We start from the raw sequence: 57,671 nt of genomic DNA on the forward strand, positions 1-57,671 counted from the left end.
GCCGTCCCCTATGCCGATGCCTGGGATTTGATGCTGCCAGGGATCGTCCGGTACAGAGTGTTCGCCCATGAAACCAACAGTCCCGCGAAGCTGTCTCTTTCTTTAATCGGATCAATCGCTTATTTGCAGCTAGTCTTTAGCTAGATGCGAACGACAGTCGGGGATGCCCGGCATAAGGAAGTGAATGAACAAGCTCATTGTCGCACTAGCCGTACTGACATTGGCGGGGTGCACCACTAATGCCAAGACCCACGCCGCACGCGGGGTCAGTGGTATCGAGGTCGATTGTTCGGGGCTAGGGTCGGGGTGGGAGAAGTGTCACAAACGCGCTGCCAAGGAGTGCAAGGGCGCTGGTTACAAGGTGGTCACTCGATCCGATGACGCCAAAGACGAAGATGAGTTTCCCTTTGGTTTCAATCCTGCAGGTTATCTGACGCGCACCATGCTGGTTATCTGCAGATGAGCAGGTCGGGCTTGATCGGCCTTCTGTGCTGAAATAGGTCATCCCCTTGACAGTGAAGATATGTCAAAACTCGGGCTGTTCAAATTCCTTCGGGCATGCTAAAACCTTTGAAGCGATTTTCCTAGCTGCTTGAAAAAGAAGGGAAAAATATGACGAAGTCGGAGTTGATCGAACGAATTGTCACCCATCAAGGGCTGCTCTCATCAAAGGATGTGGAGCTGGCCATCAAGACTATGCTTGAACAAATGTCCCAATGCCTGGCCACCGGCGATCGCATCGAGATCAGGGGTTTTGGCAGCTTCTCCCTGCATTACCGCGCACCGCGCGTAGGCCGCAATCCGAAAACCGGTCAGTCCGTCAGCCTTGACGGCAAATTCGTTCCCCATTTCAAGCCGGGGAAAGAGTTGCGGGATCGGGTGAATGAGGATGAAGAGGAGGTCCTTTGACTGTCGTCGCTCCTCAAGGAGTCGCTCATGCGTAATTTAAAACGAGTGCTTCTTGGTATCTTCATACTGTTGCTGGTACTGGCGATCCTGGCCTTCGTGCTCGAAAACCAGCAGTCAGTTTCCCTGTTGTTTCTCGGCTGGGCCGGGCCGCAAATGCCAGTCGCTCTCGTGATGGTCATCACATTGCTGATCGGTATGGTGATCGGGCCGCTGCTAAGCTGGTTTGTGGCGCGAACGTTCGGAGCTTCGCGCAAGCGGCTTGTCTGAATATAGTGGGTGCGTGACGGTCGCTGAATTAGCGCCACGGATGTCTATATCCATTAGTAAAACATTCATTAAGCTGTAAAATGCGGCCGTTATTCGATTGCGGCGCGTTCACATATCGAAATCGGATTGGGTCTGACAGATTTTTGCATTCATGGATTAGACAGTGCTCGATTCCCAGCCCTGTCAGCAGCTCAAGGGTGTGATATCGAGTGAAAATTCTAATTACCGGTGGTGCAGGGTTTATTGGTTCGGCAGTTATTCGTCATATCATCTCCCGCACTGCTGACTCTGTTGTTAATGTCGATAAGCTACTTATGCCGGTGACCTTGAATAATTGGCCGAGGTTAGCCAAAACCCGCGCTATGTTTTCGAACATTTCGATATATGCCATCGCGGTCATATCGACCGCATCCTGCATGAGCATCAACCTGATGCCATCATGCACCAGGCAGCAGAGTCCCACGTAGATCGCTCGAGCTACGGCCCCTCTGGGTTCATCCAGACCAACATCGTTGGCACCTATACCTTGTTGGAGGCTGCGCGCCGCTACTGGGTGGCACTGGATGATGCGCGTAAGGCCAGATTCCGTTTTCACCATATTTCGACCGATGAGGTGTATGGCGATCTTGATGGTCCGGAAGATTTATTTACCGAAACAACGCCTTAAGGAAAGCCAGTTCCGATCATCTTGTTCGAGCATGGGCTCGTACTTACGGTCTGCCAACGCTGGTTACCAACCGCTCTAACAACTACGGCCCATGCCATTTCCCTGAGAGGCTGATCCCGTTGATCATTCTCAATGCATTGGAAGGCAAGCCGTTGCCGGTCTATGGCAAAGGTAATCAGGTTCCCGATTGGCTCTATGTCGGAGATCACGCTCGTGCACTGTACAAAGTCGTAACCGAAGGCGTTGTTGGTGAGACATACATACAATATCGGCGGCTATAACGAAAAGCAGAACATTGAGGTGGTGCAAACGCTATGCGCGTTGCTAGATGAGCTGCGCCCAGACTCGGTTTATCGCCCGCATGCCAGCCGGATTACCTATGTTCAGGATCGACCAGGTCATGATCTTCGCTATGCGATCGATGCAAGCAAAATCCAGCTTGAGCTAGGTTGGGCGCCGGAAGAGACCTTTGAGTCCGGCATTCGTAAGATAGTTGAGTGGTACCTTAATAACGCTGAATGGGTGGCACATGTGAAGAGCGGCAGCTACCAGCAGTGGATCGACCTGTAGTGGTCTAATGAAATCTATGGTCACCCCCATTTTTGCAATGTTGATTAACGGGTGAAGTGGTTGGCTTGCTTAAATCTATCCGGCGTCTGTATGAGGCATGCCCCGCGCCATGATGAGAGTCGCGCCTGGCAATCCTGAAAACCGGAGTGGCTTTTTAAAGCCGTTCATAAGTCAGGTTCTTCGCCAGGCCGGTGTGCCGTTCACGTCATCCATTTTTCAGCTATCGCAAACCTGAGGGTGCCTCGTGGTACTGCAACAACAGCAGGGTCAGGCTGCCGTGGCGTCTGACCCTGCTTCAAACATTGTATGGTGAGCAGATATTGCCCAGGCAATTCGCGCCGGTTTATTGGCTAGAGCGCACGCCATGACATTGGAGTGTCGTCGCTGAAGCAATGAGCGCACCCAATCAGCCAGTGCCCCTACCTGGTTCTTCGGCTAGTCGCCGAGTGCGGCACGGATCTGAGTCGATGGCGGACTTGCCACCCTTCCTGGCTCACCCTTGCGCCCGGCTGTCGCATCAGTGGCGGCAAGGTACTTTCGGCCCATACCCGCAAGACCAAAAAACGAGTGACCGCCCATCTGCGCTTAGCCGCTGTGACCGTCGGCAGAACGAACACGGCATTGGGTGCGTTTTATCGGCGTCTTGTGGCTCGAATCGGCAAAGCCAAGGCCGTCACAGCTACCGCGCGAAAGATCGCGATCCTGTTCTACAACGCCATGCGTTTCGGCATGAATTATCAAGCCCCGGGAGCTGATCACTACGAGCAAAAATATCGCGAGCGAGTCGTCAAGGGCCTACACCGACGCGCAGCTGAGTTTGGTTTTACGCTGCAACCCGTGGAGAGTGTTTCTTAGGAAGGCTACCGCGCTCTTGATGTCGGAAGAGCACGAGCGCACGCGCTGATTGATCAACTGAGCGCCCAAGAGCCGGTCGATTGGCTTTGCACAGTCTTTGACATTACTCGCTCGTGTTACTACTCCAACCGCCTCAGGCGCCTAACTCCGGACGTTGAGCGGCTTCGGTTGCGCAGTCGGGTCAACGAACTGTTTACGCAAAGTCGAAGCGCCGCCGGCAACTGCAGCATCGTGTCGATGATGCAGGAAGACGGTGAGCAAATCTGGCGTTTCAAGGTGCGTGGCCTGATGCGGGAACTGGAGTTGGTTAGCAAACAACCTGGATCACATGCCTACAAACAAGCGACGGTTGAGCGGCCTGACATTCCGAACATCTTGAATCGAGAGTTTGATGTGCCGGCGCCGAATCAAGTCTGGTGTGGCGACATTACCTACATTTGGGCTCAAGGGAAATGGCATTACCTAGCTGTCGTTCTGGATCTATGTGCGCGTCGAATCGTGGGTTGGGCGCTGTCGGAAAAGCCAGGCGCTGAACTGGTGATAAAGGCGCTGGATATGGCCTACGAACAGCGTGGCAGGCCTTCGGGTCTGCTATTCCACTCGGGCCAAAGATCGCAATATGCAAGCCGACTCTTTCTCCAGCGGTTGTGGCGATACCGCATGCGCCAGAGCATGAGCCGTCGAGGAAACTGCTGGGATTCGCACCGATGGAGCGCGTATTCCGCAGCTTGAAAACAGAATGGATACCGACCGTGGCTATCGAAATGCGCAGGAAGCACAGCGCGATACCAGTCATTTTTTGATGCATCGCTACAACTGGATTCGGCCTCATCAATTCGACGATGGGTTTGCGCCAGCACGAGCCGACGAAAAACTGAGCGTCGTGTCCGGGATTAGTTGGCCACTACAAAATGCCCTGAATGCTGAAATTCTTGGGCGCGGTTTTGCCTGGCTGGACACCGGCACTCATGACTCTCTTCTTGAGGCCAGTCATTTCGTGCATACCATTGAGAAGCGCCAAGGTCTGAAGGTGGCTTGAACAGCGGATGGATATCGGCAGCGGAGTTGTCGGCTTAAGCTGCACGGCTCGGTAAGACAGGCTATGGCCAGTACCCGAAGAAGCTTGGGGATGTGTCCGGTCGCTGATATTTGATCGATATTATTGTTTGATGTTATTTTGATAGCCTCTGACTGAACCACTATTTTGGTTTCAAGCGATTTTTTGTCTACGGTCTTCCGCATGAGTTATTAATTCCCGGCGCTAGCTGTAGAATGGCCTGCAGAAATTTCTGATTCAGCTCAGCATTGAATGCCCTGATCCTGTGATTTTCATTACCTTTTCTGGTAGGCATCCGTATGTCGATATCACCTCCGAAAATGGGGGGGGCGCTGTAATATTCGAGTCGGTGGCAGGTCAGTCACCGAGCTGTCTGGCTCGAAATTAATGGGGTTGGATCAAGGCCGAGCTCCGCTTGGGCTGTTGCGTGAGCAAAAAATTTGCATCGATGACGATGCATGAACAACCGGAAATATAACTGAGCCCACTTTCTGGAGGCATTTACCAGAAAGGGGATTAAGGATTTAGAGCATGGAACTGATTCCCGTAATTTTGTCTGGCGGAGTGGGTAGCCGGTTGTGGCCCGTTTCTCGAGAGGCCCATCCAAAGCCGTTCATGGAGCTGCCAGATGGGCAGAATCTAATCCAGAAAACCTTTCTGCGTGCTGCGCGCCTGGAAGGCGTTGTGGAAATTCTTACGGTGACTAACCGTGAACTCCTGTTCAAGACTGAAGACGAGTACGGCGCAGTCAATACAGCGAAACATGCTCAAGGTTTTATCCTCGAACCATTCGGTCGTAATACGGCTGCTGCGGTGGCTGCGGCTGCACTTCAGTTGGAGGCCACTCATGGCTCAGACGCCCAGATGCTGGTGTTGGCTGCAGACCATCTGATTCAAGACGAACAAGCATTTTCCACTGCCGTCGCCAAAGCCATGGCCCTTGCTGCCGAAGGCTGGTTGGTCACCTTCGGTATCCAGCCGACGTACCCTGAAACCGGCTTTGGTTACATCGAAGCGCAAAAAGACGCTCCTTTGAAGGGGGGGTTGAAAGTAGCGCGCTTCGTCGAGAAGCCTAATCTTGAGACTGCTCAGGATTACGTCAGTGCAGGCAACTATTACTGGAACTCCGGTATGTTCTGCTTTCGGGTGGGTACGGTTCTCGAAGAGCTTCGTCAGCATGCGCCGGACGTTGTGGCAGCGGTCAGCAAGACGATTGAAACCTCCCGTCTTTCCACTTCCGCCAAGTATCGCTGCCTGGCGCTAGACTCTGATGCATTCGCCGAAGTCCCGGACATTTCTATCGACTATGCGTTGATGGAGCGTTCTTCCAAAGTCGCAACCGTTCCCTGTGATATCGGCTGGAGTGACATCGGTTCCTGGAACGCCGTCAGTGAGCTGACCGAGCCTGACGAGAACGGTAACCGCTTCGAAGGCGAGGTGCTGTCCCATGCCTCTCGCAACAACTACGTAAACAGCGAAGGTCGACTCACCGCTCTGGTAGGTGTTGAGGACTTGCTTGTGATCGACACCCCGGACGCGGTGATGATTGCCCACAAAGACCATGCCCAAGATGTCAAACATATCGTCAATCAGCTCAAGGCCAGCAGCCACACCGTTCATTTGCTCCATCGCACGGTACATCGCCCTTGGGGTACCTACACAACGCTGGAAAATGGTGAGCGCTTCAAGATCAAGCGCATTGTAGTGAAGCCAAAGGCATCTCTTTCGCTGCAGATGCATCACCATCGAAGCGAGCACTGGATCGTCGTTAGCGGTATGGCTGTGGTCGTCAACGATCAGCAAGAATTGATGTTGAATACCAACGAGTCCACCTTTATTCGCGCCGGCCATCAGCACCGTTTGATGAACCCGGGTGTTATCGACCTGGTGCTGATCGAAGTACAGAGCGGTGACTATCTGGGCGAAGACGACATCGTGCGTTTTGAAGACAACTACGGTCGCGTCGACAAGTAAGACAGTCAACCCAATGCGAGCCCCGCGTCTTGCGGTGGCAGCGCGCCAGTGGCATCAGGCTCTGGCGGTCCATTCTTACCGTTGCCGCCTAAGGGCGGCATTGGACATTTCAGCTAGTGAGTAGAATGTATCCTCCTATCGTGACGCAATGCTTCAAAGCATATGACATTCGTGGTCAGGTCCCCGCTCAACTCAATGAAGATATCGCCTACCGCATAGGTCGCTCGCTCGTGGTCGAATTGCAGGGAAATACCTTCGTAGTCGGCCAGGACATGAGGCTCGAAAGCCCGCCTCTAGCGGCAGCGCTGATACGTGGCATTACTGAGGCAGGAGCCGATGTCATCGATATCGGGCTGTGTGGCACCGAGGAAGTCTACTTCGCGACCAGTCACTACAAGGTCGATGGCGGTGTGATGATCACCGCCAGCCACAATCCCAAGGGTTACAACGGCATGAAACTCGTCAAGGCCGAGTCTCGCCCTATCAGCGGTGACACGGGCCTCGACGCAATCCGCCAGCGTGTCGATCATGGTGACCTAGGTACCGTCGCCGCAGAACAAGGAAAGGTTCGTCAAGCGTTCGACAAGACTCCCTACATCGACCATTTGCTCACTTACGTCGACGTGAGCGCCTTGAAACCCCTCAAGATCCTCGCTGATCCGGGCAACGGCGCTGCCGGCCCCGTGCTTCAAGCACTGGCGGCGCGGCTGCCGCTGCAGTGGGTATTCATCAACGAAGAGCCCGATGGCCACTTTCCCAATGGCGTGCCCAATCCGCTGCTGCCCGAGAACCGCGAACTGACTCGTCAGGCGCTGCTGGCCAATCAGTGCGACATGGGCCTGGCCTGGGACGGTGACTTCGATCGATGCTTCTTCTTCGACGCCGATGGTCGGTTCATCGAAGGCTATTACCTCGTCGGTCTGTTGGCCGAGATGCTGCTGAAACAACACCCTGGCAGCAAGATCATCCACGACCCGCGGTTGACTTGGAACACTATCGAGCAGGTGGAGCAGGCGGGTGGTATCGCCGTTCAGAGCAAAACCGGACATGCGTTCATCAAGGAACGCATGCGCGAGGAAGATGCGGTGTATGGCGGGGAGATGAGCGCTCACCACTACTTCCGCGATTTTGCGTATTGCGACAGCGGGATGATTCCGTGGTTGTTGGTGGCTGCATTGGTTTCGAGCACTGGAAAACCGCTGTCCGAGCAAGTCGATGAGCGTATTGCAGCGTTCCCCTGCACTGGTGAAATCAACTACAAAGTGGCCGATGTCGCCAAAACGATTGAGCATGTCTTGGCTCATTATCGTTCTCAGTCACCCGCTCTGGATATGACCGACGGTATTAGCGTTGCTTTTGATGAGTGGCGATTCAACTTGCGCGGTTCCAACACCGAACCTTTGTTGCGACTGAACGTGGAAACTAAGGGTGATAGCGAATTGATGTGGGCGCATCTGAAGGAAATTGAAACGCTGATAGGTGCTGTTCAATGATCAGTCCGGCATTGAAGGCCCTGTGGAACTATCGAGGCTTTATCCTGGGTAGTGTGAAGCGAGAGTTTCAATCTAAATACACCAACTCGATGTTGGGGGTTGGCTGGACGGTCATTCAACCGTTGACAATGATCTTTGTGTATACGGTGATTTTTTCTCAGCTCATGCGTGCAAAACTACCTGGGGTGGAAGGTACCTTTGGCTACAGCATCTATTTGTGTGTAGGTGTCATTGCCTGGGGGTACTTTGCCGAGATCGTCGGTAGAGCCCAAAGCATTTTTATTGATAATGCTAACCTGATTAAGAAGTTAAGCTTTCCGCGTCTGTGTCTACCGGTAACGCTGGTGCTGAATGCTTCAGTCAATTTCGGAATAATTTTCTCGTTGTTCATCACCTTTTTGTTGGTCACCGGAAATTTTCCGGGTTGGATTTTCTTTGCGATCATTCCTGTTCTGCTGATTCAGGTGTTATTTGCCATTGGGTTGGGGGTTACGCTCGGTGTGTTGAACGTTTTTTTTCGGGATGTCGGCCAGCTCGTTGGCGTTGTGCTGCAGTTCTGGTTCTGGTTTACGCCAATCGTGTATCCACTCAATATTTTGCCAGCCTGGTTACAGTCGCTGATGAAGCTCAATCCGATGGCAACATTGATTGGCTCCTATCAGGGCGTCATGGTGCACGGGCTAATGCCTGATTGGATTGCACTCCTTCCTATTGCGTTGCTCAGCCTGTTCATATGTTTCCTGGGTCTTCGTTTATTTAAAAAGCATTCGGGCGAATTGGTGGATGAACTCTGATGGGGACCATTAACGTAACGGGCCTGGGCAAGGCTTATAAACAGTATCCAAGTCGTGCCTCCCGGTTGGCCGAGTGGGTGATTCCGTGGAGCAAACCACGCCATAAGTTGAAGTGGGTCCTCGAAGACCTGAACTTCCAGGTGCGGCCAGGCGAAGCGGTCGGGATTATTGGCGTCAACGGTGCGGGCAAAAGTACCCTGCTGAAGATGATCACCGGTACCACTCAGCCCACCGTTGGCAGTGTAGAAATAAGTGGCCGGGTAGCCGCACTGCTGGAATTGGGAATGGGATTTCATCCCGACTTCACCGGTCGCCAGAATGCCATCATGGCTGGACAGTTGCTGGGCTTGAGCGTGAGTGAGGTCACCGAGTTGATGCCGGAGATCGAGACGTTTGCCGAGATTGGCGACTATATCGATCAACCAGTCCGACTCTATTCCAGCGGTATGCAGATGCGACTGGCGTTTAGTGTCGCGACGGCCCGGCGGCCAGATGTCTTAATCGTAGACGAGGCATTGTCGGTGGGCGATGCCTATTTCCAGCACAAGAGTTTTGAAAGGATTCGTGAGTTCCGTAAGGGCGGGACGACGTTGCTTATCGTTTCTCATGATAAGGCTGCGATACAGTCGATTTGTGATCGCGCTATTCTGCTCAAGAGCGGCAGGCTGGCGATGGAAGGCAAACCCGAGGAGGTGATGGATTACTATAATGCAGTCTTGGCCGAGCGGGAAAATCAAACGATACGTCAGTCGATTGCTGAAGAAGGTCGAGTTCAAACGGTCTCAGGTTCCGGCGAAGCTTCCATAGTGGATGTCAGTGTACTCAACGATCTGGGCGAGTCCTTGAAAGTCGTAGAGGTGGGAGCGTCGGTTACGCTACGTGTCCGAGCAAAAATAAACAAGGCTATTGATAAGCTGGTCCTTGGTTTTATGATCAAAGATCATTTGGGGCAGCCGGTTTTCGGAACCAATACACACCATATGCGACAGACCTTAAGTGATTTGCGCGGGGGGGATTGCGTTGATTTTAAATTTGCCTTTAGGGCGAATTTAGGACCGGGTAGCTACTCGGTCGCAGTCGCATTGACGGGGTCTGAGAATCATCTATCTGAAAATTACGAGTGGCGTGATCTTGCGTTGGTGTTCGAGATGTTGAACGTTAATCATGATGTGTTCACTGGCAGTATGTGGTTGAACCCAGTCGTCACCATTGAAAAAGAACTGGCTGAATGATAGTTATCAAAATAATCAACAAACTGCTCTCGCCTTTTGATATAGCTGTTACGCGCCGGTCAAGTCTTTTTCGATTGACGAATGAGGCTAGTCGCCCGTCGCCGGAAGCCGTACCGAGTACAAGTATTCAAAACGCCATCGCTGATCGAGTTTCCATGCTTCAGCAAGAAGCTGTACGAGGCCGAATCGCTAGCCAATGGCGGGTAATTGATCATGTTGAAAGCTTGCTGCCGTCACCTTCGTCTGTAACATGCGAACTGTGTGGCGTTTCTCATCCGGCTTCGGCGTACAAGGTAATGGAGTCGCACTGCATGTTTGGAGGGGGGAGATTGATTCGCCATCAATGCCCTGACTGTGATGCTGTTTTTGGCCCGTCAAAGATGTTAGGGCTCAGCATCGCAGAACTCTCGCAGGATTACGCAGTTCATTACAGTGTTTATCAGGAAGGTGACTCAACTGAGCTCGAAATTCGCACTTTCCATGCACTCAATCCTACGAGAGAAGGGATTTACCTCAATTTTGGTGCGGGTGGATGGTCGAAGTCTGTACAGATTTTGCGTGAGCAAGGCTGGAATGTCTTGGCGTATGAACCCCATCATTCCGGGGCCGCGGCGCATGAGACTTATGTTATTTCCAGCGAAGGTGACCTGAACGCTATTAAGTTCGACGGCATTTTTTCCAATAACGTATTAGAGCATTTTCGGCACCCATTGGACGAAATGCGTTCAATGTCTCGACTCCTCAAGCCGGGAGGCAAGATGTCGCACACCACTCCCTGCTTTGAATATTTGTACGAATTTACCCGGTTTCATTTGTTTTTCTATCTCGGACGTTCCCGTCAAGTGTTAGCTGAGAAGGCCGGTTTGCTAATTGATTCCTATACGGAAGAAGGCGAATTTATTAATTATATATACTCGGTAAAGCACTGATGACTTTTGTATCGTACGCACAGAATTTCGAAGATGTAATGCTCTGGAGGGCGCTGAGTCACGTCTCCAGAGGCTTCTACATTGATATCGGCGCGCAGGACCCGGTGCACGACTCTGTCAGTCTCGCATTCTATGAGCATCAATGGCGTGGTGTGCATATCGAGCCAACCGAACAGTACTCCTCAAAGCTGAGACTGGCCCGCCCCGATGAAGTGATTGAGCAAGTCGCTATCGGGGCGGGCGCGGAATCGCTCGAGTTTTATGAGTTTTCAGACACGGGTCTTTCGACCTCTGATGACGCCATTGCCAAATTGCACCTCGATTCCGGCTATCAGGCCATACGGCGGGTCGTGCCGGTAATGTCGCTGGATACTTTGTTGGAGAAGTATCGCGACCACGCCGTCAATTGGATGAAAATTGATGTTGAAGGACTTGAGAAGAATGTAATAGAGAGTTGGGTCGAGTCACCGATCCGTCCTTGGATTCTGGTTATCGAAAGTACTTTGCCGCTCAGCCAGGAGCAAAGTCACGATGACTGGGAGAGCTTGATTCTGGCGAAAGGGTATCGCTTTGCTTACTTTGACGGCCTGAACCGATTCTATGTTCATGAAGCTCATGGGGAGTTGCTCAAGGCGTTCAATCGCCCGCCCAACGTATTTGACGGATTCGTTTTAGGAGGCAAGGCTTCGCATTCGTTTTATCAGCTTGTTCAAAGTCGGGTTATTCAGGCTGAAACATTGCGGGCTTCTGAGGAGGCAATGCGCAAGTCAGTAGAGGCTGAACTCGCCTCGGTATATGCGAGCACCTCTTGGCGTCTGACACAGCCGCTGCGTTGGCTGATGTTTCAAATTCGACTAGCGCGGCAGCTCGGTGTCAAGACTCGTTTGAAAACCGCCGTGAAAAAAGTACTGGCTGTTTCATTCCTCAAGGTTTCCCTGTTTCTTTCGGCACGGCCGGTTTTGCGTTCAAAGTGCGTGGGGCTTCTTAAAGCCATCGGTGTCTATGAGAGCGCACGAAAGGCTTTCAATTATATTTCCAAAAGTGCGATTGCCAAACGAGCTAAAGCACCACTCAGTGAACAGCACCTCACCGGCCGTGGGCGGGACTTGTATCGCCTGCTGAAGAAGTCGGCCGGGCAACGCAGTGAGGGGCAATGATGCGTATTGTTATCGATCTTCAAGGTGCTCAATCGACGGGCTCACGCAATCGTGGCATCGGTCGATATGCGTTGTCGTTGGCTGAGGGCATCGCGCGTAATCGTGGTGAACATGAAGTCGTGCTGGCCTTGAGTGGTGCTTTTCCTGAGGCTGTAGACAGTATTCGAGAGGTTTTTCAGGATCTCATCCCTCAGGAAAATATCGTCGTCTGGCATACACCTGAAGCGGTGAGCCATATCAATGCGGGGAATGCCTGGCGCCGTCACGCGGCAGAACGGGTTCGCGAGTCTTTTCTTGCATCCTTGAGCCCGGATGTCATTTTGGTCAGTAGTCTTTTCGAGGGCTTTGAAGACAACTCGGTTACCAGCGTGGGCTGCTTTGCCAGTAAGCTTCCAACGGCCGTCGTGTTGTATGACCTGATTCCCTATATCAATCGCGACACCTACCTCAAGAACCCGCTGATCGAGAAGTGGTACGACAATAAAGTAAGTTATCTCCGTTCGGCGGATCTTCTGCTGTCGATTTCTGAGTCTTCCCGTCAGGAAGCTATCCAATACCTGAATGTAGATGCTCGCAATGCAGTCAATATCTCGACGGCAGCAGACGCGCACTTCAAGGTCAGATCCTACAGTGACGTGCAAAAGGCTGACGTGCTTGCCCGGTTCGGGCTGAATCGCGCCTTTGTCATGTACACCGGCGGTATTGACCATCGGAAAAACATCGAAGGACTGATTCGTTCCTATGCACAATTGCCAGCCAGTACGCTGGGGCAGCATCAACTGGCAGTCGTCTGTTCGGTAAGGCCTGAAGATCGTGCGCGTTTGGAAGCGCTGGCCAGAGAGCATGGCCTTAACCGTGACCAATTCGTTATGACCGGGTTTGTTTCGGAAGACGACCTCGTGGCCCTGTACAACCTGTGCCAGGCATTTATTTTCCCTTCCTGGCACGAGGGCTTCGGGCTTCCCGCATTAGAAGCGATGTCCTGTGGTCGCGCGGTGGTGGCAGCAAATACGTCGAGCTTGCCTGAAGTGGTCAATAACGCTCAGGCGATGTTTGATCCGCGGGATGACGCATCGATTACCGAAAAGCTGCGTGAAGTCCTGATGGATGATTCGTTTCGGGTTCAGTTGGAGCAGCACGGGCTGCAACAGGCTAAACAGTTCTCTTGGGATAAAACCGCGCAGCGAGCGATAGCAGCGCTGGAAACTTTCCACGAGCGACGTTTGAACGAAGCATCAGTGGAGAAGTCTCGAAAGGGACTGCCACGTTTAGCCTATGTTTCACCATTGCCGCCTGAACGGAGCGGGATCAGCGATTACAGCGCCGAGCTGTTGCCTGAGTTGTTGAAGCATTTCGAAATCGATGTGGTCGTGACGCAAAGTGATGTCGAACCCGCCTGGATAAAGGAAAAGTGCCCGATTCGAACGGTGGAGTGGTTCGTAGAAAACGCTGCCTCTTATGATCATGTGCTCTACCATTTCGGCAATTCGACTTTCCACGAACACATGTTTGAGTTGGTTGGGTCAATTCCCGGTGTTGTGGTGCTGCACGACTTTTTCCTTTCCGGCATTCTCGCGCACATGGAATTAAATACCAGTGCGCGAGGGATCTGGACCGATGCACTGTATGAGAGTCACGGTTACGCTGCCGTGATCGATCGTTTCCACTCGAAGGAGTTGGTGGATGCGATATGGAAATATCCAGCTAACCTGCCTGTCCTGAAGTCCGCACAGGGCGTGATTATCCACTCGGAAAACTCACGTAAAATCGCACAGCATTGGTATGGTCCTGGAGCAGGGAGCGAGTGGGTCAATATTCCTCTCCTAAGAGTAGCCGCAGGACCCACCATTGATGCACATGGAGAGATTCGCAATAGGTTGGGGCTCGGGGCCGATGACTTTGTGGTGTGCAGTTTCGGCTTGCTGGGTCCCAGCAAGTTGAATCATAGGCTTTTGGACGCGTGGTTAAGGTCGCCTATGGCTAATGATGCCGCCGCCGTTCTGGTTTTTGTCGGGCAAAACGATTCAGGTACTTATGGCGATGAGCTTCAACTGCGTATAGACCAGGCAGGCGCAGCCTCGCGAATCTTTATTACTGGCTGGGCTTCATCCGAGACATTTCGGGATTATCTTGGCGTTGCGGATGTCGGCGTACAGTTGCGGGCACATTCCAGGGGGGAAACCTCCGCAGCCGTTCTCGATTGCATGAACTACGGTCTGGCAACAATCGTCAATGCCAACGGAAGCATGGCGGACCTGGAAGATGACGGCGTCGTCAAACTGCCTGATGAGTTTTCCGATAGCGAACTTATCGCAGCTTTAAGCAAGCTTTGGACTGATGTTCAATGGCGTCAGGCGTTAGGTGCACGAGCTCGGAGTATCGTTCACTCAGACCACGCCCCTGCGCCTTGCGCTGCTCAATATAAAGCCGCGATCGAGTATTTCCACGCTAGTAGCGAAGCCGGTGTTGCTGAGTTGATTCGATCTATCGCTTTACTTGAAGCGACCTCTGGGGCTCCCGTGACAGACGAAGATTTAATGGCTGTCGCCGAAGCGATCGATCGCTCGCTGCCGGCGCCATTTGAGCGACCGCAATTGTTACTCGATATCACGCCTTTCATCGATGGTCAGATGGCTCGCGACGGTGCGAAGTCGTTAATAGCCTCCTGTCTGGCGCGGACGCCGGCAGGCATACGGTTCGAGCCGATCTACGCAAATCGCCAAGATCAGGTGTACTGCTACGCCCGTGAGTTCACCTTGTCGGTTCTTGGGTGTCCGGCTCATGCACTCCAGGATGAGAGGATCACCTACCGAATGGGGGATCGGCTTGTCATGCTGGAAGAAGGATCGGCACATTGTGCGTCAATGCAGGAAGGCTTGGAGGCATTGATTCGCCAAGGCGTCAAACCTCTATCCGTGAACGGTATGGAGGTTGATACCGGTCTGGATCGGATTATTGTCGATTTGCTTGAAGAGGCAGCTTTAAATTAGTTCTAAGGGTTTGCCGAGCTATGCCGAAAGGATGGTGTCGGCGAATTTTGGAGATTTGAAAGGCTGCTGGATGGCATTGAGAAAGGGCAATAGCAAGTTGGCTCGACTCTATGTTGTCGTCATCAACGACAGCAATCTGTATGATCTTCACTACGCTTAATGCTTCGGCATGCATTTGGGGCTCAGGTATGAGTTCCTCGTTTTTGAAAACATTTGTATGGGGTTCAAAGGATTCGAATGAAAGCTATCGTTACCGGCATTACTGGTCAGGACGGCGCCTACCTGGCAGAGCTGTTGCTCGAAAAAGGCTACACCGTGTATGGCACCTATCGCCGTACCAGCTCTGTCAATTTCTGGCGTATTGAGGAACTGGGTATCCACCAGCATCCTAATCTCCATTTGGTTGAGTACGACCTGACTGACCTGTCTGCCAGTATTCGCCTGCTTCAAAACACAGAAGCCACCGAGGTCTACAACCTCGCGGCGCAGAGCTTCGTCGGTGTCTCCTTTGAACAGCCGTTGACCACAGCAGAAATTACCGGTTTGGGCGCAGTCAACCTGCTGGAAGCCATTCGTATCGTTAACCCGAAGGTCCGCTTCTATCAGGCGTCGACCTCCGAAATGTTCGGTAAGGTTCAAGCGATTCCACAGATTGAAAGTACGCCTTTCTACCCGCGCAGCCCTTATGGTGTCGCCAAGCTGTACGCCCACTGGATGACCATCAACTACCGCGAGTCTTACGGTATTTTTGCGACCAGTGGTATTCTGTTCAACCACGAATCGCCACTGCGCGGTCGTGAGTTCGTGACGCGCAAGATCACCGACTCCGTAGCCAAGATCAAACTGGGCCTGCTGGACAAGATGGAATTGGGCAATATGGACGCCAAGCGCGACTGGGGTTTTGCCAAAGAGTACGTTGAAGGTATGTGGCGCATGCTGCAAGCCGAAGAACCAGACACCTTCGTTCTGGCTACCAACCGTACTGAAACAGTTCGTGATTTCGTGTCGATGGCGTTCAAGGCGGTCGGTATCACCATCAAATGGAGTGGTGAAGCGGAAGCAGAGCAGGGTACTGATGTCGAAACCGGTAAAGTACTGGTGACCATCAATCCTAAGTTCTACCGTCCGACTGAAGTCGAATTGCTGATCGGTAATCCGGCTAAAGCCAAGGAAGTACTGGGTTGGGAGCCAAAGACCAATCTGGAAGAGTTGTGCCGCATGATGGTCGAAGCAGATCTTCGTCGTAATGAAAAAGGATTTTCGTTCTGATGAGCATTGCTGGCAAACGTGCGCTGATAACAGGTATTCATGGGTTTACTGGTCGCTACATGGCCGCTGAGCTCGAAGCCCACGGTTACGAGGTCATCGGATTGGGAAGTCAGCCGTCCGAAGAGCCTGGCTACCACCAGATCGATCTGGCCGATGGGCCGGGTCTGCACGCTTTGCTGGCAAACCTTCAGCCGGATTTCGTGGTGCATCTCGCTGCATTGGCGTTTGTCGGACATGGTGCTCCGGAGGCGTTTTATCAGGTTAACCTGATAGGTTCCCGCAACCTGCTCGAAGCTATCGCCAATTGCGGCAAGACACCGAGCTGCGTACTGCTCGCCAGTAGCGCAAATGTGTATGGCAACACCTCGTCCGGATTACTGGACGAGTCCACTGCCCCAGCACCGGCCAATGATTATGCAGTCAGCAAGTTGGCCATGGAGTTCATGGCCAACCTGTGGCGCGAGCGTTTACCTTTGGTGATTGCTCGCCCCTTCAATTACACCGGTGTTGGACAGGCAGACAATTTCCTTCTACCCAAGATCGTTTCTCACTTTCGCCGCAAAGCCGAGAAAATCGAGCTGGGTAACCTTGATGTGTGGAGAGACTTCAGTGACGTCCGCGCACTGGTCAAGGCATATCGAGGATTGCTGGAAGCCAGGCCCGTTGGCCAGACTGTCAATGTAAGCTCCGGAAAGGCCCATTCGTTGCGCGAGGTAATCGCCATGTGTGAGGCGTTGACGCAGCATAAAATCGAAGTCGAGGTCAATCCCGCGTTTGTGCGGGCAAATGAGGTCAAGACGCTGTGCGGCGACAATAGCCGTCTTAAGTCGTTGGTCGCAGGGTGGCAAACGCCTCCACTTGAAGAAACTCTAAGCTGGATGCTGGCGGCCGAATAAATGAAGCTAGTGTTATCCGTAGAGCCGGTCCGTTTTCCACTGACCGGCATAGGTCGTTATACCTATGAATTAGCCTTGAGGCTGCAGAAAAGCCAAGAGATTACTGATCTCCAGTTTTTTGCGGGTCGGCGCTTTTTACCAAATCTACCTACCGCATCCGATGCTTCAGGCAGCGGATATGGGCTGAAGCGCGCCGTTCAAAAGAACTTCTTGGCGGTTGAAGCGTATCGGTTGCTGATGCCGATTCTCCGAGCGAGGGCGTTGAAAAATCACTCGGATTTTCTTTACCACAGCCCCAACTATTATCTTCCTCCCTTCGCTGGAAAGAGTGTTGCTACGTTTCATGATCTCTCACCCTTTACCTGGGCGCATTGTCACGCCCCGCAGTTGGTTCGCTACCTGCAGAAAGAGTTGAGGAAGACGCTTGATCGTGCGGATGCATTGATCACCGACTCTGAATACACCCGTCAGGAATTAGCCGAATACTTTTCATGGCCGATAGAGCGCATCCACACGGTGCCACTGGCCAGCTCCGAAGAGTTTTATCCGCGCGATTACGAGACACTCAAAGAGCCTTTGGCCAAGCATGGTCTTGTGCCCGGGGAGTACAGTCTCTTTGTCGGTACGATCGAACCTCGTAAAAACATCGAAACCTTGCTTGATGCCTATTCCCGGCTTCCTCTCACATTGAGAACCCGTTGGCCGTTGATCCTGACGGGCTACTACGGTTGGCGAAACGATGAAATTCATCAGCGCCTGGAGACTGCGCGACGGGAGGGCTGGGCGCGCTATTTGGGTTTCGTGCCCAGTGAAGACCTGCCATTGTTGTTCTCCGGAGCTCGCTTGTTCGCGTTTCCTTCGCTGTATGAGGGCTTTGGCTTGCCTGTATTGGAAGCCATGAGCTCCGGTGTGCCTGTGGTGTGCTCCAACAGTTCGTCATTGCCCGAGGTCGCTGGCAACGCTGCTTTGATGTGTGAAGCAATGGATGTAGTGAAACTGACTGAGCTGCTGCAGCAGGGGCTTGAGGACGAGGCATGGCGCCTAAAGGCGATCGCCGAGGGCCTAGTGCACTGCTCGGCGTTTTCCTGGCAACGCTGTGCCGATGAAACACTGCAGGTTTACCAAAAGGTTATGGAAAGCTGATGATCAAGGTTCTGCATTTTTTCAAGACCTATTACCCGGAAACAATGGGTGGTATCGAGCAGGTAATCTTCCAGTTGGCCGAAGGTTCGGCGAAGCATGGTATTCATGCTGAGGTACTGTCCCTGAGCCCTCGTGGGTCTGCTCGAAATGAAACGGTAGGACACCATGTCAGTCATCGCTCGAAGTTGGACTTGCAGTTGGCTTCTACCGGGTTCTCACTCTCGGTGATAAAGGACTTCGTGGAACTGGCCAAAGAGGCGGACATTATCCATTTCCACTTCCCTTGGCCGTATATGGACTTGGTTCATTTTGCTACGCGCCTGCGCAAGCCTACGGTAGTAAGTTATCACTCGGATATCGTCAAGCAGAAAACCCTGCTTAAGCTTTACAAGCCATTGATGTACCGCTTCCTCTCCAGTGTCGATTGTATCGTCGCGTCTTCGCCGAACTATGCACAGAGCAGTACGGTGCTGACCGACTTCAAGGATAAGGTCAGCATCGTTCCCTATGGTCTGGACCGAGAGACCTACCCCGTACCTTCAGCTGAAAAGCTTGAAGAGTGGAAACGGCGCGTTGGCGAGAAGTTCTTCCTGTTCGTAGGTGCGCTGCGATACTACAAGGGAATCCATTTTCTGCTTGAGGCAGCAGAGAAGACCGGGCTTCCAGTTGTAATCGTTGGGGGGGGAATGCTTGAAGATGAGCTGAAAGCAAAGGCCCAATCGTCAGGGCTCGATAACGTGCATTTCGTTGGTAAGTTACCGGATATAGACAAGGCAGCCTTGCTGACGCTTTGCTATGCGCTGGTATTTCCTTCTCATTTACGCTCGGAATCGTTTGGGATTTCCTTGCTGGAAGGGGCGATGTATGGGAAACCGATGATTTCGTGTGAGATTGGCTCTGGTACCACGTACATCAACATTGCCGATGAAACAGGACTGGTCGTGCCCCCGGCAGACCCGACGGCGCTGGCAGGCGCAATGACTGCGTTGTGGGAGCAACCAGAGCAGGCTGCCTCTATGGGCAGGCGTGCGGCAGGGCGATATGAGCAAGTGTTCAGGTCTGACTCAATGGCTTCTGCCTACGCTGACATCTATCGCGAGTTGCTCCAGCCAGCGACAACGCAACGTAAGGTTCGTTAAACAGCTGTACCGTGGTACGCCCCGCCATCCATATACCCATCTTCAACGTCCGGCAGGCGCGAGATCAATCTGGCGTGATGCTGGTTGACCAGATTCAAGTATCTCGCAGGTAGCCGTTTGTGTGATTGCGGTGGTGCTGATGATGTGCACACTGTCGATGGCGGCGACGATCTCTCGGCGTTGTATGGGGCGCATACGTTGAATTCGCCAGCGTCGCCCAGCGTATTCAAACCTTTGGTCGTCCAAAACCAGGCGGCCGACAGGGAGGCGGTGCGGTTGCTCCAGCAGTTCCGGCTGGTGGATCAGGTAAATGCCCAACGCTTCGCCGCAGGCCGCGTAATTGGCCCGGCCGGTGATCTGGATCAAGCCGTGCCCGCGGTACTTGAAGCCGTCCCCTGGCACGGTGTTGCCCGGGTCCGCCCGCCCCTCGTATTTCAGCTGCGTAGCGGTCGGCCCCCAGATCTCGCGGGCGTAAACCAACTGACCGGACTCATGGCCGATCTGAGCAACGAACGCAGCAATGCGCTTGGGACCGACAATCTGGTATCGCTGCATGGTGGTGTTGAGTACAGGGGCAAAAAAAACGCCGGCTTTGGCGCCGGCGTTTGGGAGGATCTGCAGTAGTTGTTGCGCGGTGATTGGCACGCGGTTCTCCGGGAGTAAAAAAGCCCGTACTGGGCGGGCGTTCTCGCTAAAATTTTGTGATTGATATTTTGCCGGGCTCACACTGAGCAGTCATAATGCCCAGCTTCGTGCAGTGTGAAAAATTTTACAAAGGAATGAAATGAACCCTCTAAATACCAGGGCGTCATATGTAATAGTTTGCATGTGCCTTGCAGTCAGTTTTCTGTCTCTCATCTACAGCACAAATATTCACAGCGATATTCTATTCATGAAGTATCTGCTTGATGATATTTCGTCTGGTGGAAATTGGTCTGATTGGAGATTTTCCCCAGCTCCTAGTTACTTTCCAGACTTAATCATTTACACTTTCGCCTATGCCACAACCAACCTTGCTCCAGTGCAAATAGTACTTACAACAGCGGCTCAAGCAACAATAATCACATTTTTATCAATAGGGCTGATCAACCGTTTAAGCCCGCACGCTTCGCCATCAGCAAAGGTTGTTCTGGTAGCGTTGAGCCTGATTTGTGTGATTACCACGAGCCAATACACGCTTGATTCACGAATTGGCATATTCTTTGGGTCAAACAATATACAAGTTCCGACTTTGATATCGAGCCTTGCCATGCTATGGCTCACCCTATCGCTGCTTGAATCAAAGTCAACACCTAAAGTAATAGCGTTTCTAGTGATTGGAGCGCTGGGCTACGCATCGTCGGCGATTTTCATTATCTGCTTTACACTTCCTTTTATAGCAACGTTATCCGCTTTGGCAATCCGCAGCAAGCTACATAACGATAGTGAAAATTTAATGCGAATTTTATTCGTGCTAACACTATTCGTAATTTCTCAAGCTGTAGGCTATGCAATTGGTAAGGCAATAACATATAACTCGCCGCTCGATGGACGAGTCCCGCTGTCAATTGGGGGGGCAAAGTCATCTGCCGCGCAATTACTCAAGGCAACTCAGTTCATTTTTGATCCAGCTGCTTCGTTTGCGTTCTTCACAGCTATATGCTTTTTTATCGCGTTTCTTTATGCGATAGCGAAGTGCATAAAAATAATGCGTCGGTTAATCGGAGAGTTGACAAACGAAGCGATATCCATACCTGTCCAGGTCATTAGCTTGTTCTTTCTATTAACCATCGCATCATCAATTTTTGGCGCGATCCTCTCGGGCGGCTTCATTGATAAATTCGGTTATCGGTATTTTGAGACATTCATAGCGCTGTCCGCGATCCTATCTGTTTACTTCATAGAAAAAACATTTGGTGTAAAAACAAAAGCCTACTCGGCAATTTGCATTGCTCTCTTTTCGGTTTTGATCACTGCCGCCGCTCTCATTTCTCTGGAGCGTGGCCGAAGCCTGCCTTTCTCGGAGCTTCTGGAGCACGGTGCATTCAAAGACCAAGAGCAATCAACCGCAAGCTGCTTGGATAACCTAATAAGCGGTGGCGTGCCACTAAAAGCCGGCATAGCCGATTACTGGATGTCTCGCGGCGTGATGTTCTACGCAAAAACTAATATTTTCATAAGTCAATCAACCGACCAGCTCAGTCCATTTTTCTGGATATCGTCTATTGGACCTATAAGGCAGCCGGAAAAATACAACGCATCCGTTTATAACTTTGTTATCGCCGATAATGGAGCGCTGGGGCGCATCATGGGGTTTGATACTGAAAGTCTGAAACAAAAAATTCCTGCAGGCTACGAAGTATTTTCGTGCTCGGGCACTACTTCAGAGGTTTTTTATTACACCGGCAGCGAACTCGATTTGCGCGTAAAAGATATTCAAAAGAAGTTTATATTTTCAGAGTTTGGCCATGGATCGGCAACGTTCTCCGGCGCCGAGCTACCGGGGCTCATTGGTCAGGTAGACGGAACAGGTCGTTCAGCTTCTGCTCACGACGGTAGCGGCATTCTTGCCTTCGGGCCCTATATCTCATTGCCGCGTGGAAAGTACACTGCGACCCTGGAGTTCAGCGCTGATCATGAAGGCGACGCCGCTCCCGGCAGAATAGAGATCGGTCGATTCGATGAAAAAAACCGAGCCATTCTATACAGCGGTGATCTGCCGAAGAACCGAAACTCGATAGACATGGAGTTCTCCATTCCGGGCGGAACTCTCGATCGAATCGAAGCGCACGTGATTTTTAATGGTGTTGGCGACCTGACAATTCACAATCTCAGGTTCGCCGGGGATCAGTAACAAATCCCCGTCTACAGACGTAGCATGCACTCATGAGGTGTAAAGAATGCATGCTGCAAACCCCATTGACGGTTATTTCAGACAGTCGTCTCATGGGGCAGATAGCCCAAGTGAATGCAACTTGATCAGCAGTGCTCTCGGCGCGAGCCTCCCCCCGCAGGGTGCGTGCAAGGACGTCGCGGTCTTTTTCGGTCTCGGTCATCGATTTTCTCCAGGCACAAAAAAGCCGGCGTGTTTTTATTCCCCCCAGTCGGGAATACATAGTTAGGGCTTTTCAGGCGATTTCCACTTTCGATACCCCTCTATTGAGGGGTATTTTTTGAAATAGAAACGCTGAAGCTATACCGTGATTCTGCATAGCATGCAGCAGGGACGCCGTTCTATGCAGAATCTGGCTGCTCTCAAAGTCAGCCTGTCGGCCTGATCGCCTTCCATTGCCGCCTTGTGCGTAATTGCATTCCATCTGACCAGCCAATTGCATTGGTGCTGACCATGTAGTGGTCTAATGAAACCGGACACCCATTTAGGCGAGAATGCTCGCCAGATCGAGGTGTCAGATGACCAAACAACGCCGCTCCTTTACTCCTGAATTCAAGCGCGAGGCTGCCGACCTTGTGCTCAAACAAAACTACAGCTACATCGAAGCCAGCCGTTCACTCGGCATTGGTGAATCGGCATTGCGCCGCTGGGTTGACCAGATTCAGAAAGAACATAAAGGCGTCACCCCGCAGAGCAAGGCACTGACTCCGGAACAGCAAAAAATTCAGGAGCTGGAAGCCCGAATTGCTCGGCTTGAGCGAGAGAAATCAATACTAAAAAACCGCCTCCCCCGGCGCTCCGCGGCCCATTGGATTAGAAACACTGCGTTCTACACTGATCCTACTGGACAGTGGTCGCTGGCTTTTTGGAGGCTTAGACCCCGTCAAAAAACTTGACCCAGGGGAAGCTGCGGACCCGTTAGTGGTGGCACGTTCCGTGACCCCGTTTAGGAAGGTGATTTGATCCGAGTCCCCGTTCAGTTCAACTTGACTGGAGGTGCTCATGAAAAAGCATGATCTGAAGCAGCGTGGGTTACCGGTTATTCATGATTACGCAGCCGGCATTGATATTGGCTCACGCTTTCATGTGGTGGCCGTTCCTGCAGACCTGGCCAAAGAATCCGTTCAAACTTTCCAGGCCTTCACTGCCGATCTCGAGCGCATGGCCAACTGGCTGGTAAGTCTTGGGATAACGACGGTCGCCATGGAATCAACAGGCGTTTACTGGATTCCGGTTTACGAAATACTGGAAGCGCACGGCCTTCAGGTCGTACTCGCCAATGCGCGTGATGCCCGTGCGGTGCCAGGACGCAAAACCGATGTGAATGATGCACAGTGGATTCAACGACTTCATGCATGCGGGCTGCTTCGAGCCAGCTTTCACCCAGATCGTGAGATTTCGGCTTTGCGCAGCTATTTGCGGCTGCGGGAGCGTCATCTCGATTATGCCGCGGCGCATATTCAGCACATGCAAAAAGCTCTCACGCACATGAACCTGCAATTGCATCACGTCGTGGCCGATATCACCGGCTTGTCGGGGATGCGGATAATCCGCGCCATCGTCGCAGGCGAGCGCAGCCCCTCCTCGTTAGCGGCGCTGAGTGACAAGCGCTGCAAGGCGGGCGTTGATGTGATTGAGGCATCGCTGGTCGGCAACTACCAGCCCGAGCACATTTTCGCTTTGACGCAGGCGCTGTCCATGTATGACGCTTATCAAGCGCAGCTACTGGTTTGCGACCAGCAGATTGCACAAACGCTGATTAAGCTCTCGCAGGAAAAGACACTGCCCGCTGAGCCGCTACCAAAACCACGGCATAACACTCGGCAACCCAACGCGCTGAATTTCGATGTACGTACCTTGCTCTATCAACTGGTCGGTGTTGATCTGACCCAGATCCACGGCATCGGCCCCTACCTGGCTCTTCGGCTGGTCGCCGAGTGCGGCACGGATCTGAGTCGATGGCGGACTTGCCACCATTTCACTTCCTGGCTCACTCTTGCGCCCGGCTGTCGCATCAGTGGCGGCAAAGTACTTTCGGCCCATACCCGCAAGACCAAAAATCGAGTGACCGCCCATCTGCGCTTAGCCGCTGTGACCGTCGGCAGAACGAACACGGCATTGGGTGCGTTTTATCGGCGTCTTGCGGCTCGAATCGGCAAAGCCAAGGCCGTCACAGCTACAGCCCGAAAGATCGCGATCCTGTTCTATAACGCCATGCGTTTCGGCATGAATTATCAAGACCCAGGAGCCGATCACTATGAGCAAAAATATCGCGAGCGAGTCGTCAAAGGCCTACACCGACGCGCGGCTGAGTTTGGTTTTACACTGCAACCAGTGGAGGGTGTTTCTTAGGAAGGCCATCTGCAACAGCGTGTCCAGTCTTGCCGCCGCCATCCCCCAGCATCCGGCCGCACGAAATCCAGTCGGCTGGATGCCGATGCACCATGGACTTTGCTTGGTCGGTGGCAACACCAGTGAAGTCGAAGACAATAGTTCGGTAGGGGGCTGCCACAACGGCGGTCCTCAAATTGGACCACTGAACTCGAAGAAATATGGCCCTGTGCCCGGGGGTAGCCGAAACTGTGTACGCTGCCGCTGGTTCGTGACCGAGCCGCACCATCTGCCTGCACTGACCGCCCACTTTAATACGCTCGCCTACCACTTCGATGAGGCGCATAACGCCTGTATTGCCCATGAAAACACGCTGCAAGACTTGAAAAAACAGAGGGCCGACGCTGAGGAAAAAAACCAACCTTTTATGCGGCTCGATGCATACCGGCAGGCAGAGCGAGCATGGGAAAGAAGCATGAAACGCTTCAGCGACCTTGCCGAGGACTTGGTAGCTTGCTGGCGCCTCATTGATCGCTGCAAGGCCGCCCTCGATGCGCCGCATGGCGATGGTACGAGATTAGTCGCCGTAGGCACGGTGGGTGATGTGAATATCGCCTTCGAAGAAACAGAGTCGGAGTTACTCCAGTTGGCCGGTGTCTGCGAAAGCGTTGAAGTCTACCCCGACTTGGAACCGGGCAAGGCCGTGTTCCGCCGCAGTCAGTTACTCGACGCGGTCCTTTACCACGAGAACCTGCCCCCCGTGTTCATGCTGTTGAGCGAACAGGAGCAACTACTCGCCGGTAACGCATTCATGCGCCACCTTGCACAGAAGCTGAACCCGGCGAATGCTGCGCTTGGCCAACGCCAGGTGATTCATTTGATTGATGCGGGCGTGAGCCTCAGCCGCCACTTCGATATGGACCTCTCTACGCTGCTACCTACGACAAATCACGTTCATGCGGTTACCACCAGGCATCAGATCTTCGCGGGGGACGGAACATGAATGGCAAAACGGACATCCACCCGGACGCAACCCTGGAGGTGTTGCTCGCCAAGGGTGGGCGCTCGAATCGGCGCGCGAACCTGGCGAAGATGCACGAGCTTTGCCGTAAGCATCATGAGACCGGCTCCCGAGAGTTCTCGTTGCCAGTTATCGGTCGTCTGGCAGAAGCCGAAGGCATCATGAAGGGCCGAGCGCTTTACAACGCTCAGTCTGCTGACTATCGGACGCTTATCGAGATCTGGGCTGCCTACGCCGGCCCACCTGTACCAAAGCCGCCGAAACCGTTGGCAAGCCATCAATACTTGATGCGTATCGAGGACCCAGCTATCCGCTCCATCATGCAGGCCATCATTGCAGAGCGCGACAGGCTCAAGGCGCAAATAAACGTATTGAAAGCCAACACACAAGTGACCGTTGACCGACGCCCGCTCGGAGCAACAGTGGCGTACGCCCCCGGCTCGCAGTCAGTTACCGTACTCGCTATGACTGCGCAGCTCACGCCATCGGAGCGCGAGGCGCTGGAGAAAGCAGTGTCGGCTAACTACCTGGAAGAGCGAGGCCTACGAGAAGGTAGCCACGGCGAAATAATAAATGAGCGTGGCCGGCCGGTGTTTGAGGTTGGGTTCGCTCGAGCGATTCGCAAAGTGCTTGGCAACTGACCGTAGCAATGAAAAAGCGCCGACATTCCCGTCGGCGCTCACAAGTAACGATGTATTCTGATGTAACGATACATCGTTAGCTCAGGCGGGCAAAACCCTTGTACCTGCTGGCTTCAGAGCTTGCTTCCCCTGAAGTATGTAGAGCCAGGGTATAAGTCTTTGATGCCGGCCTCGGGAAGATCTGCAGCAACTGTTGCACGGCTCCTAAGATAAGCGCGAAACCCGCACAGCCTAAAAGGCCGGAGCAGCAGGTCCGCTTACATGGCTTTCTGACTTCCAGCCAAGTTGCCCTTATCCGACTCCCGCTCACTCAGCATTTGCTCAAGCAGTTGCTTGAGCAAAACAGGGTCGTCAGGAAGGTCTTTGGGCATGGAAATCATGCCCTGGATTATACCGAATCAGGCGACGAATCGAGGCGTCAAAACTTGATGCGGACGGTTGCGCCACAAATCAAAACCGTCCAATAACCAGTTGAGTTCTTGAACCGTCAGCACGATGGCTTCATCCGAACAATCCGGCGATGTTTTGAAGCGCTCGGATTCCAGGCGCTTTAGCCAAAGGCAAAAGCCGTTGCGCTCCCAATACAAAATCTTCACTCGGTTGCGAGGCTTGTTGAGGAACACGAAAAGCACCGGGTCAAACACCGCGACCTTGATGTCCAGTTCGACCAGAGCGGCTAGGCCGTCGATGGATTTTCGGAAGTCGACAGGCTTGGGATAGAGATAGACTTTTTCGACTTTTGCGTCGGGACGCATCATGAGGTGCGGGCTCCGGAAAAGAATCAGGAGCACAGCATCGAGGATCAGGTGACGGCTTTGAATGTGGGATTTATGGAGCGCTGACACAGTTTCTATCCAGTTACAAAGCTTGCCCACGATCAAACCTGGACTGTCTCGCTAGACAGTTTACAGTTTGTATCAGGTGTTATAGTTTTTGAAGCAGAAAAAAGGGTGTCTGTGATAGACACCCCTGAGTTTTAGGCCCTGTACTAATAAGTTTCCTTCGTTTGTGCTCCGGGAACACAACTATTAGTTAGCCAGTCGTTCTATCGTCAAAGTATGGATTGAAAGATTTCCTGATTGATACCAGGTGCGGACCTCAAGATTTCTGATGAAACGCTCCTGTATATCGAGGAGGGTCTCTATTTTAACTTCTTTGCCGGGGGTGAGCCCTGTCTTGGCGAGCGTTACTACTGCGTTGCTTGAGTCAGTGCCTTGAATGTCCGTATAGCCGAGGTCGTTACCTTCTCCAGAGATCGATAACTCGACTCGATACTTCCCTTGAGGCAGTTCCATGTAGGGGCCATAAGAAATGAAGCCAGAGGCTGTTTTGCCCTGTTCGGCTATACGCTTCCCACCTCGGTGTTTACCTACCAGTCCTGTCAGTTCGTCGCCTTTCCATTCGAATTTTTCAAGGCACGCACCGCTGCTATCAAATTTTAGATGTTTGCAATTGGTGTCAAACTTGTATTTGATGGGCGGTTGTTCGACTCGCAGCAGCCAGCCCTGCCAGCAGAAAAATACAGTAATAATCACCGAAAGTGCAAAAGCAGACTTTCGAAGAGGTAGATTGGTAATCGCTGCGATAAACGGAATGCAGAACAGAAATAGTCCACCAGCTTTCATGTATCCTGTGAAATTCCATATTACGGTATCGCCAAAGCAGAGATACAGTAAGCAAAGCGTAAGCGTAAATGCTCCCGCAGTATTTCTTACGATATGACCCTCAAGGACGGATTTCACAGGTTTCGTTTTAGCAATGACTAGCATTGTCCAGCCCAGCAGTATGGCGAACAGTGCGACACCAATCCCGGCTATGTAGGAATACCATCCGGTTGGTGTGTTCGGGTAATTCCCCTGGAGACCGGGAACTAAATGAATCAGGAGGCTTTTCAGTGGTAACCCGAGAACAGAGGCGCTTTGCTGCGCAGGTGTCTGCGTGAAATGCAGTCTGATGAAAGAATGCCAGGCAACGAAGATGATGAGAGGGCAGAGCAGGAATAATAGATCTGTATAAGGTCTGATCGATTTTTTATTGATGTAACGATCTAGAATTTGCGCACCGAAAAAGAGCGCAGGGAAGGCTATATAGGCCTCTCTCGACAAGCAAGCAAAGGTAACGGCGATCGCGTAAACCAGATATTTTTTCTGGTGGGCCGACACCATTGCGATAATGAGCAACGCATCAGCAGCACCATCCGGAAGCCCGTTCAACAGGGTGATTTGGGTTCCCATGCCTACCGACCAAGGCAAGATCCAATACGCCGGTACACCTTCTTTTATGAAAAAGCGTGCAGCTACTGCGGTACCAAGCAGGATTAGCAAGAAGTGAGTCAGATAATAGATAAAAGGACTAACCCAATCCTGAAAAAGTACCAAGGACAGCAGTTTCGAGAGTATTGGGATGCCGACTCGCTGATAGCGATAGGCATCGGCATCGATGTGGCTCGCAGTATCTTTTTGCGCGAACAAATCATTGGCGATGTAATAGTAAAACTGACCGTCCCAGCCCGAGTTCCACTCATCCAGATAGAGAGGTGTAACTCCGCGCTCTTTGATAGCTTCGGGCATGCCCCAACGATCTGCCTGCATCAGGAAGTGATCAAAGTTACCATTGAGGGGGCCTTTCACGTAGGTTGCCATGGTGTAAATGCTCACCATGGCTGTCAGTAATACGCATGCAATAATGGATAAATATAGTTGGCCCGTCAGGCGCTTACTTTTCATCATTTAAACCTCTTCTGTACTTCTCGGCGTCCCAGTCGATCAGCTCGGAGATCTGCATATTGGTCAAAGTCGACAGTTGTGCACCGTCATTCAGTTTTGTCATGACGTCGTAATAGCAAATCAACTGCGCGATTTTTGCCTTGTTCATTGTCTCTCTGGCGAAAGTCCCCAGGCCACGGACAAAGATGACGTCCGGCAATTCTGCTTCCTGTTCCAAAGAGGATTTCGCTTCTTCAAGCGATTCGAACAGCCGCGGGTGTGGGCCAAGAAAAACAACATGATCTGGATAAAGCGCCCAGTTGTCCGTCAGGCGATCCACCAGCGATGGAGTGATCGCAACTTCATGGAGTTTGGCTAAACCGATGGGGTTGAACTCAGCGCCATTGGCCAGACGTAGCGAAGTATCAGGTGTACTGATTTGGGCTGATACTGCAGGCGTCGCGAAGAAGTGAGTCAGGTGATGAAGGGTTTTACTGAGCTCTTCAATGCTGTCACCACCAATGATGACGCCATGGTTCCTCAGGAAGACCACGCGGGTGCTCGTGGTGCCATCCAGTTGGTTCGCAACGGCTTCTGCTAGTTCGGCTCCTGGTTTGCAGTATTTAACGGTGCGCGAGTTAAGTGACTTGTCCAAAGCGGGGTAGTTGGTGTGATCGAAGTCTTTGCGAACCAGATGTGCGAGTACTTCGATCGCGTGCACGTGGACCACGATGCGATGGGGCATCAAGGCGTGCAGCAGTGTCTCGATAGATGGTTTTAGTGGAGTGCTCGTGGCCGTTTGCGGTACGACGGCATAGTCTCCGTTTTTCAGTGCTTTGGTCAGGTGGTCGAGTTGTACGGGTACAAAGATATCTTTGTCGCCAGCATCGGCCAGCCAGGTACCCGATGCCTTGATCCACAGAATATCGTTCTCTTTCCAGGACACATTACCGCCAGCGCCTTGCACGATCAGGGGGTCTTTACCGATTTCAGAGCAGAACTGACGAACCGATTCATGCAAGCTCATTTTTTACTCCAAGTCTGGAAATCAGGTGGCGCAAATCGCGGAACTCTGTAAATGCGGCGTCTGGGGCGTTTTCATCCGTACCCAGAGGTGTGCCGCTATGAATCTTTTGCAAGGTCACCGCATTTATCTGTTCGCGGCCACCTCGGATGTCATTGATTGGATTGTCGCCAATCATCCAGATGCAATCGCCTTTAGGGCGCATTTTTTCCAGGGCGATTTCAAAGGGGGCTGCGTGGGGCTTGTCGAAGCCGGCTTCTTCACTGGTCACGATGTAATCGAAGTAATGATCGAGCCCGAAGTAGACCACCTTGCGGAACTGGATCTGGGCTGTCAGATCGGTAACGATGGCGGTAGGAATGCCTAGCAGTCTCAGGTCGTCCAACAAGTCTTTTACTTCATCGAACAGCACGGCGTTGCTGAGGAAGGTGCGCCAGTAGGTCTGTTCGAAATCCAGAGCCAGTAGCACTTGAGAACCCAGGCCCATGATCTCGAGCATGCGCTGCAGGTACAGAAGACGGCTATGGGACGACGCGGTGTGTTCCAGGCGAGTTTTTACCTGTTGACGTGCTTCCTTGAAGGCTGCGTCAAACACTTCCGGTTTGATGGAAAAGGTATTGACCACTTTGTCCCTGACGGCTTGCTGTGCAGCGGCATGTGCCGGATCGTAGGGGTACAGCGTATTGTCGGTGTCGAACAGTATGGCGTCGGGGAGGCGATTGAATCGCTCAGGTGCAAAAATCTTCACTATATAAACCGTTTTGTCAGTGCTTGGTTGATATGGGAGAGGGTAATCAGTTGCATTAGCCCCATGACGCCGTCTTGCCATTCTGGTTTTATGTCGAGGAATTCGAAGACGCGTGGGCAGATCATCCGCGCGGCCATTTCGATGTCCTGGGCCGATGTTTCGCCCTCTATGGTCAGCTCGACTTCATTCGCGTCGTTACGTGTTGACATGTCGACATGCAGACCGCAAACACCAACCAGTACTCGGGTGAGCGAGAGTTCGTTCAGGCCGTTACGTGAGCGCGCTACGATCTTGAAGTGCAAGGGGTGGTTTTTTCCGGCCCCCTCCAGAATGCGCGGATGAATGGGCTGCAAGGACAGCACCAGGTCTGCATACGCTGCTTGTGGGCGGATAAAACGTGCCGAGTCCGGCTCTCTGCGTTCAAAGGAGGCCAGCACTTTCTCTTCGGTGTGTCCGCGTTGATGTACATCGCGCTGGAGCTTGAAATGGCGTCTCAGGCTTTCATCGATGTCTAGGTAAACACTCAGGTTGTAGCATTCTCGAAGAATCGGCATGTACAGCGCGTGCAGGCCGCTGGCGATGATAAAGTCATTACTCTTGATCATGAAGGGGCGGCTCATGCGGCCGGTTTGATGATCGTAGTGCCGGGAGTGGATATTCTTCGAGTCGGTCAATGCCACTAGGTCATTGGCGAAGCCTTCGAGGTCGTTGGCCATGGGGTTCAGGTGAGTCATGACCTGCCACATGGGTTTTTGACGGTCCCACAAATGGTAGTCATCACCGGAAAGGGTTGTGACCGAGTGGCCACCAAACAGCCCTTTTATCGCATCCGAATAGGTATCCTTGCCTGCGCCAGAATCGCCGGCCACGCCGATGACGAATGGTTTGCGGCTGAGGCGGAAGTAATCGTTGCGGCTGACGGACTCTCGCCAGATTCGAATGGCCAGAACTACGCCTGTCGCGACCATCGCTGTGTGAACCAACGATGACAGTTTGCCGGCGAACAACCATTGGCTGGCCGCTTGCGGCAGCCATGAAGTCTGCTCGACGATCAGTTTGGCGTCCGGGGTAATCAGTAGAGCGCTCACCACATAGAGCAGCGAGAAGATCCCGGTGATGGCGACCGCAACCCGGTTGCTGGCTGCCTGATAGGCCACCAAGGATGGGATGGCCCAGATAAACCATCCAGGAGACGCCGGCGTCATCAGGACAACGAGCAGGAAAACCAGGCCGAGCATGGAGTGGAAGAGCTCGAAGTTCGGACGTTTGATCCGCCAGGCAGCATAAAGCATCAGCAAGTAGGCGAGGGGCACTACGTAAAGGAGGGTGGTATCTCCGATGCTGAATGCCAGCTTGTAGACTTTCCCTATTTCCGGGTTGTTGAAGAGCATGCTGACGCCTGCGCTGGACAACAGAAATGGCAGGATCGTCACTGCTGCGCCCACGGCCAAGCCGATCAACAAACGTGGCAGATGCTGGCGCAGAGATCGGTTGTGTTGCAGGTAGATCAGGAAAAACGGTAGTGCCAGCACCATGCTCAGCTTGGCCGAGATCGCAGTGACAAATATGAGCCCTGTTAGTATCAGTCGTGCACGCTTGAGGAAGTAAAGTGATCCTGCAAGCAAGAGTACCGGGATGAGGTCGTTGAACCCGAGTACATAGCTACCAACGATCACGATCGGCGACAGCCAATACACTGCGATCAGCAATCTATCGCGGTTGGGAACAATCTTTCTGAGTGCGTTCAGAAGCAGGAGGTCTGCGCCAATCAGTGTCAGGCCGTAGCCAAGTATCAGAGGGAGCGAGAGCGCCTTGCATAGCAAAATCGCGGGCAGGAAAGCCGCCCACATGACATAGCCATAGGGGAACGCAGTAATTGCGCCACCTTGATCCAGCCATGTTCCCCACGGGTTCAGTGTCAGCGTGTTGGTGCTGGTGTCCAGGAATGGCAGATACCACTCGGTCACTGGTGTGGGGGCTATCCATAGTACAAGTACAAGACGAAGCACCAACCCGATCAAAAAGGTCGGGTGGCAAAGAAGCTTTATATTCATTCGATCGCAGCCAACGTTTCCCAGAGGTCCGGTCGTTTGGTGCAAACCGCTTCGGCAACGATATTCCGGTCAGCTAATAGTTTTACCAGCATTGGAATCTCTGTTTCGGCGTTGCGGCCTTGGAGTTCCGGGGATACCAGGCACAGTTTGAAGCCCGCATCCTGCAATCGCTTGGCGTCGTCATGGCTGAGTGGGAATTGGGTGAAGCAATCAACCCACACCCAATCAACCTTGCCTGCCAGCGTCAGTGCCGTTTCAATCGATTCGAATTCGGACACACGGACGGCGCAACGGCGTTCGCCGGCTTTGGACCACTTGATCAGGAAAGGAAAGGACTGATCAAGGAAGAAGTAATCTTCGATCCCCTTGTCTTTCATTAGCGCGATCAAGCGTGCTTCCAGGCCTTCTTCCTTGACGTTCAGAATCAGTGTTCCGTGCCGATAGTCGGCAATCCACTCGTCAAACGATTCACCTGGTACGCAGGGATCGTGGTGGATAATCAGGTCGTTACCGTAGCTGCGGATATCGACTTCAATGCCATATTTTCCTTCGGTGGCATTGAGTTCCTGACGGGTGTTACGCCGATGCGAGATGAGTTTCATGTCCTTAGACTCTTCTTAAGTTGCAAACTGAAATCAACAGTTCTGCGAATGAATTTTCTTTTGGCTGCCCAGTTCACGTTCCAGTGTGAAACGCCGTGGGCGCGCTCACCAAAACGCACAGCAAACCGATAAACCTTCAAACCCTGCATGTGGGCTTGGTAATACGCATATAGGTCGAGTGCAAAATCCGATGGGGCTGCCTGCCAGCGCTGGAAAAAGGCTTTGGAAAACATGGTGGGCTGAGCGTTTATATCCCACATCGGTTTGCCGAGCAGAACGGTTTCGAAAACGCTCATGCCGAAGGTGAACACGACATCGGCCAATGGTCGGCCGAAGCGACGTCCTTTTACGAAAATGTCTGGCCCATGCTGGTCAAAGTACGCAAGGCCACGCAACGCATCCATCGGGTCGGTTTGCAGATCTGCATGGGTCCAGCCGAGAATCTCGCCTTCAGCTGCACGCAGGCCGGAAAGAATGCCGAAGCCATAACCTTGATTGACCTCGACCCGAACGCTTCTGCATCCGGGGTAGGACGGCAACAGGCGCTCTAAAACCTGCGGACTGTCATCGGTGGAGCCATTGTCGACCAGAATCACCTCTACGCCAGGTTGTTCGACCAGGCCTTTGCAGCGTTCCAGCAGCAGTGGCAAATTGGCCGACTCGTTGTAGCAGGGGATGATTAGCGAAAACTTCATGACTTCTCCGTAAGGTTGCTAGTCTTGAACACGAACAACTTCATTCCAAGGAAGTTGAGAACGGCCGATACACCCGTGGCAATCAAAAATGCAACCGGGACTGCAATGGACAGTGTGCTGAGTAACGCCAGGCACCCGGCATTAACCAGAACGTTGGCGCCCAATGTGATCGCATACAGCAGGACAAAGCGCCATACGCTGCCAGGCGCGTGATCCTGGTGGCCGAAAGTCCACACCTTGTTGGCAAAGTACGCAAACAGGGTGCCGGTCAGAAAGCCGACTGCTTTGGCCTGATCGACAGTCATCCACTCAGTCCAGACCAGGCCGCGATAGGTCAGGAAATCGATCAGGACAGTCAGCGAGCCTACGACCAGAAAGACTGCAAGCTCACGCTTGATCATGCTGTTGTGCCTGGCAGCGCGGGCACCATCGCTTGATAGCGAGACTCCAGTCCGGCAATGGCGTCTTGCGGGATTCGACCATCGTTCTGCAGCCGATAAGGGTGACCTGCCCACTTGTGGAAACAGGACTGCCAGTATTCGAAAGTACGCAGGTCGTTCGGGGTACCCCATGACAGGAAACTATCGACTTCGAACAGTTCGCAGCGCAGACCCGATTCGATGGCATCATTAATCGTCGAGTCAATGTAGAACTCGCCATTGATACGACCGTCACGCTGAATCAGCCGCGAAACCACATTCCGGAAGTCTTCTGCGCGGCGGAATGTGAAGGTTCCCAGTACGATCGGATCTGTCGCCGGGGATTCAAGTGGGGTCTTCACGGAGATTCGACGAATCCGACCGCTCTCGGCATCGATCCAGCCAAACATTTGCGGATGACGGATAGCATTTGCATGCCCTCTCGCGCCCCACACAATCACGTCTATCTCTGGGTTGTCGACCAAGGCCTGAAATGCCTGTTCATCATAAAGGGCGCCGTTGTCGCAGGCACCAAAGGTAATAGGGCCTTGAACATCCGTGACGGCACGCTCCAGAGCCTCTAACCCGAGCAGCGCGGTGCAGGCTTGGCCTTCCGTTACTTGCGGGATTGTTTCAATCACGGTGCCGGGGAATACACGCTCAAGTTCTTTGGCGATCTCGGCGTAACCGGGCATGTCCTGGCGAAGAACGAAGGCGTGGTGTTCGGCTTTGGGCAAGTCCCCAGTGGCTTGGGTGACCATGGGTTTGCCTGACACCGGGATCAGTGGCTTGGTCAGTGCATAACCCTCATTTACAAAGCGCTGGCCCATTCCCGCCATTGGGATCACAAGGGCGCCTGTCGGGGAAGTCTGCGAATGTTTCAATTGGCGGTTCATCGTTTCAAAAGCCGCCGACCAGCCGTTGTATTCCCGGACGTCATCCGGCGTACCCCATTGCATGAAGTGCTGGAGGGGGTACACCGCGACGGACTGTTTTTCCGCGAGTAGAGGTTTGTAGGCCAGGCTGACGTAGTATTCGCCACCGACATTGAGTTGTTGGTCCATGGTGTTGCGGAACGCTTCGCTCATGGTTTTGCCTGAGTCGAAGTAATAAGTCCCACTGGATGCGAACTCTTCCATGCGATTGTCGGTGTAGGGTTGCTTCTCTTGAATGTCCTGCACCCAACCCTGCGTTTCGCGGATGTAGGCATAGTTCGTGCTACCTAGGGTGTGCGGGTGAAAGCCTTTATAGGCAGGGATTGCACCGACGCATGCCGTAGTCTTTACGAATTGCTTGAAATGCTGCCAATCCCAGTAGCAGGTAAAATCGCAATAGTTAACGATCACCGGGCTGTCGGGTTTTATCAGGTGCTCTACCTGGCGCACGGCATGGATCGGCCCGAGTTTATGAGCCGGAATGCCAATAACCTGACCAGTAGGGCAGTAATGCCGCAGGATAGAAGCCATGCGGTATTCAGGGTTGTCCAAGTGGTCCTGATTGCAAATAAAAATAAAATCCGTTTCACCGGGAAACATATCTATGACATGCCCAATGATTGGCTTGCCGTCTATTTCAATAAGGGGCTTGGGCACTGTGTAGCCGGCCCGGCGGAAGCGCTCGCCGAAACCTGACATTGGAATGATTATCTGCACAAAATACTCGTTTACGTACTGTGTTGACGTTAAGGTTGTGCACAGACATTGTGCCAACCGCGCGACCAATAGCAAAAAGTTGGCATTTTAGTCCGAAGCTGAATGGAGCGTCACCTTTTTTACAGGTAAGTATGGCCAATGTCGGACACTCGAACCTGGTGCTGTGCGGTCGACGCGGCTTACACGAATCCATACCTTGCTTGCCGCTGAACACCCGCTTTGCCGGGATGTCGCGAAAAGGTCCGGTCGAATGGGATCAGCGAAGGCTCCGTGATACTATTCGCGCGATTTTTTGCTTCAGCTGATCCTATGACGGCAGTGCAGGTCTTCCCGCTCAACGCCGAAAGATGCTGGGAAGTGAGGACGTTCAGGAGGCGCCGGGCAAGATCTAAAATATTTGACACGTCATCGACTTTTCTGAAAGTTGCTTAGAGCGTTTACTCCAGTATTTGAAGTTTCGATGCCAAGAAAATCTGTCGAGTGGGTATCTAAAGAGTATCGAAATGAGTTCTAAGTTGGTTCTTGTGACAGGTGGCTCAGGTTTTGTAGGGAAGAGCCTGATAAAAACCCTCTGTATGGATCAGCGGTATAAGCTGATTGCCTCTACGCGCCACTTGTCTGGCAGTTTTCCTTCAGATGTGAGTAGTGTTTCCGTAGGAACACTTGACGGGGAAACAGACTGGCAACCTGCGTTGAAGGATGTCGGAATTGTTGTTCATTTGGCTGCGCGCGTGCATGTGATGCGAGAGTCGGACGCCGATCCGCTAACGGCGTTTCGCAAGGTTAATGTTGATGGCACCCTGAATCTCGCCCGCCAAGCCGCAGTTGCTGGTGTCAAACGCTTCGTTTTTATCAGCTCCATTAAGGTCAACGGTGAAGGTACGCCCTTTGGCAAGCCCTATACCGCCGATGACGTTCCTGCGCCGATTGATCCTTACGGCGTCTCCAAGCATGAGGCCGAGCAAGGTTTGCTCGCGCTCGCTGCCGACACTGGCATGGAAGTCGTGATCATCCGGCCGGTCCTTGTCTATGGCCCGGGCGTAAAAGCCAACATGCTCAGCATGATGCGCTGGCTTTACCGGGGAGTTCCCTTGCCTTTGGGGGCTATAGACAACCGCCGCAGCCTGGTGTCCATCGAAAATCTGGTCGATCTGATCGTCGTCTGTCTGGATCACCCGGCGGCGGCCAATCAGATTTTCCTGGTGAGCGATGGTGAGGATGTTTCGACTACTGGACTGCTGCGCCGCATGGGAGCCAGTTTAGATCGACCTGTTCGGCTTTTACCGGTACCTCCCGGACTTTTGCGATGCATGGCGGTCCTGTCAGGAAAGGGTGCGATAAGCCAACGTCTGTTGGGTTCGCTGCAGGTCGACATCGAGAAAAATTATCGATTACTGGGTTGGTCTCCGCCAGTGACGCTGAACCAGGCGTTACTTTCTACCGCCCGGCATTTTCTGGAGTCCGGTCAAGCATGAGTTTCTGGTGGCTTCTTCTTGTAGCAGGCGCTGCATCGTTCATTCTCACAGCATTACTGCGCCGATACGCATTGGCTCGCAGTTTGATGGATATTCCCAATGCCCGCAGTTCGCACTCTGTGCCAACGCCCAGAGGCGGCGGGGTGGCCATTGTTGTGGTGTTTCTAATTGCATTGTATGGGATGTATTCGCAGGGGCTGGTCGCTTCATCCATATTCTTCGCACTAGCCGGCGCAGGCGCTCTCATAGCTATTATCGGATTTATGGATGACCACGGCCACATCGCCGCCCGTAGGCGCTTGTTGGGGCATTTCGTTGCGTCGATCTGGTTGCTGTTCTGGATCGGTGGGCTGCCCGTCGTTGAGTTTTTTGGGCAGAGTTTCGACCTTGGGTGGTTTGGCCATGTATTAGCAGCGTTTTATCTCGTGTGGCTGCTCAACCTCTATAACTTCATGGATGGTATCGATGGCATTGCCAGTGTCGAGGCGATTTGCGTCTGCCTTGGGGCCTGTCTGCTGTATTGGATGAGTGGTGCGACGGAGTTGATTTGGATTCCATTGTTGCTGGCCGTTTCCGTGGCCGGTTTTTTATTCTGGAATTTCCCGCCTGCCCGGATTTTCATGGGGGACGCCGGGAGTGGATTCCTGGGTATAGTCCTTGGAGGGCTCTCGCTTCAGGCCGCGGGGATTTCTCCCGATATGCTGTGGGGCTGGCTGATTCTGCTTGGCGTGTTTATTGTTGATGCAACGTTCACCCTGTTTCGGCGATTACTCAGAGGTGACAAAGTCTATGAAGCACACCGCAGTCACGCCTATCAGTTCGCCTCCCGTCAGTTTGGCAGCCATTTGGCGGTTACAGCGACCGTATGTGCGATCAATTTGCTTTGGTTGTTGCCTATCTCACTAGGTGTCACGCAATGGGGCCTGAACTCAAGTCTGGGTTTGGTTCTGGCCTATGCTCCGCTGGTTGCGCTGGCCATCAAATTCCATGCGGGTGAGCTTGAAGCATTGCCGCTAAAAAACGGTAACTTCTGAGATTTAGATTTTATTGTGGGCTGTAGGCGTCTATAAGCTTCCACGTACCACTACGTTGATACGGTGGTTAAAGGGAGAAGGCTGAGGTGGTTGAGGATTTCATGGCTAAGATCAGGGCTCGCTTATTAGGGCTTCCGAGGCGTCGTAAGCGACTGATTCAGGTGGTCACAGACATTATTCTGGTCTGGGCGGCTCTGTGGTTGGCGTTCATCGTACGTCTGGGTGTCGATGATATGTACAACCCGTTCAGGGTCCATTTCTGGCTGTTCGTTTGCGCGCCTCTTGTTGCCATTCCTCTATTCATTCGTTTCGGGATGTACCGTGCTGTCATGCGCTATTTCGGCAATGATGCACTGATTGCCATTATCAAAGCCGTCAGCCTTTCTTCGCTCATTCTGGCGCTCGTTGTCTATTGGTACAGTAATCACGAAGCCGTAGTACCGCGCTCTATTGTCTTCAATTACTGGTGGCTCAGCCTTGTCATCATTGGAGGCCTGCGGCTGTGCATGCGCCAGTACTTCATGGGTGACTGGTTCAATGGCGCTGCCCATGTACCCTTTTCCAATCGGGATGACGGCCTCACCAAGGTTGCAATCTACGGTGCAGGCGTAGCCGGCAATCAGCTTGTCGCCGCTCTGCGCATGGGCCGGAGCATGCGCCCGGTAGCATTTATAGATGACGATGCCAGCATTGCCGATCGTTCGATTGCCGGCCTCCAAGTCTACAAACCCAAACATATCCAACAAATGATCGACGAAACCGGCGCGCAGGAAATCCTCCTGGCCCTGCCATCATCGACCCGCGCACGCCGTAGGGAAATCCTCACGCTATTGGAGCATTTTCCCCTACACATCCGTAGCGTTCCAAACTTCACCGACCTGGCCAGCGGCCGGGTGAAGGTCGAAGACATACAGGAAGTGGATATCGCGGACTTGCTGGGACGCGATTCGGTGCCGGCGCAGCCGGGCTTGCTGGAGCGCTGCATCAAAGGCAAGACCGTGATGGTGACGGGCGCCGGTGGGTCGATCGGTGCGGAGCTCTGTCGCCAGATCTTTGTACTCGGGCCGACCACGCTTATTTTGTTCGATCACAGTGAGTTCAATCTCTACAGCATTTTGTCGGAGCTCGAGACTCGCGGTTGTCGGGAGTCTGTCGGCGTTCGATTGCTGCCGATCCTTGGCTCCATCCGCCACCAACACAAACTCCTGGATGTCATGAAGACCTGGAGCGTGGACACGGTCTACCACGCAGCGGCTTACAAGCATGTGCCCATGGTTGAGCACAATATCGCTGAAGGTGTGCTAAACAATGTCATCGGCACGCTTAACACTGCTCAGACGGCTTTGCAGGCGGGTGTTTCGAACTTTGTATTGATCTCCACCGATAAGGCGGTTCGTCCCACGAACGTGATGGGCAGCACCAAGCGTCTTGCCGAATTGACGCTGCAGGCCTTGAGCCGCGAGATCGCCCCTGTGCTGTTCGGTGACAAAGCCAATGTTTCCCGAGTCAACAAGACCCGCTTCACGATGGTCCGTTTCGGCAACGTGCTGGGTTCGTCCGGTTCAGTCATTCCGCTGTTTCACCGTCAGATAAAATCTGGCGGACCGTTGACGGTCACGCATCCGAAAATCACCCGTTATTTCATGACCATTCCCGAAGCCGCACAACTGGTAATCCAGGCGGGTTCCATGGGTCAGGGCGGTGATGTGTTCGTGCTCGACATGGGCGAACCGGTGAAGATCGTCGAACTGGCGGAAAAAATGATCCATCTCTCCGGTTTGAGTGTGCGTTCCGAAAAGAATCTTCAGGGCGACATCTCGATCGAATTTACGGGCCTGCGTCCCGGCGAGAAGCTTTATGAAGAACTGCTGATTGGCGACAATGTATCGGCAACGCCGCATCCGATGATCATGAGCGCTAGCGAGGATCATTTGCCATGGGATGTGCTCAAGGGGCGGTTGACCGAGTTGCTGGTTGCCGTGGAGCAGGATGATTACTCCCGTGTGCGCCAACTCCTGCGTGAAACTGTCAGCGGTTACAGCCCCGACGGGGAAATAGTCGACTGGATCTACCAAGAGCGTCGCCTCGAACCCTGATTGTTTCACATCCGGTAACGGACACATTTTTGACAGGCTCCAGACATCGCCTAAGTTTGGAAGGCGGCTTCGGAAAAGCTGCTTTCTCAATCGATGTCATGGAGCGTCATTTATGCGTACTGGCTACTTCAACTCCCTGGTTTTTGCCCTTCTGACCACTGCCTCGATCGCTGCTACTGCGGCTCCCGCTGCGAAGCCGGAGAGCAACAATGCCTCCATGGTGATGGAGGTTTCTCCAGCAGCACAATCGGGCAGAATCAATCTCAATGCTGCAGATGCTTCCACATTGCAAAAGGAACTCTCCGGAATTGGCGAGGCGAAGGCTCAGGCGATCGTTGCGTATCGTGATATCAATGGGCCGTTTGCTTCGGTGGACGAGTTGCTCGAAGTGAAAGGAATCGGCAAGGCAATTCTGGATCGTAATCGCGATAAGCTGGAAGTGAACTAAGCTAAACATTCAACGCCAAGGGGGCCGGTCATTGACCGGCCTTTTGCGCTCTGGCGTTCGCAAAGCCGCGCGTTCCGTCCGCTGCCTAAAAATTATGACTATAATATTGTGTTTAAATTATGCATGTAATAAATTGCTTTCGTCGAGGCGCTTTGACGTTCATGCGCTGACCTTTTCTCAAGCATTTTCCAGGAGCACAGTCATGACTTCCACCCAATCCCAAGGTACGGCCCTCGTCACCGGTGCTTCTTCCGGTATCGGTGCGATTTACGCCGAGCGGTTGGCAGCGCGTGGTTTTGATTTGTTGTTGGTTGCTCGCGATCTGCAGCGGCTGGAAGAAGCGGCGAGCCAGTTGCGCGCCGAGCATGGGGCTCAGGTCGAAGTGTTGAAGGCCGACCTGACGCAAAAGGAGGATGTGCTGAAACTCGAGCAGCGCCTTCGCAGCGATTCGAGTATCAGCCTTTTGCTGAACAATGCCGGTGTCGCGGCGGATGGCTTGCTGGCCAACTCCGATCTGGATCAGCTGGAGCGCCTGATTCAACTGAACGTTACGACAGTCACGCGTCTGGCCTCAGCGGCTGCCGCCAGTTTCGCCAAGGCGGGCCGGGGCACAATCATCAACATCGCCTCGGTGGTCGCTCTGTTCCCCGAGCGTTTCAACGCCACTTACAGCGCCAGCAAGGCTTATGTGTTAAGTCTGACGCAGTCGTTGAACGCCGAGCTGGATGGCACGGGGGTCAAGGTGCAGGCCGTATTGCCTGGCGTGACGCGCACCGAAATCTGGGAGCGCTCCGGTATCGACGCGAGCCAGATCCCGGATGACATGGTCATGGACGCAGGGGATATGGTCGACGCGGCTCTAGCGGGTCTGGACCAGGGCGAGTTGATCACCATTCCGTCGTTGCCGGATGCCAGCGAGTGGCACGCCTTTGTTGCGGCGCGACACGTGATGGCGCCAAACCTTTCCAAAAGCAAAGCCGCTGCGCGTTACAAATAAAGCGCCAGCATTGGCATGAGGATATTGCGGTATGAGTGATCGTCGAGTGGTTGTAACGGGCATGGGGCTGGTGTCGCCGCTGGGTAGTGGTGTCGAAGCGGTGTGGGCACGCCTGTTGTCCGGACGTTCCGGTTTGCGCAATTTACCGGACGACGTCGTGGCCGATCTGCCGGCCAAGGTCGGCGGTGCAGTGCCGACGCTGGCCGATGATGCCGAGGCCGGTTTTGACCCGGACCGGGCCACCCCACCCAAAGAACAGAAGAAGATGGACCGGTTCATATTGTTCGTCATGGAAGCGGCGCGTCAGGCGATCGAGCAAGCCGGTTGGCAGGCGCAAACCGCCGATGCTCAGGAGCGCACGGCTACCATCATCGGTTCGGGCGTCGGCGGTTTCGGCGCAATTGCCGATGCGGTGCGCACCACGGACAGCCGTGGCCCGCGGCGTTTGTCGCCATTCACCATTCCTTCTTTCCTGGTCAACCTGGCCGCGGGCCATGTGTCGATCCAGCATGGTTTCAAAGGTCCGCTGGGTGCTCCGGTAACGGCGTGCGCGGCCGGGGTTCAGGCGATTGGTGATGCGGCGCGGCTGATTCGTTGTGGCGAAGCGGATATTGCGGTGTGTGGCGGCGCGGAAGCGGCAATCGATCGGGTCAGCCTCGCCGGGTTCGCCGCTGCCCGGGCCTTGTCCAGCGGTTTCAACGACACCCCGGAACGTGCTTCGCGCCCGTTCGACCGTGATCGAGATGGCTTCGTCATGGGTGAGGGCGCAGGTCTTCTGGTGATCGAATCCCTGGAACATGCTCTGGCTCGTGGCGCGCAACCGCTGGCGGAACTGGTCGGTTACGGCACCAGTGCCGATGCCTATCACCTGACTGCGGGCCCCGAAGATGGCAGTGGTGCGCGGCGGGCGATGTCGTTGGCGTTGGCTCAGGCGGGTATTTCTGCGGACCAGGTACAGCATCTCAACGCTCACGCCACCTCGACACCGGTAGGGGATTTGGGGGAACTGGCGGCGATCAAGTCGTTGTTCGGGTCAGACAACAAGATAGCGGTCACGTCGACCAAGTCGGCCACCGGCCATTTGCTCGGCGCGGCGGGCGGGATCGAGGCGATCTTCACGCTGTTGGCGATCCGGGACCAGATCGCGCCGGCCACGCTCAATTTCGATAACCCGGACCCGGCTGCGCAAGGTGTGGATATCGTCCACGGCAAGGCGCGGCCGATGGCGATCGAATATGCGCTGTCCAACGGTTTCGGCTTTGGCGGGGTCAATGCCAGCGTATTGTTCAAACGCTGGCAGGGTTAATCCCGGGGTTGTTTGAGAAATGTGCGTGTGATGTCGAGAACCCGCTGAGCCAGTTCGGGGCTCTCGACACTGCGTGACAGTAGCAACGCCCCGACCAGCGCGGACATGATAAAGATGCTCTGGTCGGCGGCGTCCTCGCCTTCAAGCGTCCCCTGTATTTGTTCGAGCCTCGCATTGAGCACCACGTCCGAGGTCGGGCTTGGCTGTCCACGCAAACCGAGTTCCGATGACATCGTTGGCAGCGGACACCCTTCATCGGGTGAAGTCTGGTGCCATTCGGACAGATAGGTGTCGATGAACGCCTCCAGCGGATGCTCCTGGGCGAACAGCTGGGCGCAGGTGACGTCACATTGCTCGCCAGCCGCCTGCAGGGCTTTTTCTACCAGTTCATCCTTGGATTTGAAATGCGAGTAGAAGCCACCGTGAGTCAGGCCCAGCGCTTTCATCAGAGGTTGAAGGCCGGTAGCGCCAATACCGTCGCGGCGAAACCGCGCTGAGGCTTCCTTGATGATGCGTTGATGGGTCTGGGCTTTATGGTCCTGCGAGTAACGCATCTTGAATCTCCGCAACAATGCGCCATCTTAACCAATGAAAATGGGATGGTGACTGTACTTCTACTTCTAAAAAGCATGCAGATGCGTCCAACTCTGTCACAGCGCATTGAATAATCTGGCACGAATAGTGATTACTCATTCGCTGACGATTGTTGAACAATCAAGAGGCGATGAGCATGAACAGCGGACTGTCCCTGGCCGATCACATCACATTGGAATTGCGCGCCGACATCATTGGCGGACGTTTGCTGCCTGGCATGGCGCTGGTGGAAAACGACCTGGTCTCAGCCTACAACGCTTCCCGCAACACCATTCGCGAAGCCTTGCATCGTTTGGGGCAGGAAGGTCTGACCCGTTATGTGCGCAACAAAGGCGTGATGGTGCGCAAGCTGGGGGCTGCGGATGTGCGGGACCTGTTCAACGTGCGGCGCACCCTCGAATTGCAAGCCATCAGCGCGAGTCAACCGCTGCGCGATTATCAGTCCGACCGGATGCTGGAGGCGCTGGAAGCCACCGAACTGGCCCGCGAACGCGAGGACTGGCGCGCCGTCGGCACTCACAGCCTGGCGTTTCATCAACATATCGTCGGATTGCTGCGCAGTCCGTTGTTCGATGAATTCTTCACCAATGTCGTCGCGCAACTGCGCCTGGTGTTTTGCACCGCGCCCGATGAATCGAGGTTCCAGGCGCCCTGGCTGGCGCGCGACCGGCAGATCCATGAGCTGCTCGCCGAAGGCGACAAGCGCGCTGCCGGAGATGCCATGAGCCTTTATCTCGATGACTCCGAACAGCTCCTGTTGCAAATGCTTGCTCCAAACTCCCATCACTGATCGAGGATTCGTGCCATGTACAAAGACTATCCGGCGGCTTATCAAGTGAGCAAAGGCTCGGCGTTGCAGGTGGACAAAGCCTTTTACGAGAAGATCCGGGATTCGAAGGAGGGGCGCACGCTGATCGAGCAGTTTGAAGTGCCGATCCGCACCGGTCGCGCCTGGAACGTCCCGGCCGGGCACGTGTTTCGCGTGACGACGCCGGTCGGTCCGCAAGTAGGTGATTTCAACGTCTGGAATGCCAATGATCCGCGTGAACGCTTGTGGGCGGCGCGAACCCGCCAGTTGCAGGGCGCGCACGTCAGCACCCATGACCGGCTCTGGTCGAACCTGCCTTTTTTACGGCCGCTGGTGACCATCACCGATGACAGCCTGGCCGGTTACGGCATCGACGAACATGGCGGTCGCCTGCACGACTTGCTCGGCACTCGCTGCGACCCCTACGTGAACAAAATGCTCACCGGCGAAGACTTCCATCACCACTGCCACTCGAACCTGACCCGCGCCGTTTTGCCCCATGGCCTGACCGAATTCGACGTGCATGACGTGTTGAACATTTTCCAGTGCACGGGCCTCAACCACGACGACATGTATTTCATGAAAGCCTGTCCGGCGCAGAAGGGCGATTACCTGGAGTTTTTCGCGGAGATTGATTTGCTGTGTGCGCTGTCGACCTGTCCGGGCGGCGATCTGTCGCTGGCGATGTGGGGGCCGGATGCGCAGGACCCGCTCAGCGTGTGTCGCCCGCTTGGAGTAGAGATCTATAGGTTAGAGAATTCGTTGCTGGAAGGCTGGAGCCAACCGGAGCGTGCGGCCTACAAAGGGCTGCATGGCTTGCACATCGCCAAGGCCGATTGGGAAAAGTAACAGCGCTGTTGTGGCGAGGGAGCTTGCTCCCGCTCGACCGCGCAGCGGGCGCAAAAAAAAGTGCGAGGGACATCGAGGGCCGCTACGCGACCCAACGGGAGCAAGCTCCCTCGCCACAGTTATATGTCAGCGGTCCTGCGCATCCTTGGCGTCCGCTTGCGCATTACGTTCAGCGACTCGCTTGCGTTGCTCGTCGGTGAGTTCGACTTTGTTGGCGGTGTCGCGCAGCATCATCAAACCACCCACAATCGAGCCGATTGCAACGACCAGAATCAACCAGGCATACCAGGGCATAGGGCTCTCCTTGAGGGCAGGCCGATTGGCGGGTTTTGCCAACCGGTCGTGCATACCACTTTGAGCGATTCATTTTCGCAGTGGTTCCATTCTATGCCTGATCTGCCCGCAACACCTGCTGCGATTCAGAGCCCGGTCAGCATCGCATCCGCCGGCGCATCCGCCCGCAGCTGTGCCGTCAGCATGAAGTACACGAAACCCACCGCCATGAAGCCGAGGAAGATCAACCCGATCAGGGTGTTGAACCAGGCCATCGCCACCAGGCACACCACCGCCAGCACCAACGCAATGAACGGCACCAACGGGTAGCACGGCGCGCGGAATGTGCGCTCCAGGTTCGGTTCGGTTTTACGCAGTTTGAACAGGCTGAGCATGCTCATGATGTACATCACGATCGCGCCGAACACCGCCATGGTGATCATCGCCGCCGTCAGCGTCATGCCGCCCAGGTTGATCAAGCCGTCGCTGTAGATCGCGGCGATGCCGATGACACCGCCGGCGATGATGGCCCGGTGTGGCGTCTGGAAGCGCGAGAGTTTGGCCAGCGACGCCGGCAGATAACCGGCGCGGGCGAGGGCGAAGAACTGCCGCGAGTAGCCGAGGATGATCCCGTGGAAACTCGCGACCAGACCGAACAGGCCGATCCACACCAGCATGCGTGACCAGCCGGAGCTTTCGCCGACCACGGTTTTCATCGCTTGCGGCAACGGATCGTTGATGTTCGACAGGGTGCGCCAGTCGCCGACGCCGCCGGCAAAGAACATCACGCCCATGGCCAATAGCACCAGGGTCAGAATGCCGCTGATATACGCCTTCGGAATCGTGCGTTTCGGGTCCTTGGCTTCTTCGGCGGCCATGGCGGCGCCTTCGATGGCGAGGAAGAACCAGATCGCGAATGGAATCGCCGCAAACATCCCGGCAATCGCCGGTGCGCCGAACACATCGGAACCGGCCCAGCCATTCAGCGCAAAGTTGCTGAAACTGAACGCCGGCGCCACCACGCCCATGAACACCAGCAACTCGGCGACTGCCAGGACGCAGACCACCAGCTCGAACGTCGCTGCCAGTTTCACGCCGAGGATGTTCAGGCCCATGAAAACAATGTACGCGCCGACTGCCGCGTGCTTCGGATCAAGTGCCGGGAATTGCACGTTCAGATACGCGCCGATCGCCAGAGCAATGGCCGGTGGGGCGAAGACGAATTCGATCAGCGTCGCCAGCCCGGCGATCAATCCGCCTTTCTCGCCAAAGGCGCGGCGGCTGTAGGCAAAGGGACCGCCTGCATGAGGAATCGCGGTGGTCAGCTCGGTGAAGCTGAAGATGAAGCAGGTGTACATGGTGGCGACCATGAAGGAGGTCACCAGAAATCCCAGTGTCCCGGCCACGCCCCAGCCGTAACTCCAGCCGAAATACTCACCGGAAATCACCAGCCCGACCGCAATGCCCCACAGGTGCAGCGTGCCCAGCGTGGGTTTGAGTTGTGTGTTCATCGTTTGCTCCCTGAACGGTTTGGAAAGCTCGGGGAGGGCGTGTGCAGTGGGCGTGCCAGTGTTGTGATGGCAGTCGTAAAGCGTAAAAAGGTGTCGTATCGGGGATGTTTGCTGCTGGATGCACGCATCTTTGTGCGCCAGTTGAGGGCAGGGTTGCCAGTTCTGCCGTGATCGCGAGCAGGCTCGCTGCGACATTGGACTGCGGTGGCCCAAACAACATCAAACCCCTGTGGGAGCTAGCCTGCTAGCGATGGAGCTCGTCCAAACACCGCTGTAACAACGCCATAAACCCACTCTTTACGCTTTCTTTATGCACAGCCAACACCCTCGATCTCGCTCCTTTACAGCCTTCGTTCCGACAATGACTCCACACGCGGCAATACGCCGTAACACGGAGAACTTCCATGAGCGTTCTGGACGGGGTGTCACTGCTGTTGGCAGTGGGGCTGTTCATTTATCTGTTGGTTGCGCTGTTGCGCGCGGACCGGAACTAGGAGCGGCTATGCACAGTTATGACTATTGGCTGATCCTGGCCTTCTTCGCCGTGGTGCTGATTCCGGCACCGTTTCTCGGGCGGTTCTACTACAAGGTCATGGAGGGGCAGCGCACCTGGCTGACACCGATCCTGGGACCGGTGGAGCGGGGCTGTTATCGGGTGGCCGGCGTTGATCCGCAGGCCGAACAGAGCTGGCAGAAATACACCCTGGCCTTGCTCGCCTTCAACCTTGCGGGCTTCTTGCTGTTGTTCGCGATTCTGTTGTTCCAGGACCACTTGCCGCTCAACCCGCAAAACCTGCCGGGTCAGGAGTGGACGCTGGCGTTCAACACCGCCGTCAGTTTCATGACCAACACCAACTGGCAGGCCTACAGCGGCGAAGCCTCGCTGAGCTACCTGGCTCAGATGGCCGGCCTTACCGTGCAGAACTTCGTCAGCGCCGCCACCGGGCTCGCTGTGCTGGTTGCGCTGTGTCGGGGTATCGGTCGCAAATCGACCAAGACCCTCGGCAATTTCTGGGTCGACATGACCCGCGCCACCCTCTACGGCCTGCTGCCGCTGTGCCTGCTGCTGGCGCTGTATCTGGTCTGGCAGGGTGTGCCGCAAACCTTCGCGCAGTACGTGAATGCAGTGACGATGCAAGGCGTCGATCAGGTGATTCCGCTCGGCCCGGCCGCCAGCCAGATTGCGATCAAGCAGCTGGGGACCAACGGCGGTGGCTTCTTCGGCGTCAACTCGGCGCACCCGTTCGAGAACCCGACGGCGTGGAGCAACCTGTTCGAAGTGTCCTCGATCATCCTGATCCCCGCCGCCCTGGTGTTCACCTTCGGCCATTACGTGAAGGACCTGCGTCAGAGTCGGGCGATCATCGCCTGCATGCTGGCGCTGTTCCTGATCGGCGGCGCCACCTCGCTGTGGGCTGAATACCAGCCGAACCCTTCCCTGAACAACGTCGCCGTCGAACAGACCGCGCCGCTGGAAGGCAAGGAAGCACGCTTCGGCACTACCGCCACGGTGCTGTGGTCGGTGACCACCACCGCCGCGTCCAACGGTTCAGTCAACGGTATGCACGACAGCCTTAATCCGCTGAGCGGCATGGTCGCGATGGTCAATATGATGGTCGGCGAAGTGATCTTCGGCGGCGTCGGCGCCGGGCTCTACGGCATGTTGCTCAACGTGTTGATCGCAGTGTTCCTCGCCGGCCTGATGATCGGCCGTACTCCGGAATACCTCGGCAAGAAATTGCAGGCCAAGGAAGTGCAACTGCTGGTGGTGACTTTGCTGGTGATGCCGGTCGGTGTGCTGGTACTCAGTGCGATTGCCGCCAGCCTGCCAGGTCCGGTGGCCTCGGTAACCAACCCCGGCCCCCACGGTTTCAGCCAGTTGCTCTATGCCTATACCTCGGCCGGCGCGAACAACGGTTCGGCGTTCGGCGGTTTCGGCGCCAACACACCGTTCCACAACCTGATGCTCGGACTTGGCATGTTGATCGGTCGCTTCGGTTACATCCTCCCGGTACTGGCCTTGGCCGGCAGCCTGGCGATGAAGAAAACCGCACCGATTGGCCAGAACAGCTTCCCGACCCACGGTCCGCTGTTCGTGACCCTGTTGACCGTGACCATTTTGCTGGTGGGCGGCCTGACCTTTCTGCCGACCCTGGCGTTGGGCCCAATCGCTGAACATCTGAGCATGGGCTTCTAAGGAGTCAATGATGAATATGCCCGCAACCAAACCCGCTGCCGTGAAGGCGCCGGAACAACCGAAAACCGCGATCTCGGCCCTCTGGCGCCCGGCGCTGGTGCAAGCCTTCGTCAAGCTCGACCCACGGCAATTGCAGCGTGCGCCGGTGATGCTGGTGGTCGAACTGACCGCCGTGCTGACCACCGTTTTGTGCTTTATTCCCGACAGCGCCGTGCCCACTTTCGTCGCCGCGCAAATCGCGCTGTGGCTGTGGTTCACCGTGCTCTTCGCCAACTTTGCCGAAGCCCTGGCCGAAGGTCGCGGCAAGGCCCGCGCCGACAGCCTCAAGGCTGGCAGCGAAGGCTTGAGCGCACGCCGCAAAACCAGCAACGGCGCCTTTCAGGTAGTGCCGGCCACCAGCCTGCGCAAGGGTGATGTGGTGCGCGTCGAAGCCGGGGAAATGATCCCCGGTGACGGCGAAGTCATCGAAGGCATCGCGGCGGTCAACGAAGCGGCGATCACTGGTGAATCCGCGCCGGTGATCCGTGAATCCGGCGGCGACCGTTCCGCCGTCACCGGCAACACTCGCCTGGTGTCTGACTGGCTGCTGGTGCGCATCACTGCCAACCCTGGCGAGTCGACACTGGACCGCATGATCGCGCTGGTCGAAGGCGCCAAACGCCAGAAAACCCCGAACGAAGTGGCGCTCGACATCCTGTTGATCGGCCTGACCCTGATCTTCCTGCTCGTGGTCGTCACCCTGCAACCGTTCGCCCACTTTGCCAACGGCAGCCTGCCGCTGGTGTTCCTGGTGGCGTTATTGGTCACGCTGATTCCGACCACCATCGGCGGTTTGCTCTCGGCCATCGGTATCGCCGGTATGGACCGTCTGGTGCGCCTGAACGTGATCGCCAAATCCGGCCGCGCCGTGGAAGCGGCGGGGGACGTGCATGTCCTGCTGCTGGACAAGACCGGCACCATCACCTTCGGTAACCGTCGTTGCACCGCGGTTTATGCCGCGCCAGGTGTGAACGCCCGGGAACTGGCCGAGGGCGCGCTGTTCGCCTCGCTGGCCGATGACACGGCGGAAGGTAAATCCATCGTCGAGTACTTGCGGGGCCTGCATCCGCAGCCTGAGCCGAGCACCGAGCTGTTGACCGCCGTACCGTTCAGTGCTGAAACCCGCCTGTCCGGCGTTGACTATCAGGGCCGCGTGTATCGCAAAGGCGCAGTGGATTCGTTGCTGGCGTTCGTCGGCCTGAAACGCGCTGATCTCGCCCCGGCCCTGTCCCGTGAAATCGACAAGATTGCCCAGAGCGGCGGCACGCCGTTGCTGGTCTGCGTCGACGGTAAGTTGCTCGGTGCGATTCACCTCAAGGACGTGGTCAAGCCCGGCATCCGCGAACGTTTTGCCGAGCTGCGCAAATTGGGGATTCGCACCGTCATGGTGACCGGCGACAACCCGCTGACCGCAGCAGCCATTGCGGCTGAAGCGGGCGTCGACGACGTACTGGCCGAAGCCACGCCGGAGAAAAAACTGGCGCGTATTCGTCACGAGCAGAACGACGGGCGCCTGGTCGCGATGTGCGGCGACGGTGCCAACGACGCCCCGGCCCTGGCCCAGGCAGACGTCGGCATGGCGATGAACGATGGTACGCAAGCCGCACGCGAGGCGGCGAACATGGTTGACCTCGACAGCGATCCGACCAAGTTGCTGGACGTGGTGCAGATCGGCAAGGAATTGTTGGTGACCCGTGGTGCGCTGACGACCTTTTCCATCGCCAACGACGTGGCCAAATACTTTGCGATCCTGCCGGCGCTGTTCGCCTCGATCTACCCGCAATTGGGCGTGCTGAACGTCATGCATCTGAGCAGTCCGCAGAGCGCGATTCTGTCGGCCATTGTGTTCAACGCCTTGATCATCGTGGTGCTGATTCCACTGGCGCTGCGCGGTGTGCGGGTGCAGGCGGCGAGTGCGGCGGCGTTGCTGCGTCGCAATCTGCTGATCTATGGACTGGGCGGGATTCTGGTGCCGTTCGTGGGCATCAAGGCGATCGACATGCTGTTGACGGCGTTGCATCTGGTTTGATGGTTAGCGTTGGCCTTTGTGGCGAGGGAGCTTGCTCCCGCTCGACTGCGCAGCAGTCGTAAAACCAGCCGATGCGGTGTACCTGAATAAACACTGTGTCCGGGTGGGGCTGCTTCGCAGTCCAGCGGGAGCAAGCTCCCTCGCCACAGGGTGATGTGCATGTTTTTAATGAATTCGAGGATTTTGAAATGTCCACAATGATACGTCCGGCCCTGAGCCTGCTGGTCTTGATGACCTTGATCACCGGTGTCGCTTACCCCTTGGTGGTCACCGGTGTCGCCCAGGTCGCGTTCCCGGATCAAGCCAACGGCAGCCTCGTACACGACGCCGATGGCAAGGTCCGCGGCTCCTCGCTGATTGCCCAGGATTTCACCGGTGATGCCTGGTTCCATCCACGTCCATCCGCCGGTGCTTTCGCCACGGTATCGAGCAGCGCCAGTAACCTCTCGCCAAGTAACCCGGCCTTGGCCACTCGGGTGATCGACGATGCCAACAAACAGCGAGTGCCAGGGCAGGGGCCGGTGCCGTTGGCGCTGGTGACCACTTCTGGCAGTGGCCTCGATCCACACTTGCCTCCGGCCGCAATTGCCTATCAACTGGCGCGAGTTGCGGCGGCGCGGAACCTGCCGGTGGCGACGCTCCAGAACCTGTTGGATGCGCACATCGAGCAGCCGCTGGTGGGGCCGCCGGTGGTGAATGTGCTGGCGTTGAACATGGCGTTGGAAAAACTGTAGATCGGTGGTGGCGCCAATCGCCAGCAGGCTGGCTCCCACAGGGAGTGCTGAATTCTTGTGGGAGCCAGCCTGCTGGCGATGACGGCAGAACAATCACCTCATCAACCTCTGAAAAAAAGAGATATCAAAGCATGAGTGACTCCGGCCGCGCCGACGCGCTGTTAGCAGACCTGCCCCGCGACGGTCGTGGCCGGCTCAAGGTTTTCCTCGGCGCCGCGCCTGGTGTCGGCAAGACCTACGCCATGCTGCAAGCCGCCCATACCCAACTTCGCCAAGGCGTGAAGCTTATTGCCGGCGTCGTCGAAACCCATGGCCGCGCCGAGACCGAGGCGCTGCTGGGCGGCTTGCCGCAGCAACCCTTGGTGCGCTCGGAATACCGGGGCGTGACCCTCGAAGAAATGGACCTCGACGGCTTGCTCGCCGCCAAGCCGAAACTGGTGCTGGTGGACGAGCTGGCCCACACCAATGCACCGGGCAGTCGTCACGCCAAGCGCTGGCAAGATATTCAGGAACTGCTCGCCGCCGGCATTGACGTGTACACCACGGTCAACGTTCAGCACCTGGAGAGCCTCAATGATCAGGTGCGCGGGATCACCGGCGTGCAAGTCCGCGAAACCCTGCCGGACTGGGTGCTGCAAGAAGCCTACGAATTGCTGTTGATCGACTTGCCGCCACGGGAGCTGCTTGAGCGTCTGCGTGACGGCAAGGTCTATGTGCCGGAGCAGGCGCGGGCGGCCATCGATGCGTACTTCTCCCAGACCAACCTTACTGCCCTGCGTGAGCTGGCGATGCAAACCGCTGCGGCTCAGGTCGATAACGACCTGGCCCAGGGGTATCGTCAGCTTGGCCAGGCAGCACCGACGGTGCGCGGTCGTTTACTGGTCGGTGTCGATGGCGATGCCCAGGCCGAGCGTCTGGTGCGTCACGCCAGCCGCGTCGCCCAGCGTCGGCATCTGCCGTGGAGCCTGGTGCATGTGGACAACGGCAGCGTGCGTGATGAGCAATCACGCCTGCGTCTGCAAAGTGCCCAGCAACTGGCCGAACGCCTCGGCGGTGAAGTGGTGTTGCTGCGGGCCGGTGAGGTGGCGAAAACCCTGATTCAGCACGCCACTGAACGACGTGCCAGCCTGGTCCTGGTCGGCCAGTCCCGGCAGCGATTGCGCCGTCGGCTGTTCGGTGGCGGCCTGGCGGCGCGTTTGTTGCGCCATGCTCGCGGGCTCGAAATCAACGTCATCGACAGCGATCACGAACAGGACCCGCCACGACAACGCCCGGTACAGTCGCTGGTGTGGTTCGACTATGCGCTGGCGCTGGTCGCGACCGTGCTCGCCACTGCCCTGGCCTGGGCAGTGGCGAGTGTCTTGCCGCTGCCCAATATTTCGCTGGTGTTCCTTGCCGCCGTGTTGCTGGTGGCGGTGCGCAGCAGCCTCGGCCCGGCGCTGGCCTGTGCTGCGCTGTCCTTCCTGACGTACGACTTCCTGTTCATTCCACCGAATTTTTCCTTCAGCATCCAGCGTGAAGAAGACGTGCTGACCTTGCTGTTCTTCCTGTTGATGGCAGCGCTCACCGGCAACCTCGCGGCGCGCCAGCGGCGGCAATTGCAGGCCTTGCGCGACACCCAGGAGGAAACCACCGAACTGCTCGACCTGTCACGCAAACTGACGGCGGCCACTGACCGTCAGGCCGTGGTCAATGCCGCTGCCCAGCACCTCGAGGGCTGGAGCGATCTGCAATTGTGCCTGCTCAATCGCGATGGCCAGAGCGGCTGGAAAGTCGAAACCGGCGGCCCTCTGGAGTTTTCCGAAGCCGAGCGCGCGGCCGCCGACTGGGCCTGGCAACACGATCAACCGGCGGGCGCGGGCACCGGCACGCTGCCGTTCGGGCGTTGGTGGTGGTGGCCGCTGTCGGTGGAAGACGGGCCGCTGGCATTGCTCGGCGTCTGTGCCAAAGAAGGGCAGACCTTGAGCGGTCAGCGTCGACGGTTATTGACCGCGTTGAGTCAGCCGCTGGCCCAGGCCCTGGCTCGCGCGCAATTGGCCGAAGACCTGGAAGCGGCGCGGCTGCACGGCGAAACCGAGCAACTGCGCAGCGCCTTGCTGGCGTCGGTGTCCCACGATCTGCGCACGCCGTTGACGTCCATGCGCGGCAGCATCGACAGCCTGTTGGCGCTCGGCGAGGCGATCCCGCTGGAGGATCGTCGCGAACTGCTCGAAGGCACCCGGGATGAAGCCGAGCGCCTCGATCGCTACATTCAAAACCTGCTGGACATGACCCGCCTGGGCCACGGCGCATTGAAGCTGGCACGGGATTGGGTGTCGCCGGCCGACATTGTCGGCAGCGCCCTCAATCGCCTGCGTGCGGTGCTGGCACCGCTGCAGGTCAGCACCCAAGTGCCGGCCGAATTGCCGCTGCTGTACGTGCATGCCGCGCTGATCGAGCAGGCACTGGTCAACGTACTGGAAAACGCCGCGCGTTTTTCGCCACCTCACGGCCGTCTGCAATTACTCGCCGGCGCCGATGACAGCGAGCTGTTCTTCTCGGTCAGCGATGAAGGCCCGGGCATTCCGGAGGAGGAGCGGGCGAAGATTTTCGACATGTTCTACACCGCCGCGCGTGGAGATCGAGGCGGGCAGGGCACGGGGCTTGGACTGGCGATCTGTCAGGGCATGGTGGGCGCCCATGGCGGGCGAATCAGCGTCGGCGACGGTATCGAAGGGCGTGGCACGTGCATCACTCTTCACTTGCCTTTGCAGCAACAACCCGACGTTGACAGTGAGGGCTGACAGTGAAGCCTGATACCCTTTGGATTTCTCCATGCCACGATCAGAAACCATGAGCCAGACCGCGACCATTTTGGTCATCGACGACGAACCGCAGATCCGTAAATTCCTGCGCATCAGCCTCGCTTCCCAAGGCTATAAAGTGCTGGAGGCCGGCACCGGCACGGAAGGCCTGGCACAGGCCGCATTGAACAAACCGGACCTCCTCGTGCTCGACCTCGGTCTACCGGACATGGACGGCCAGCAAGTGCTGCGCGAGTTTCGTGAATGGTCGACAGTGCCGGTGCTGGTCCTGTCGGTGCGTGCCAGCGAGGGGCAGAAGGTGGAAGCGCTGGATGGCGGTGCGAATGACTACGTGACCAAGCCGTTCGGTATTCAGGAGTTTCTGGCGCGGGTGCGTGCCTTGTTGCGTCAGGCGCCGGTGGGTGAGGCGCAGCAAGCGGCGCTGGCGTTCGGCCCGTTGACCGTGGACCTGGCCTATCGCCGGGTGCTGCTCGACGGCGTCGAAGTGGCGTTGACCCGCAAGGAATACGCGGTGCTGGCGCAACTGGCGCGGCACCCGGGGCGGGTGATCACCCAGCAGCAATTGCTCAAGGACATCTGGGGGCCGACCCATACCGAGGACAGTCATTACTTGCGGATTGTGGTCGGGCACTTGCGGCAGAAGCTGGCGGATGACCCGACGCAGCCGCGGTTTATCGTGACAGAGGCGGGGGTTGGGTATCGGCTTTTGAGTGAAGGTGGTCTTTAGGGTTTTGTGTTGCTTGATCCGGCCCGATCGCGAGCAGGCTCGCTCCCACAGTGGATTTAGGTGATCCACAAATTTTGTGTCTACCAAAGATCAATTGTGGGAGCGAGCCTGCTCGCGATGGGGCCCTCACATTCACTCGAGAAACCTCAGGAATCCCGCTCACTCTCGTATCTATCCAACGTATCCCGCGCAATCTCGCGCCCCAGCGCGATCAATTCCGGCGCCTTGTAGAACTCGAAAAACCGGCACACCCGCTTCGGCACGTTGATCAGGATATCCGGTGGATAACCGGCAATCTTGTACTGCGCCAACGACGTCTGCATCACTTCGAAACTCTGGTTGATCAAATCCAGCAAGGACGCCGGCCCCACGTTGTCGATGATGAACGAGCCGGTGGCTGATTTCGGCGCGCCATCGCGTTCCGGAGCGGCCGCCGGTTGCTGGGCTTCGGGTTCGGCGGATTCGATCCAGGGGTTGATCTCGGCCGCTTCTGCGATCAATGCCTCCTTTTCCAGCAGCAGCAACTTTTCCGCTTGTTTGCGACGGAATGGCAACTTCGAGCCGACCGAGCTCATCAGGCTGTCGAACCGGGTCTTGAACGCGGCCGGGCGCTGGATCACCGGCAGTTGATAGTGGCGCTGGTTGGTGGAGTTGAGGTTGACCGCGATGATCAGGTCGCAATGGCTCGACACCACCGGCACGATCGGCAACGGGTTGAGGATACCGCCGTCCACCAGCATGCGATTGCCCTGCATCACCGGCGTGAACAGGCTCGGAATGGCCGCCGAGGCGCGCATCGCCTGGTGCAGGCAACCTTCCTGGAACCAGATTTCCTGCTGGTTGGTCAGGTCGGTGGCCACCGCCGTGTAGGGGATGCGCAAGTCTTCGATATTGATCTCGCCAACGATCTTGCGGATCTGCCCGAAGACCTTCTCCCCGCGAATCGCACCCAGTCGAAAACTGACATCCACCAGGCGCAGCACGTCGAGGTAATCCAGGCTCTCGATCCAGTTGCGGTATTCATCCAGTTTGCCGGCGGCATAAATCCCGCCAACCACGGCGCCCATCGAACAACCGGCGATGCAGGCGATGTCGTATCCACGCCGCTCGATCTCTTCAATGACACCGATATGGGCATAGCCCCGGGCTCCACCGGAACCCAGCACCAATGCGACACGCTTTTTCATGAATCGCCCTCGTCTGACAAGGTTCAACAATGCACCCAACGAGGGGCGTGCTTCAATCGCTAAGGTCGTTCAGCAGGGTGAACGCGTCGTTTTTTCGACACTCCATGGCGGCAGATGGTTATTCTCGCGAGCGCTATAGTTTCCGCAGCGGGCCAAGGCACTTTTCACGCGCCGGACCGTCTTACCTGCACGACTGTTTACCTATCTTTGAGGTGTGAGTGATGAAAGCCTGGATCTGTGTGCCTTTGATTGCGCTGGCGCTCGCCGGTTGTGCCGGCAAGACTGCGTACCGTGACAGCTGCGGTAGCGGGATCGATGCCGCGTGGCGTGAGCTGGACCTGGCCAAGGCCGAAGGTTTCGCCGGCACCGTCAGTTACTCCAAGGCCCTGTCGTTGCTGACCGGCGCCAAGACCCAGCAGCAATTCGAAGCGTTCGAAGGCTGCACCAAGAAAGCCGAG

The 57,671-nt window shown here is 55.4% G+C and carries 47 protein-coding genes and 7 pseudogenes (1 of these 54 running past the window's edge); 38 read left to right on the forward strand and 16 right to left on the reverse strand.

The genetic code is table 11. The features are described from left to right. Positions 1-184: 184 nt before the first annotated feature. The 4 genes and pseudogenes from ACM6I5_RS05755 (at position 185) to rfbB (ending at position 2,413) form a co-directional block, all read left to right on the forward strand. Positions 185-463, forward strand: coding sequence for a hypothetical protein (locus ACM6I5_RS05755; protein ID WP_407010774.1), 279 nt, complete (start codon positions 185-187; stop codon positions 461-463). A gap of 149 nt (positions 464-612) precedes the next feature. Beyond that, positions 613-909, forward strand: coding sequence for an integration host factor subunit beta (ihfB, locus tag ACM6I5_RS05760; protein WP_033055808.1), 297 nt, complete (start codon positions 613-615; stop codon positions 907-909). 27 nt (positions 910-936) lie between these two features. Next, a complete protein-coding gene (locus ACM6I5_RS05765; RefSeq protein WP_414883374.1) occupies positions 937-1,176 on the forward strand; it encodes a LapA family protein in 240 nt (79 codons plus the stop codon). A 209-nt stretch (positions 1,177-1,385) separates the two neighbouring features. Beyond that, positions 1,386-2,413 (forward strand): annotated as a pseudogene (rfbB, locus tag ACM6I5_RS05770) (dTDP-glucose 4,6-dehydratase). Between the two features lie 267 nt (positions 2,414-2,680). Here rfbB and ACM6I5_RS05775 read toward each other — a convergent pair. Continuing rightward, positions 2,681-2,845, reverse strand: a pseudogene (locus tag ACM6I5_RS05775) (IS110 family transposase); the annotation flags it as partial. 135 nt (positions 2,846-2,980) lie between these two features. On the opposite strand from ACM6I5_RS05775, the gene ACM6I5_RS05780 reads away from it, so the two are divergent. From ACM6I5_RS05780 to ACM6I5_RS05845, 14 genes and pseudogenes are all read left to right on the forward strand, one after another. Next, positions 2,981-3,268 (forward strand): hypothetical protein, encoded by a 288-nt coding sequence (locus tag ACM6I5_RS05780; RefSeq protein WP_414883375.1) that lies wholly within the window; start codon positions 2,981-2,983, stop codon positions 3,266-3,268. Continuing rightward, a pseudogene (locus tag ACM6I5_RS05785) lies at positions 3,269-4,166 on the forward strand (IS3 family transposase); the annotation flags it as partial. A 9-nt stretch (positions 4,167-4,175) separates the two neighbouring features. Beyond that, a pseudogene (locus ACM6I5_RS05790) lies at positions 4,176-4,342 on the forward strand (glucose-1-phosphate thymidylyltransferase); the annotation flags it as partial. Positions 4,343-4,856: 514 nt separating this feature from the next. Beyond that, on the forward strand, positions 4,857-6,299 hold the full coding sequence (locus tag ACM6I5_RS05795; RefSeq protein ID WP_414883376.1) for a mannose-1-phosphate guanylyltransferase/mannose-6-phosphate isomerase: 1,443 nt from the start codon (positions 4,857-4,859) through the stop codon (positions 6,297-6,299). 125 nt (positions 6,300-6,424) lie between these two features. After that, positions 6,425-7,792, forward strand: coding sequence for a phosphomannomutase (locus tag ACM6I5_RS05800; RefSeq protein WP_414883377.1), 1,368 nt, complete (start codon positions 6,425-6,427; stop codon positions 7,790-7,792). Then, positions 7,789-8,586 (forward strand): ABC transporter permease, encoded by a 798-nt coding sequence (locus ACM6I5_RS05805; protein ID WP_414883378.1) that lies wholly within the window; start codon positions 7,789-7,791, stop codon positions 8,584-8,586. The genes ACM6I5_RS05800 and ACM6I5_RS05805 overlap by 4 nt, the downstream gene beginning before the upstream one ends. Beyond that, positions 8,586-9,818, forward strand: a complete 1,233-nt coding sequence (locus tag ACM6I5_RS05810; protein WP_414883379.1) for an ABC transporter ATP-binding protein — start codon at positions 8,586-8,588, stop codon at positions 9,816-9,818. The genes ACM6I5_RS05805 and ACM6I5_RS05810 overlap by 1 nt, the downstream gene beginning before the upstream one ends. Next, entirely contained in the window at positions 9,815-10,747 is a 933-nt protein-coding gene (locus ACM6I5_RS05815) for a class I SAM-dependent methyltransferase (RefSeq protein ID WP_414883380.1), read from the forward strand. Before ACM6I5_RS05810 ends, ACM6I5_RS05815 begins: the two co-directional genes overlap by 4 nt. Beyond that, positions 10,747-11,904, forward strand: coding sequence for an FkbM family methyltransferase (locus tag ACM6I5_RS05820; protein WP_414883381.1), 1,158 nt, complete (start codon positions 10,747-10,749; stop codon positions 11,902-11,904). The genes ACM6I5_RS05815 and ACM6I5_RS05820 overlap by 1 nt, the downstream gene beginning before the upstream one ends. Then, on the forward strand, positions 11,901-14,894 hold the full coding sequence (locus ACM6I5_RS05825) for a glycosyltransferase (protein ID WP_414883383.1): 2,994 nt from the start codon (positions 11,901-11,903) through the stop codon (positions 14,892-14,894). Before ACM6I5_RS05820 ends, ACM6I5_RS05825 begins: the two co-directional genes overlap by 4 nt. Positions 14,895-15,131: 237 nt before the next feature. Further along, positions 15,132-16,163: a GDP-mannose 4,6-dehydratase gene (gmd, locus tag ACM6I5_RS05830; protein WP_414883384.1), complete on the forward strand. Its 1,032-nt coding sequence runs from the start codon at positions 15,132-15,134 to the stop codon at positions 16,161-16,163. Further along, the gene (locus tag ACM6I5_RS05835) at positions 16,163-17,059 is read left to right on the forward strand and encodes a GDP-mannose 4,6-dehydratase (RefSeq protein ID WP_414883385.1); all 897 of its coding nucleotides are present in this window, start codon (positions 16,163-16,165) and stop codon (positions 17,057-17,059) included. Before gmd ends, ACM6I5_RS05835 begins: the two co-directional genes overlap by 1 nt. Further along, positions 17,060-18,202 (forward strand): glycosyltransferase family 4 protein, encoded by a 1,143-nt coding sequence (locus ACM6I5_RS05840; protein ID WP_414883386.1) that lies wholly within the window; start codon positions 17,060-17,062, stop codon positions 18,200-18,202. Further along, on the forward strand, positions 18,202-19,341 hold the full coding sequence (locus tag ACM6I5_RS05845; protein WP_414883387.1) for a glycosyltransferase family 4 protein: 1,140 nt from the start codon (positions 18,202-18,204) through the stop codon (positions 19,339-19,341). Before ACM6I5_RS05840 ends, ACM6I5_RS05845 begins: the two co-directional genes overlap by 1 nt. Before the next feature lie 200 nt (positions 19,342-19,541). On the opposite strand, the pseudogene ACM6I5_RS05850 reads toward ACM6I5_RS05845, so the two are convergent. Next, positions 19,542-19,986 (reverse strand): annotated as a pseudogene (locus tag ACM6I5_RS05850) (glycoside hydrolase family 19 protein); the annotation flags it as partial. 247 nt (positions 19,987-20,233) lie between these two features. Between ACM6I5_RS05850 and ACM6I5_RS05855 the strand changes: the two are divergent. Then, the gene (locus tag ACM6I5_RS05855) at positions 20,234-22,174 is read left to right on the forward strand and encodes a hypothetical protein (protein ID WP_414883388.1); all 1,941 of its coding nucleotides are present in this window, start codon (positions 20,234-20,236) and stop codon (positions 22,172-22,174) included. A gap of 100 nt (positions 22,175-22,274) precedes the next feature. On the opposite strand, the pseudogene ACM6I5_RS05860 reads toward ACM6I5_RS05855, so the two are convergent. Then, positions 22,275-22,376: pseudogene (locus ACM6I5_RS05860) on the reverse strand (cell wall hydrolase); the annotation flags it as partial. 355 nt (positions 22,377-22,731) lie between these two features. Here ACM6I5_RS05860 and ACM6I5_RS05865 point away from each other — a divergent pair. From ACM6I5_RS05865 to gmtX, 4 genes and pseudogenes are all read left to right on the forward strand, one after another. Further along, positions 22,732-22,992 (forward strand): annotated as a pseudogene (locus ACM6I5_RS05865) (transposase); the annotation flags it as partial. A 223-nt stretch (positions 22,993-23,215) separates the two neighbouring features. Continuing rightward, the gene (locus ACM6I5_RS05870; protein ID WP_414883389.1) at positions 23,216-24,565 is read left to right on the forward strand and encodes an IS110 family transposase; all 1,350 of its coding nucleotides are present in this window, start codon (positions 23,216-23,218) and stop codon (positions 24,563-24,565) included. Continuing rightward, positions 24,471-25,547 carry a hypothetical protein gene (locus tag ACM6I5_RS05875; protein WP_414883390.1) on the forward strand — a complete coding sequence of 359 codons (1,077 nt, stop codon included), beginning with the start codon at positions 24,471-24,473 and terminating at the stop codon, positions 25,545-25,547. Before ACM6I5_RS05870 ends, ACM6I5_RS05875 begins: the two co-directional genes overlap by 95 nt. Continuing rightward, positions 25,544-26,206: a gamma-mobile-trio protein GmtX gene (gmtX, locus tag ACM6I5_RS05880; RefSeq protein WP_414883391.1), complete on the forward strand. Its 663-nt coding sequence runs from the start codon at positions 25,544-25,546 to the stop codon at positions 26,204-26,206. The genes ACM6I5_RS05875 and gmtX overlap by 4 nt, the downstream gene beginning before the upstream one ends. 398 nt (positions 26,207-26,604) lie before the next feature. On the opposite strand, the gene tnpB is transcribed toward gmtX, so the two are convergent. The 9 genes from tnpB to ACM6I5_RS05925 all read right to left on the reverse strand — a co-directional run bounded on the left by tnpB (position 26,605) and on the right by ACM6I5_RS05925 (position 36,105). Then, positions 26,605-26,964: an IS66 family insertion sequence element accessory protein TnpB gene (gene tnpB, locus ACM6I5_RS05885; RefSeq protein ID WP_019412232.1), complete on the reverse strand. Its 360-nt coding sequence runs from the start codon at positions 26,962-26,964 to the stop codon at positions 26,605-26,607. Between the two features lie 270 nt (positions 26,965-27,234). Continuing rightward, on the reverse strand, positions 27,235-28,935 hold the full coding sequence (locus ACM6I5_RS05890; protein WP_414883392.1) for a hypothetical protein: 1,701 nt from the start codon (positions 28,933-28,935) through the stop codon (positions 27,235-27,237). Continuing rightward, positions 28,922-29,938 (reverse strand): class II aldolase/adducin family protein, encoded by a 1,017-nt coding sequence (locus ACM6I5_RS05895; protein WP_414883393.1) that lies wholly within the window; start codon positions 29,936-29,938, stop codon positions 28,922-28,924. Before ACM6I5_RS05895 ends, ACM6I5_RS05890 begins: the two co-directional genes overlap by 14 nt. Continuing rightward, complete coding sequence (locus tag ACM6I5_RS05900) at positions 29,925-30,683, reverse strand: HAD family hydrolase (protein ID WP_414883394.1); 759 nt, start codon at positions 30,681-30,683, stop codon at positions 29,925-29,927. The genes ACM6I5_RS05895 and ACM6I5_RS05900 overlap by 14 nt, the downstream gene beginning before the upstream one ends. After that, a complete protein-coding gene (locus ACM6I5_RS05905) occupies positions 30,683-32,650 on the reverse strand; it encodes a hypothetical protein (protein ID WP_414883395.1) in 1,968 nt (655 codons plus the stop codon). Before ACM6I5_RS05905 ends, ACM6I5_RS05900 begins: the two co-directional genes overlap by 1 nt. 83 nt (positions 32,651-32,733) lie before the next feature. After that, a complete protein-coding gene (locus ACM6I5_RS05910) occupies positions 32,734-33,339 on the reverse strand; it encodes a phosphatidylinositol-specific phospholipase C/glycerophosphodiester phosphodiesterase family protein (protein ID WP_204149790.1) in 606 nt (201 codons plus the stop codon). Further along, positions 33,336-34,034, reverse strand: a complete 699-nt coding sequence (locus ACM6I5_RS05915; RefSeq protein ID WP_204149791.1) for a glycosyltransferase family 2 protein — start codon at positions 34,032-34,034, stop codon at positions 33,336-33,338. Before ACM6I5_RS05915 ends, ACM6I5_RS05910 begins: the two co-directional genes overlap by 4 nt. Further along, positions 34,031-34,435 carry a GtrA family protein gene (locus tag ACM6I5_RS05920; RefSeq protein WP_414883396.1) on the reverse strand — a complete coding sequence of 135 codons (405 nt, stop codon included), beginning with the start codon at positions 34,433-34,435 and terminating at the stop codon, positions 34,031-34,033. Before ACM6I5_RS05920 ends, ACM6I5_RS05915 begins: the two co-directional genes overlap by 4 nt. Further along, a complete protein-coding gene (locus ACM6I5_RS05925) occupies positions 34,432-36,105 on the reverse strand; it encodes a sugar phosphate nucleotidyltransferase (RefSeq protein ID WP_414883397.1) in 1,674 nt (557 codons plus the stop codon). Before ACM6I5_RS05925 ends, ACM6I5_RS05920 begins: the two co-directional genes overlap by 4 nt. Before the next feature lie 503 nt (positions 36,106-36,608). Here ACM6I5_RS05925 and ACM6I5_RS05930 point away from each other — a divergent pair. The 6 genes from ACM6I5_RS05930 (at position 36,609) to fabF (ending at position 43,461) form a co-directional block, all read left to right on the forward strand. Continuing rightward, the gene (locus tag ACM6I5_RS05930; protein WP_414883398.1) at positions 36,609-37,580 is read left to right on the forward strand and encodes a UDP-glucose 4-epimerase family protein; all 972 of its coding nucleotides are present in this window, start codon (positions 36,609-36,611) and stop codon (positions 37,578-37,580) included. Further along, the gene (locus tag ACM6I5_RS05935) at positions 37,577-38,614 is read left to right on the forward strand and encodes an MraY family glycosyltransferase (RefSeq protein ID WP_414883399.1); all 1,038 of its coding nucleotides are present in this window, start codon (positions 37,577-37,579) and stop codon (positions 38,612-38,614) included. Before ACM6I5_RS05930 ends, ACM6I5_RS05935 begins: the two co-directional genes overlap by 4 nt. 101 nt (positions 38,615-38,715) lie before the next feature. Next, complete coding sequence (locus ACM6I5_RS05940) at positions 38,716-40,710, forward strand: polysaccharide biosynthesis protein (RefSeq protein WP_414883400.1); 1,995 nt, start codon at positions 38,716-38,718, stop codon at positions 40,708-40,710. Between the two features lie 112 nt (positions 40,711-40,822). Beyond that, on the forward strand, positions 40,823-41,158 hold the full coding sequence (locus ACM6I5_RS05945; RefSeq protein WP_198132698.1) for a ComEA family DNA-binding protein: 336 nt from the start codon (positions 40,823-40,825) through the stop codon (positions 41,156-41,158). Between the two features lie 202 nt (positions 41,159-41,360). Next, a complete protein-coding gene (locus tag ACM6I5_RS05950; protein ID WP_414883401.1) occupies positions 41,361-42,155 on the forward strand; it encodes an SDR family NAD(P)-dependent oxidoreductase in 795 nt (264 codons plus the stop codon). A gap of 31 nt (positions 42,156-42,186) precedes the next feature. Further along, a complete protein-coding gene (fabF, locus tag ACM6I5_RS05955) occupies positions 42,187-43,461 on the forward strand; it encodes a beta-ketoacyl-ACP synthase II (RefSeq protein WP_414883402.1) in 1,275 nt (424 codons plus the stop codon). On the opposite strand, the gene ACM6I5_RS05960 is transcribed toward fabF, so the two are convergent. Then, the gene (locus ACM6I5_RS05960) at positions 43,458-44,015 is read right to left on the reverse strand and encodes a TetR/AcrR family transcriptional regulator (RefSeq protein ID WP_017337329.1); all 558 of its coding nucleotides are present in this window, start codon (positions 44,013-44,015) and stop codon (positions 43,458-43,460) included. The genes fabF and ACM6I5_RS05960 overlap by 4 nt on opposite strands. A gap of 176 nt (positions 44,016-44,191) precedes the next feature. Between ACM6I5_RS05960 and ACM6I5_RS05965 the strand changes: the two genes are divergently transcribed. Both ACM6I5_RS05965 and ACM6I5_RS05970 read left to right on the forward strand, forming a co-directional pair. Then, a complete protein-coding gene (locus ACM6I5_RS05965; RefSeq protein ID WP_017337330.1) occupies positions 44,192-44,845 on the forward strand; it encodes a GntR family transcriptional regulator in 654 nt (217 codons plus the stop codon). Between the two features lie 15 nt (positions 44,846-44,860). Next, positions 44,861-45,712, forward strand: a complete 852-nt coding sequence (locus ACM6I5_RS05970; protein WP_414883403.1) for an urea carboxylase-associated family protein — start codon at positions 44,861-44,863, stop codon at positions 45,710-45,712. A 126-nt stretch (positions 45,713-45,838) separates the two neighbouring features. Here the strand turns inward: ACM6I5_RS05970 and ACM6I5_RS05975 are convergent, their stop codons facing one another. Next, positions 45,839-46,006: a DUF2897 family protein gene (locus ACM6I5_RS05975; RefSeq protein WP_017337332.1), complete on the reverse strand. Its 168-nt coding sequence runs from the start codon at positions 46,004-46,006 to the stop codon at positions 45,839-45,841. Positions 46,007-46,131: 125 nt separating this feature from the next. Further along, positions 46,132-47,496, reverse strand: coding sequence for an ethanolamine permease (gene eat, locus ACM6I5_RS05980; protein ID WP_414883404.1), 1,365 nt, complete (start codon positions 47,494-47,496; stop codon positions 46,132-46,134). A gap of 404 nt (positions 47,497-47,900) precedes the next feature. On the opposite strand from eat, the gene kdpF reads away from it, so the two are divergent. The 6 genes from kdpF to ACM6I5_RS06010 all read left to right on the forward strand — a co-directional run bounded on the left by kdpF (position 47,901) and on the right by ACM6I5_RS06010 (position 56,026). Then, a complete protein-coding gene (gene kdpF, locus ACM6I5_RS05985) occupies positions 47,901-47,990 on the forward strand; it encodes a K(+)-transporting ATPase subunit F (RefSeq protein ID WP_007899818.1) in 90 nt (29 codons plus the stop codon). Positions 47,991-47,998: 8 nt separating this feature from the next. Beyond that, positions 47,999-49,693 carry a potassium-transporting ATPase subunit KdpA gene (gene kdpA / locus ACM6I5_RS05990; RefSeq protein ID WP_414883405.1) on the forward strand — a complete coding sequence of 565 codons (1,695 nt, stop codon included), beginning with the start codon at positions 47,999-48,001 and terminating at the stop codon, positions 49,691-49,693. A 10-nt stretch (positions 49,694-49,703) separates the two neighbouring features. Then, on the forward strand, positions 49,704-51,761 hold the full coding sequence (gene kdpB, locus ACM6I5_RS05995) for a potassium-transporting ATPase subunit KdpB (RefSeq protein ID WP_017337335.1): 2,058 nt from the start codon (positions 49,704-49,706) through the stop codon (positions 51,759-51,761). Positions 51,762-51,949: 188 nt separating this feature from the next. Further along, positions 51,950-52,495: a potassium-transporting ATPase subunit KdpC gene (gene kdpC, locus ACM6I5_RS06000; RefSeq protein WP_017337336.1), complete on the forward strand. Its 546-nt coding sequence runs from the start codon at positions 51,950-51,952 to the stop codon at positions 52,493-52,495. A gap of 131 nt (positions 52,496-52,626) precedes the next feature. Then, complete coding sequence (locus ACM6I5_RS06005) at positions 52,627-55,278, forward strand: DUF4118 domain-containing protein (protein ID WP_414883406.1); 2,652 nt, start codon at positions 52,627-52,629, stop codon at positions 55,276-55,278. A 49-nt stretch (positions 55,279-55,327) separates the two neighbouring features. After that, entirely contained in the window at positions 55,328-56,026 is a 699-nt protein-coding gene (locus ACM6I5_RS06010; protein WP_017337338.1) for a response regulator, read from the forward strand. Between the two features lie 146 nt (positions 56,027-56,172). Here the strand turns inward: ACM6I5_RS06010 and ACM6I5_RS06015 are convergent, their stop codons facing one another. Then, on the reverse strand, positions 56,173-57,213 hold the full coding sequence (locus ACM6I5_RS06015) for a patatin-like phospholipase family protein (protein WP_017337339.1): 1,041 nt from the start codon (positions 57,211-57,213) through the stop codon (positions 56,173-56,175). A 221-nt stretch (positions 57,214-57,434) separates the two neighbouring features. On the opposite strand from ACM6I5_RS06015, the gene ACM6I5_RS06020 reads away from it, so the two are divergent. Continuing rightward, a protein-coding gene (locus ACM6I5_RS06020) for a hypothetical protein (protein WP_017337340.1) crosses the window boundary here: on the forward strand, positions 57,435-57,671 show its 5' portion. 42 nt of this gene lie beyond the right edge of the window; 237 of the gene's 279 nt are visible here — the first part of the coding sequence; it begins with the start codon at positions 57,435-57,437; its stop codon lies beyond the right edge, outside the window.

This window comes from Pseudomonas sp. IT-P171, assembly GCF_949767765.1.
Classification (GTDB): Bacteria; Pseudomonadota; Gammaproteobacteria; order Pseudomonadales; family Pseudomonadaceae; genus Aquipseudomonas; species Aquipseudomonas fluorescens_B.

What these genes read in the sequence shown, in the direction of transcription:
- ACM6I5_RS05820 (WP_414883381.1), top strand. Translation starts at nt 10,747, where the DNA reads ATGACTTTTGTATCGTACGCACAGAATTTCGAAGATGTAATGCTCTGG.
- ACM6I5_RS05795 (WP_414883376.1), top strand. Translation starts at nt 4,857, where the DNA reads ATGGAACTGATTCCCGTAATTTTGTCTGGCGGAGTGGGTAGCCGGTTG.
- kdpB (WP_017337335.1), top strand. Translation starts at nt 49,704, where the DNA reads ATGAATATGCCCGCAACCAAACCCGCTGCCGTGAAGGCGCCGGAACAA.
- ACM6I5_RS05945 (WP_198132698.1), top strand. Translation starts at nt 40,823, where the DNA reads ATGCGTACTGGCTACTTCAACTCCCTGGTTTTTGCCCTTCTGACCACT.
- eat (WP_414883404.1), bottom strand. Translation starts at nt 47,496, where the DNA reads ATGAACACACAACTCAAACCCACGCTGGGCACGCTGCACCTGTGGGGC.
- ACM6I5_RS05755 (WP_407010774.1), top strand. Translation starts at nt 185, where the DNA reads ATGAACAAGCTCATTGTCGCACTAGCCGTACTGACATTGGCGGGGTGC.
- ACM6I5_RS05910 (WP_204149790.1), bottom strand. Translation starts at nt 33,339, where the DNA reads ATGAAACTCATCTCGCATCGGCGTAACACCCGTCAGGAACTCAATGCC.
- ACM6I5_RS05915 (WP_204149791.1), bottom strand. Translation starts at nt 34,034, where the DNA reads ATGAAGTTTTCGCTAATCATCCCCTGCTACAACGAGTCGGCCAATTTG.
- kdpF (WP_007899818.1), top strand. Translation starts at nt 47,901, where the DNA reads ATGAGCGTTCTGGACGGGGTGTCACTGCTGTTGGCAGTGGGGCTGTTC.
- ACM6I5_RS05835 (WP_414883385.1), top strand. Translation starts at nt 16,163, where the DNA reads ATGAGCATTGCTGGCAAACGTGCGCTGATAACAGGTATTCATGGGTTT.
- ACM6I5_RS05920 (WP_414883396.1), bottom strand. Translation starts at nt 34,435, where the DNA reads ATGATCAAGCGTGAGCTTGCAGTCTTTCTGGTCGTAGGCTCGCTGACT.
- ACM6I5_RS06010 (WP_017337338.1), top strand. Translation starts at nt 55,328, where the DNA reads ATGAGCCAGACCGCGACCATTTTGGTCATCGACGACGAACCGCAGATC.
- ACM6I5_RS05870 (WP_414883389.1), top strand. Translation starts at nt 23,216, where the DNA reads ATGAAAAAGCATGATCTGAAGCAGCGTGGGTTACCGGTTATTCATGAT.
- gmtX (WP_414883391.1), top strand. Translation starts at nt 25,544, where the DNA reads ATGAATGGCAAAACGGACATCCACCCGGACGCAACCCTGGAGGTGTTG.
- kdpC (WP_017337336.1), top strand. Translation starts at nt 51,950, where the DNA reads ATGTCCACAATGATACGTCCGGCCCTGAGCCTGCTGGTCTTGATGACC.
- ACM6I5_RS05845 (WP_414883387.1), top strand. Translation starts at nt 18,202, where the DNA reads ATGATCAAGGTTCTGCATTTTTTCAAGACCTATTACCCGGAAACAATG.
- gmd (WP_414883384.1), top strand. Translation starts at nt 15,132, where the DNA reads ATGAAAGCTATCGTTACCGGCATTACTGGTCAGGACGGCGCCTACCTG.
- ACM6I5_RS06005 (WP_414883406.1), top strand. Translation starts at nt 52,627, where the DNA reads ATGAGTGACTCCGGCCGCGCCGACGCGCTGTTAGCAGACCTGCCCCGC.
- ACM6I5_RS05970 (WP_414883403.1), top strand. Translation starts at nt 44,861, where the DNA reads ATGTACAAAGACTATCCGGCGGCTTATCAAGTGAGCAAAGGCTCGGCG.
- ACM6I5_RS05855 (WP_414883388.1), top strand. Translation starts at nt 20,234, where the DNA reads ATGAAGTATCTGCTTGATGATATTTCGTCTGGTGGAAATTGGTCTGAT.
- ACM6I5_RS05805 (WP_414883378.1), top strand. Translation starts at nt 7,789, where the DNA reads ATGATCAGTCCGGCATTGAAGGCCCTGTGGAACTATCGAGGCTTTATC.
- ACM6I5_RS05975 (WP_017337332.1), bottom strand. Translation starts at nt 46,006, where the DNA reads ATGCCCTGGTATGCCTGGTTGATTCTGGTCGTTGCAATCGGCTCGATT.
- ACM6I5_RS05940 (WP_414883400.1), top strand. Translation starts at nt 38,716, where the DNA reads ATGGCTAAGATCAGGGCTCGCTTATTAGGGCTTCCGAGGCGTCGTAAG.
- ACM6I5_RS05800 (WP_414883377.1), top strand. Translation starts at nt 6,425, where the DNA reads ATGTATCCTCCTATCGTGACGCAATGCTTCAAAGCATATGACATTCGT.
- kdpA (WP_414883405.1), top strand. Translation starts at nt 47,999, where the DNA reads ATGCACAGTTATGACTATTGGCTGATCCTGGCCTTCTTCGCCGTGGTG.
- ihfB (WP_033055808.1), top strand. Translation starts at nt 613, where the DNA reads ATGACGAAGTCGGAGTTGATCGAACGAATTGTCACCCATCAAGGGCTG.
- ACM6I5_RS05950 (WP_414883401.1), top strand. Translation starts at nt 41,361, where the DNA reads ATGACTTCCACCCAATCCCAAGGTACGGCCCTCGTCACCGGTGCTTCT.
- ACM6I5_RS05890 (WP_414883392.1), bottom strand. Translation starts at nt 28,935, where the DNA reads ATGATGAAAAGTAAGCGCCTGACGGGCCAACTATATTTATCCATTATT.
- tnpB (WP_019412232.1), bottom strand. Translation starts at nt 26,964, where the DNA reads ATGATGCGTCCCGACGCAAAAGTCGAAAAAGTCTATCTCTATCCCAAG.
- fabF (WP_414883402.1), top strand. Translation starts at nt 42,187, where the DNA reads ATGAGTGATCGTCGAGTGGTTGTAACGGGCATGGGGCTGGTGTCGCCG.
- ACM6I5_RS05810 (WP_414883379.1), top strand. Translation starts at nt 8,586, where the DNA reads ATGGGGACCATTAACGTAACGGGCCTGGGCAAGGCTTATAAACAGTAT.
- ACM6I5_RS05935 (WP_414883399.1), top strand. Translation starts at nt 37,577, where the DNA reads ATGAGTTTCTGGTGGCTTCTTCTTGTAGCAGGCGCTGCATCGTTCATT.
- ACM6I5_RS05930 (WP_414883398.1), top strand. Translation starts at nt 36,609, where the DNA reads ATGAGTTCTAAGTTGGTTCTTGTGACAGGTGGCTCAGGTTTTGTAGGG.
- ACM6I5_RS05825 (WP_414883383.1), top strand. Translation starts at nt 11,901, where the DNA reads ATGATGCGTATTGTTATCGATCTTCAAGGTGCTCAATCGACGGGCTCA.
- ACM6I5_RS05960 (WP_017337329.1), bottom strand. Translation starts at nt 44,015, where the DNA reads ATGCGTTACTCGCAGGACCATAAAGCCCAGACCCATCAACGCATCATC.
- ACM6I5_RS06015 (WP_017337339.1), bottom strand. Translation starts at nt 57,213, where the DNA reads ATGAAAAAGCGTGTCGCATTGGTGCTGGGTTCCGGTGGAGCCCGGGGC.
- ACM6I5_RS05765 (WP_414883374.1), top strand. Translation starts at nt 937, where the DNA reads ATGCGTAATTTAAAACGAGTGCTTCTTGGTATCTTCATACTGTTGCTG.
- ACM6I5_RS05875 (WP_414883390.1), top strand. Translation starts at nt 24,471, where the DNA reads ATGAGCAAAAATATCGCGAGCGAGTCGTCAAAGGCCTACACCGACGCG.
- ACM6I5_RS05965 (WP_017337330.1), top strand. Translation starts at nt 44,192, where the DNA reads ATGAACAGCGGACTGTCCCTGGCCGATCACATCACATTGGAATTGCGC.
- ACM6I5_RS05840 (WP_414883386.1), top strand. Translation starts at nt 17,060, where the DNA reads ATGAAGCTAGTGTTATCCGTAGAGCCGGTCCGTTTTCCACTGACCGGC.
- ACM6I5_RS05895 (WP_414883393.1), bottom strand. Translation starts at nt 29,938, where the DNA reads ATGAGCTTGCATGAATCGGTTCGTCAGTTCTGCTCTGAAATCGGTAAA.
- ACM6I5_RS05815 (WP_414883380.1), top strand. Translation starts at nt 9,815, where the DNA reads ATGATAGTTATCAAAATAATCAACAAACTGCTCTCGCCTTTTGATATA.